69 protein-coding genes, 1 tRNA gene and 1 pseudogene (2 of these 71 only partly in view) are annotated in these 53,941 nt (G+C 56.0%); 38 read left to right on the top strand and 33 right to left on the bottom strand.

Translation table 11 applies throughout. The features are described 5' to 3' along the window. The 3 genes in view from FRH_RS14760 to FRH_RS14750 are tightly spaced (at most 20 nt apart) and all read right to left on the bottom strand, a layout consistent with a single transcriptional unit that may run on beyond the window. Window positions 1-313, bottom strand: partial view of a hypothetical protein gene (locus FRH_RS14760; RefSeq protein WP_281997124.1) — the 5' portion only. It extends 137 nt beyond the left edge of the window; only the first 313 of its 450 coding nucleotides appear in the window; it begins with the start codon at window positions 311-313; the stop codon falls past the left edge of the window. Between the two features lie 20 nt (window positions 314-333). After that, a complete protein-coding gene (locus FRH_RS14755; protein WP_281997123.1) occupies window positions 334-1,944 on the bottom strand; it encodes a terminase in 1,611 nt (536 codons plus the stop codon). Beyond that, a complete protein-coding gene (locus FRH_RS14750; protein ID WP_281997122.1) occupies window positions 1,925-2,494 on the bottom strand; it encodes a hypothetical protein in 570 nt (189 codons plus the stop codon). The genes FRH_RS14755 and FRH_RS14750 overlap by 20 nt, the downstream gene beginning before the upstream one ends. A 279-nt stretch (window positions 2,495-2,773) precedes the next feature. Between FRH_RS14750 and FRH_RS14745 the strand changes: the two genes are divergently transcribed. Further along, window positions 2,774-3,244 carry a hypothetical protein gene (locus FRH_RS14745; RefSeq protein ID WP_281997121.1) on the top strand — a complete coding sequence of 157 codons (471 nt, stop codon included), beginning with the start codon at window positions 2,774-2,776 and terminating at the stop codon, window positions 3,242-3,244. A gap of 17 nt (window positions 3,245-3,261) precedes the next feature. Here FRH_RS14745 and FRH_RS14740 read toward each other — a convergent pair whose 3' ends face one another. The 17 genes from FRH_RS14740 to FRH_RS14660 form a co-directional block, all read right to left on the bottom strand. Next, on the bottom strand, window positions 3,262-3,723 hold the full coding sequence (locus FRH_RS14740) for a 3TM-type holin (protein ID WP_281997120.1): 462 nt from the start codon (window positions 3,721-3,723) through the stop codon (window positions 3,262-3,264). Next, window positions 3,720-4,007: a hypothetical protein gene (locus tag FRH_RS14735; protein ID WP_281997119.1), complete on the bottom strand. Its 288-nt coding sequence runs from the start codon at window positions 4,005-4,007 to the stop codon at window positions 3,720-3,722. Before FRH_RS14735 ends, FRH_RS14740 begins: the two co-directional genes overlap by 4 nt. 17 nt (window positions 4,008-4,024) lie before the next feature. Beyond that, window positions 4,025-4,651, bottom strand: a complete 627-nt coding sequence (locus tag FRH_RS14730; RefSeq protein ID WP_281997118.1) for a glycosyl hydrolase 108 family protein — start codon at window positions 4,649-4,651, stop codon at window positions 4,025-4,027. Window positions 4,652-4,688: 37 nt separating this feature from the next. Further along, window positions 4,689-5,279 carry a hypothetical protein gene (locus tag FRH_RS14725; RefSeq protein ID WP_281997117.1) on the bottom strand — a complete coding sequence of 197 codons (591 nt, stop codon included), beginning with the start codon at window positions 5,277-5,279 and terminating at the stop codon, window positions 4,689-4,691. Window positions 5,280-5,402: 123 nt separating this feature from the next. Beyond that, the gene (locus FRH_RS14720; RefSeq protein ID WP_281997116.1) at window positions 5,403-5,666 is read right to left on the bottom strand and encodes a DUF3892 domain-containing protein; all 264 of its coding nucleotides are present in this window, start codon (window positions 5,664-5,666) and stop codon (window positions 5,403-5,405) included. Window positions 5,667-5,779: 113 nt separating this feature from the next. Continuing rightward, window positions 5,780-6,577 (bottom strand): hypothetical protein, encoded by a 798-nt coding sequence (locus tag FRH_RS14715; protein ID WP_281997115.1) that lies wholly within the window; start codon window positions 6,575-6,577, stop codon window positions 5,780-5,782. After that, window positions 6,577-6,885, bottom strand: a complete 309-nt coding sequence (locus tag FRH_RS14710; protein ID WP_281997114.1) for a hypothetical protein — start codon at window positions 6,883-6,885, stop codon at window positions 6,577-6,579. The genes FRH_RS14715 and FRH_RS14710 overlap by 1 nt, the downstream gene beginning before the upstream one ends. Beyond that, window positions 6,882-7,253: a hypothetical protein gene (locus tag FRH_RS14705; protein WP_281997113.1), complete on the bottom strand. Its 372-nt coding sequence runs from the start codon at window positions 7,251-7,253 to the stop codon at window positions 6,882-6,884. The genes FRH_RS14710 and FRH_RS14705 overlap by 4 nt, the downstream gene beginning before the upstream one ends. Then, complete coding sequence (locus FRH_RS14700) at window positions 7,250-7,561, bottom strand: hypothetical protein (protein ID WP_281997112.1); 312 nt, start codon at window positions 7,559-7,561, stop codon at window positions 7,250-7,252. Before FRH_RS14700 ends, FRH_RS14705 begins: the two co-directional genes overlap by 4 nt. Further along, a complete protein-coding gene (locus FRH_RS14695) occupies window positions 7,561-7,971 on the bottom strand; it encodes a hypothetical protein (protein ID WP_281997111.1) in 411 nt (136 codons plus the stop codon). Before FRH_RS14695 ends, FRH_RS14700 begins: the two co-directional genes overlap by 1 nt. Beyond that, window positions 7,968-8,477: a hypothetical protein gene (locus tag FRH_RS14690; protein WP_281997110.1), complete on the bottom strand. Its 510-nt coding sequence runs from the start codon at window positions 8,475-8,477 to the stop codon at window positions 7,968-7,970. The genes FRH_RS14695 and FRH_RS14690 overlap by 4 nt, the downstream gene beginning before the upstream one ends. Continuing rightward, complete coding sequence (locus tag FRH_RS14685; RefSeq protein ID WP_281997109.1) at window positions 8,474-9,295, bottom strand: ATP-binding protein; 822 nt, start codon at window positions 9,293-9,295, stop codon at window positions 8,474-8,476. The genes FRH_RS14690 and FRH_RS14685 overlap by 4 nt, the downstream gene beginning before the upstream one ends. 2 nt (window positions 9,296-9,297) lie before the next feature. Continuing rightward, window positions 9,298-10,233 carry a replication protein gene (locus FRH_RS14680; protein WP_281997108.1) on the bottom strand — a complete coding sequence of 312 codons (936 nt, stop codon included), beginning with the start codon at window positions 10,231-10,233 and terminating at the stop codon, window positions 9,298-9,300. Then, a complete protein-coding gene (locus FRH_RS14675) occupies window positions 10,230-10,658 on the bottom strand; it encodes a GIY-YIG nuclease family protein (RefSeq protein WP_281997107.1) in 429 nt (142 codons plus the stop codon). Before FRH_RS14675 ends, FRH_RS14680 begins: the two co-directional genes overlap by 4 nt. 134 nt (window positions 10,659-10,792) lie before the next feature. Beyond that, a complete protein-coding gene (locus FRH_RS14670; protein WP_281997106.1) occupies window positions 10,793-10,984 on the bottom strand; it encodes a hypothetical protein in 192 nt (63 codons plus the stop codon). Between the two features lie 32 nt (window positions 10,985-11,016). Then, complete coding sequence (locus FRH_RS14665) at window positions 11,017-11,346, bottom strand: hypothetical protein (RefSeq protein WP_281997105.1); 330 nt, start codon at window positions 11,344-11,346, stop codon at window positions 11,017-11,019. 58 nt (window positions 11,347-11,404) lie between these two features. Beyond that, complete coding sequence (locus tag FRH_RS14660) at window positions 11,405-11,581, bottom strand: Cro/CI family transcriptional regulator (RefSeq protein WP_281997104.1); 177 nt, start codon at window positions 11,579-11,581, stop codon at window positions 11,405-11,407. 17 nt (window positions 11,582-11,598) lie between these two features. On the opposite strand from FRH_RS14660, the gene FRH_RS14655 reads away from it, so the two are divergent. The 24 genes from FRH_RS14655 to FRH_RS14540 all read left to right on the top strand — a co-directional run bounded on the left by FRH_RS14655 (window position 11,599) and on the right by FRH_RS14540 (window position 25,756). Beyond that, entirely contained in the window at window positions 11,599-12,396 is a 798-nt protein-coding gene (locus tag FRH_RS14655; protein ID WP_281998169.1) for a helix-turn-helix transcriptional regulator, read from the top strand. Window positions 12,397-12,413: 17 nt separating this feature from the next. Further along, window positions 12,414-12,728, top strand: a complete 315-nt coding sequence (locus FRH_RS14650) for a hypothetical protein (protein ID WP_281997103.1) — start codon at window positions 12,414-12,416, stop codon at window positions 12,726-12,728. A 580-nt stretch (window positions 12,729-13,308) separates the two neighbouring features. Further along, the gene (locus tag FRH_RS14645; RefSeq protein WP_281997102.1) at window positions 13,309-13,464 is read left to right on the top strand and encodes a hypothetical protein; all 156 of its coding nucleotides are present in this window, start codon (window positions 13,309-13,311) and stop codon (window positions 13,462-13,464) included. Beyond that, complete coding sequence (locus FRH_RS14640; RefSeq protein ID WP_281997101.1) at window positions 13,461-14,030, top strand: HNH endonuclease; 570 nt, start codon at window positions 13,461-13,463, stop codon at window positions 14,028-14,030. Before FRH_RS14645 ends, FRH_RS14640 begins: the two co-directional genes overlap by 4 nt. Before the next feature lie 144 nt (window positions 14,031-14,174). Beyond that, window positions 14,175-14,447 carry a hypothetical protein gene (locus FRH_RS14635; protein WP_281997099.1) on the top strand — a complete coding sequence of 91 codons (273 nt, stop codon included), beginning with the start codon at window positions 14,175-14,177 and terminating at the stop codon, window positions 14,445-14,447. Between the two features lie 8 nt (window positions 14,448-14,455). After that, entirely contained in the window at window positions 14,456-14,752 is a 297-nt protein-coding gene (locus tag FRH_RS14630) for a hypothetical protein (RefSeq protein WP_281997098.1), read from the top strand. Continuing rightward, complete coding sequence (locus FRH_RS14625) at window positions 14,749-14,991, top strand: hypothetical protein (protein ID WP_281997097.1); 243 nt, start codon at window positions 14,749-14,751, stop codon at window positions 14,989-14,991. Before FRH_RS14630 ends, FRH_RS14625 begins: the two co-directional genes overlap by 4 nt. Window positions 14,992-15,063: 72 nt before the next feature. Next, on the top strand, window positions 15,064-15,906 hold the full coding sequence (locus FRH_RS14620) for a hypothetical protein (protein WP_281997096.1): 843 nt from the start codon (window positions 15,064-15,066) through the stop codon (window positions 15,904-15,906). After that, window positions 15,899-16,870, top strand: a complete 972-nt coding sequence (locus tag FRH_RS14615) for a hypothetical protein (protein ID WP_281997095.1) — start codon at window positions 15,899-15,901, stop codon at window positions 16,868-16,870. Before FRH_RS14620 ends, FRH_RS14615 begins: the two co-directional genes overlap by 8 nt. Window positions 16,871-16,921: 51 nt before the next feature. Then, on the top strand, window positions 16,922-17,515 hold the full coding sequence (locus FRH_RS14610) for a 3'-5' exonuclease (protein WP_281997094.1): 594 nt from the start codon (window positions 16,922-16,924) through the stop codon (window positions 17,513-17,515). 250 nt (window positions 17,516-17,765) lie between these two features. Continuing rightward, window positions 17,766-18,011 carry a hypothetical protein gene (locus tag FRH_RS14605; protein ID WP_281997093.1) on the top strand — a complete coding sequence of 82 codons (246 nt, stop codon included), beginning with the start codon at window positions 17,766-17,768 and terminating at the stop codon, window positions 18,009-18,011. A 60-nt stretch (window positions 18,012-18,071) separates the two neighbouring features. Then, complete coding sequence (locus tag FRH_RS14600; protein ID WP_281997092.1) at window positions 18,072-18,431, top strand: hypothetical protein; 360 nt, start codon at window positions 18,072-18,074, stop codon at window positions 18,429-18,431. Beyond that, window positions 18,431-19,225, top strand: a complete 795-nt coding sequence (locus tag FRH_RS14595; protein ID WP_281997091.1) for a DUF2303 family protein — start codon at window positions 18,431-18,433, stop codon at window positions 19,223-19,225. Before FRH_RS14600 ends, FRH_RS14595 begins: the two co-directional genes overlap by 1 nt. Before the next feature lie 52 nt (window positions 19,226-19,277). Next, on the top strand, window positions 19,278-19,817 hold the full coding sequence (gene ssb / locus FRH_RS14590) for a single-stranded DNA-binding protein (RefSeq protein WP_281997090.1): 540 nt from the start codon (window positions 19,278-19,280) through the stop codon (window positions 19,815-19,817). 192 nt (window positions 19,818-20,009) lie between these two features. Continuing rightward, on the top strand, window positions 20,010-20,453 hold the full coding sequence (locus FRH_RS14585; RefSeq protein ID WP_281997089.1) for a hypothetical protein: 444 nt from the start codon (window positions 20,010-20,012) through the stop codon (window positions 20,451-20,453). Window positions 20,454-20,488: 35 nt separating this feature from the next. Beyond that, the gene (locus FRH_RS14580) at window positions 20,489-20,977 is read left to right on the top strand and encodes a hypothetical protein (protein WP_281997088.1); all 489 of its coding nucleotides are present in this window, start codon (window positions 20,489-20,491) and stop codon (window positions 20,975-20,977) included. Continuing rightward, a complete protein-coding gene (locus FRH_RS14575) occupies window positions 20,965-21,123 on the top strand; it encodes a hypothetical protein (RefSeq protein WP_281997087.1) in 159 nt (52 codons plus the stop codon). The genes FRH_RS14580 and FRH_RS14575 overlap by 13 nt, the downstream gene beginning before the upstream one ends. Before the next feature lie 34 nt (window positions 21,124-21,157). Then, a complete protein-coding gene (locus FRH_RS14570; RefSeq protein ID WP_281997086.1) occupies window positions 21,158-22,051 on the top strand; it encodes a hypothetical protein in 894 nt (297 codons plus the stop codon). A gap of 15 nt (window positions 22,052-22,066) precedes the next feature. Next, complete coding sequence (locus tag FRH_RS14565) at window positions 22,067-22,420, top strand: hypothetical protein (protein WP_281997085.1); 354 nt, start codon at window positions 22,067-22,069, stop codon at window positions 22,418-22,420. Beyond that, window positions 22,417-23,010, top strand: coding sequence for a hypothetical protein (locus FRH_RS14560; RefSeq protein ID WP_281997084.1), 594 nt, complete (start codon window positions 22,417-22,419; stop codon window positions 23,008-23,010). The genes FRH_RS14565 and FRH_RS14560 overlap by 4 nt, the downstream gene beginning before the upstream one ends. 240 nt (window positions 23,011-23,250) lie before the next feature. Beyond that, window positions 23,251-23,757: a hypothetical protein gene (locus FRH_RS14555; protein WP_281997083.1), complete on the top strand. Its 507-nt coding sequence runs from the start codon at window positions 23,251-23,253 to the stop codon at window positions 23,755-23,757. Between the two features lie 284 nt (window positions 23,758-24,041). Beyond that, window positions 24,042-24,425, top strand: coding sequence for a hypothetical protein (locus FRH_RS14550; protein WP_281997082.1), 384 nt, complete (start codon window positions 24,042-24,044; stop codon window positions 24,423-24,425). A gap of 93 nt (window positions 24,426-24,518) precedes the next feature. After that, the gene (locus FRH_RS14545) at window positions 24,519-24,740 is read left to right on the top strand and encodes a DUF4224 domain-containing protein (protein ID WP_281997081.1); all 222 of its coding nucleotides are present in this window, start codon (window positions 24,519-24,521) and stop codon (window positions 24,738-24,740) included. Then, entirely contained in the window at window positions 24,737-25,756 is a 1,020-nt protein-coding gene (locus tag FRH_RS14540; protein WP_281997080.1) for a tyrosine-type recombinase/integrase, read from the top strand. The genes FRH_RS14545 and FRH_RS14540 overlap by 4 nt, the downstream gene beginning before the upstream one ends. A 133-nt stretch (window positions 25,757-25,889) precedes the next feature. Here FRH_RS14540 and FRH_RS14535 read toward each other — a convergent pair. Beyond that, a tRNA-Ser gene (locus FRH_RS14535) sits at window positions 25,890-25,980 on the bottom strand. Between the two features lie 58 nt (window positions 25,981-26,038). Further along, window positions 26,039-27,745: a potassium/proton antiporter gene (locus FRH_RS14530; RefSeq protein ID WP_139527662.1), complete on the bottom strand. Its 1,707-nt coding sequence runs from the start codon at window positions 27,743-27,745 to the stop codon at window positions 26,039-26,041. A gap of 222 nt (window positions 27,746-27,967) precedes the next feature. Between FRH_RS14530 and FRH_RS14525 the strand changes: the two genes are divergently transcribed. Continuing rightward, complete coding sequence (locus FRH_RS14525) at window positions 27,968-29,050, top strand: ABC transporter substrate-binding protein (protein WP_343218260.1); 1,083 nt, start codon at window positions 27,968-27,970, stop codon at window positions 29,048-29,050. 45 nt (window positions 29,051-29,095) lie between these two features. Next, window positions 29,096-30,481, top strand: coding sequence for an exonuclease domain-containing protein (locus FRH_RS14520; protein WP_281997078.1), 1,386 nt, complete (start codon window positions 29,096-29,098; stop codon window positions 30,479-30,481). Here the strand turns inward: FRH_RS14520 and FRH_RS14515 are convergent. The 3 genes and pseudogenes from FRH_RS14515 to FRH_RS14505 all read right to left on the bottom strand — a co-directional run. Continuing rightward, window positions 30,462-31,265, bottom strand: coding sequence for an alpha/beta fold hydrolase (locus FRH_RS14515; protein WP_139527667.1), 804 nt, complete (start codon window positions 31,263-31,265; stop codon window positions 30,462-30,464). The two genes, FRH_RS14520 and FRH_RS14515, sit on opposite strands and share 20 nt — an antisense overlap. A gap of 16 nt (window positions 31,266-31,281) precedes the next feature. Then, a complete protein-coding gene (locus FRH_RS14510) occupies window positions 31,282-31,950 on the bottom strand; it encodes a 7-cyano-7-deazaguanine/7-aminomethyl-7-deazaguanine transporter (protein ID WP_139527669.1) in 669 nt (222 codons plus the stop codon). 180 nt (window positions 31,951-32,130) lie between these two features. Continuing rightward, window positions 32,131-34,053, bottom strand: a pseudogene (locus FRH_RS14505) (propionyl-CoA synthetase); the annotation flags it as partial. A 296-nt stretch (window positions 34,054-34,349) separates the two neighbouring features. Between FRH_RS14505 and FRH_RS14500 the strand changes: the two are divergent. Then, complete coding sequence (locus FRH_RS14500) at window positions 34,350-34,670, top strand: metalloregulator ArsR/SmtB family transcription factor (protein ID WP_139527673.1); 321 nt, start codon at window positions 34,350-34,352, stop codon at window positions 34,668-34,670. 26 nt (window positions 34,671-34,696) lie between these two features. Here FRH_RS14500 and sohB read toward each other — a convergent pair whose 3' ends face one another. Further along, window positions 34,697-35,743: a protease SohB gene (sohB, locus tag FRH_RS14495; protein WP_281997077.1), complete on the bottom strand. Its 1,047-nt coding sequence runs from the start codon at window positions 35,741-35,743 to the stop codon at window positions 34,697-34,699. Between the two features lie 160 nt (window positions 35,744-35,903). Between sohB and FRH_RS14490 the strand changes: the two genes are divergently transcribed. Beyond that, window positions 35,904-36,215, top strand: coding sequence for an SCP2 sterol-binding domain-containing protein (locus FRH_RS14490; protein WP_139527677.1), 312 nt, complete (start codon window positions 35,904-35,906; stop codon window positions 36,213-36,215). A 7-nt stretch (window positions 36,216-36,222) separates the two neighbouring features. On the opposite strand, the gene nudC is transcribed toward FRH_RS14490, so the two are convergent. From nudC to FRH_RS14470, 4 genes are read right to left on the bottom strand one after another with little or no spacing between them, the layout of a single operon-like run. Next, a complete protein-coding gene (gene nudC / locus FRH_RS14485; RefSeq protein WP_281997076.1) occupies window positions 36,223-36,999 on the bottom strand; it encodes an NAD(+) diphosphatase in 777 nt (258 codons plus the stop codon). Then, complete coding sequence (gene dnaQ, locus FRH_RS14480; RefSeq protein ID WP_281997075.1) at window positions 36,992-37,729, bottom strand: DNA polymerase III subunit epsilon; 738 nt, start codon at window positions 37,727-37,729, stop codon at window positions 36,992-36,994. The genes nudC and dnaQ overlap by 8 nt, the downstream gene beginning before the upstream one ends. Then, the gene (gene rnhA / locus FRH_RS14475) at window positions 37,711-38,196 is read right to left on the bottom strand and encodes a ribonuclease HI (RefSeq protein ID WP_239296900.1); all 486 of its coding nucleotides are present in this window, start codon (window positions 38,194-38,196) and stop codon (window positions 37,711-37,713) included. The genes dnaQ and rnhA overlap by 19 nt, the downstream gene beginning before the upstream one ends. Further along, on the bottom strand, window positions 38,189-38,986 hold the full coding sequence (locus tag FRH_RS14470; RefSeq protein WP_281997074.1) for a methyltransferase domain-containing protein: 798 nt from the start codon (window positions 38,984-38,986) through the stop codon (window positions 38,189-38,191). Before FRH_RS14470 ends, rnhA begins: the two co-directional genes overlap by 8 nt. 113 nt (window positions 38,987-39,099) lie before the next feature. On the opposite strand from FRH_RS14470, the gene gloB reads away from it, so the two are divergent. The 6 genes from gloB (at window position 39,100) to FRH_RS14440 (ending at window position 46,915) form a co-directional block, all read left to right on the top strand. Further along, window positions 39,100-39,867: a hydroxyacylglutathione hydrolase gene (gene gloB, locus FRH_RS14465; protein ID WP_139527686.1), complete on the top strand. Its 768-nt coding sequence runs from the start codon at window positions 39,100-39,102 to the stop codon at window positions 39,865-39,867. A 30-nt stretch (window positions 39,868-39,897) separates the two neighbouring features. Next, window positions 39,898-41,121, top strand: a complete 1,224-nt coding sequence (locus FRH_RS14460) for a transglycosylase SLT domain-containing protein (RefSeq protein WP_281997073.1) — start codon at window positions 39,898-39,900, stop codon at window positions 41,119-41,121. Window positions 41,122-41,190: 69 nt separating this feature from the next. Further along, entirely contained in the window at window positions 41,191-43,068 is a 1,878-nt protein-coding gene (locus tag FRH_RS14455; RefSeq protein WP_219863688.1) for an extracellular solute-binding protein, read from the top strand. Between the two features lie 113 nt (window positions 43,069-43,181). Beyond that, window positions 43,182-44,255, top strand: coding sequence for a microcin C ABC transporter permease YejB (locus tag FRH_RS14450; protein WP_139527693.1), 1,074 nt, complete (start codon window positions 43,182-43,184; stop codon window positions 44,253-44,255). A 1-nt stretch (window position 44,256) separates the two neighbouring features. Next, window positions 44,257-45,330, top strand: a complete 1,074-nt coding sequence (locus FRH_RS14445) for an ABC transporter permease (RefSeq protein ID WP_281997072.1) — start codon at window positions 44,257-44,259, stop codon at window positions 45,328-45,330. Next, a complete protein-coding gene (locus FRH_RS14440; protein WP_281997071.1) occupies window positions 45,323-46,915 on the top strand; it encodes a dipeptide ABC transporter ATP-binding protein in 1,593 nt (530 codons plus the stop codon). The genes FRH_RS14445 and FRH_RS14440 overlap by 8 nt, the downstream gene beginning before the upstream one ends. Before the next feature lie 162 nt (window positions 46,916-47,077). On the opposite strand, the gene FRH_RS14435 is transcribed toward FRH_RS14440, so the two are convergent. Together FRH_RS14435 and FRH_RS14430 are read right to left on the bottom strand one after the other, a co-directional pair. Next, the gene (locus FRH_RS14435) at window positions 47,078-47,782 is read right to left on the bottom strand and encodes a pseudouridine synthase (RefSeq protein ID WP_153843306.1); all 705 of its coding nucleotides are present in this window, start codon (window positions 47,780-47,782) and stop codon (window positions 47,078-47,080) included. Continuing rightward, on the bottom strand, window positions 47,782-48,597 hold the full coding sequence (locus tag FRH_RS14430; RefSeq protein ID WP_281997070.1) for an amidohydrolase: 816 nt from the start codon (window positions 48,595-48,597) through the stop codon (window positions 47,782-47,784). Before FRH_RS14430 ends, FRH_RS14435 begins: the two co-directional genes overlap by 1 nt. A gap of 72 nt (window positions 48,598-48,669) precedes the next feature. On the opposite strand from FRH_RS14430, the gene rarD reads away from it, so the two are divergent. After that, a complete protein-coding gene (gene rarD / locus FRH_RS14425; RefSeq protein ID WP_139527702.1) occupies window positions 48,670-49,575 on the top strand; it encodes an EamA family transporter RarD in 906 nt (301 codons plus the stop codon). On the opposite strand, the gene FRH_RS14420 is transcribed toward rarD, so the two are convergent. After that, window positions 49,549-51,192, bottom strand: coding sequence for a methyl-accepting chemotaxis protein (locus FRH_RS14420; RefSeq protein WP_281997069.1), 1,644 nt, complete (start codon window positions 51,190-51,192; stop codon window positions 49,549-49,551). The two genes, rarD and FRH_RS14420, sit on opposite strands and share 27 nt — an antisense overlap. A gap of 235 nt (window positions 51,193-51,427) precedes the next feature. Here FRH_RS14420 and sulP point away from each other — a divergent pair, with 235 nt between their 5' ends. Further along, window positions 51,428-53,131, top strand: a complete 1,704-nt coding sequence (gene sulP / locus FRH_RS14415; protein ID WP_139527705.1) for a sulfate permease — start codon at window positions 51,428-51,430, stop codon at window positions 53,129-53,131. 220 nt (window positions 53,132-53,351) lie between these two features. Then, on the top strand, window positions 53,352-53,941 hold the 5' portion of the coding sequence (locus FRH_RS14410; protein ID WP_153843302.1) for a TAXI family TRAP transporter solute-binding subunit. The gene runs 571 nt beyond the window's last position; 590 of the gene's 1,161 nt are visible here — the first part of the coding sequence; its start codon is at window positions 53,352-53,354; its stop codon lies off the right edge, out of view.

The following is a 53,941-nucleotide window of genomic DNA, read 5'->3' as shown; positions in this document are numbered from 1 at the left end:
CGTCTAAAAACTCCAGCAGCTTGACGTTAAACGTCACGCCCATGTTGCCCTCGACCTCAAATTGCAGCCGCATGCCTGGCTCTGGCGTGGTCACCTTCTCCTCGATGATGATCATATCGATCTGCACATGCCCCACGTCCGGGCGAACGCGTTTAGAGGCAATCGGGATATTGTGCTTCATCAGCTCCTGCGCAATCCCCATCGCAGCATCACGGGCGAACTTCTCAATGTCACGGCTTTGCAGTCCCGCTAGGCGCAATGCTGCCGTGCGCGCCCGCTGTTGCTGCGAGCCGTTCGGGGTGGTGTGAATCATAGCGCCTCCCGGCGGGGTGATTAGGTGTGAGCGTTCCAGCCGCCACGCGACTCGCGGTTAGAGGAGGTGGTGGGCAGCTGCGCCCTGGTAAACAGCGATGACCGCGCGAGGGTTTCCAATGCCTTGGCGCCGTGTGAGGCCCAATCGTGGCGAGGCGTCGACTTATACACGCCGCGCTTGTCGTCCCACTCTTTTCGATAGTTGTCGAGGCACAGCACGCCCTGGTGGCAGGCCTCCTCGTCTATCCAGCACATCGGCAGGAACTGGCGCGTGGCCTGCACGCCCTCGGCGTGGTTCGAAATGCGCGGCACCGTTTCGAAGTTGATGCCGAACCCCTTGGCGACGTCGGCGCGGCTCTTGCCAGTACCCAACTCCCTAACGGCAAGGTCGTGCGGGCCAAAGTGGCCACCATAGCGGTAGCCCTTCTTGTTGAGTAGATCAGCGTAGTATTCGATGCCTTCGCCCTCGCCTTCTAGGTAGTCCACCAGGTGCACTTCACGCCCAACGACCTGGGCAAACCAAATCGCCATGGTGTCGTTCATGCCCAAGTCCCATGCGGTGTAAACCGGAAGGCTGGGGTTCACCTGGACTTGGCTAGTGAGTCGCTTGTTCTTACGCAGGAACTGCATTTGCGTGGCGAAGTACGCCCCTTCCACCGACTGGCTAAACGCTTCCTCTGGTGTGCTGGGGTATTCCCGCTGCATATCATCCTGCAGCTTTTCGGCTTTCTTGGCGTACCAGGCGCGCTGCCCGTCGGTCGTTTTGATGCCGTGCTTGTGCTCAAGCTGCTCGAAGTATTCCGCCAGACGCTGAGGTATCACGACGCCCTTGGGGCTCATCGTGTAGGTTGGCTCTTGCCACCATGGAAAGAAATGGAACTGAAAGTCCATTTCCGTCAACGTGCGGCCCATTTCCTTGAGCTGTTGCGCGGTTTGGCAGTAGTCGAAGAAATAGCCTTCACGCCCTTCGGCCGTCGACTCCAGCGTAATTTGATTGCCAATACCTACGGCTTCAAACGCACCGGTGACGATCTCTTTGGCCTTGTGCGGGAACTGGCGGCAGATTTTGCCGAACTCCGACACATGAAGCCGTTGCAGCGTGCCGCCACGGTACGACGTGGAAACCTTGATGCTTGAGCCGTTATCGAAAACGTAAGCGCCGGAACCTGACTTATCGCTGATAGCCTTAGGTATCTTGGTACCCAGCATTTTCAGCAGCGCGTGCCAGGCGTCGTCGATGTTCTCGTAAGCGAAGGTGATCTTGTTTCTGAATATGTCCTGCGCATCTTCGAGCTTGTGACAGATACAGCCCGCGGAGAAGTTGTCCTTGAACAGGCAGTCATCCAGCGCGTCGATCATCTCGAAGGTGGTGAAGCCCAGCTGGCGGGCCTTCAGTATTAGGTCAAGACAGTGGCCGTGCAGATAGCGCTCCCGCTGGGCGGCATTGGGCTTAAAGCGAACCTTCTTGCCTGACTTATCCTTGATCTTGTACAGCGAGTTGAGCCGAAACCACTTGAGCGATAGCGCGGCCAGCAGGTCGGCTTTATCGGTGAGCCTGCCCTTGGCGTGGGCTCGCAGGTAGGCTTCTGCGCGCTTGACCTGGCGTGACCGCTCACTCGGCCCCAGAATCACTTGGCGCGACCTCTGCCATCAGCTCTTCAAACGACTTCACGCCTTCATCTTTATCATTGGCGTCCAAACCGTAGTTCTGTCGCTCCAGCTTGATAACGCGGTCGAGAGCCTGAGTGCCATGGCCCATACACTTGCCGACATACTCGAGCGGCACATCGATCTCGGCAGTCCCGCCCGTGGGTAGCTCGACAGCGATCTTGCCTTCGGCTAGCTGGCTCTCCAGCAGCACAGCAAAGCGCTCAGTAATGCACCGCCAGCGCTCAAGGGTTTTTCTGTGCCCCTTCACGACTGCGGCATTCTCGTTTGCGGCCTGCTCGACCACATCATCATCAAGCGCGGCTTGCGCTTCTGGAGGCAGCGATGCCCGAGAAATTTTCTGCTGCGTACGCTCACGGACGCGATCAGTTAGGTCTTTCTCCCAACCGTACTTTCGAGCACGTCGGGAAATGGTGGAGCGGTTCACGCCGTGCCGTGCTTCAAGCTGGGCCAGAGAGAAACGGCCGGTCCTGTATTCCCGCTCGATCAGCTCCCAGTCGTTTCGTTTAGCCATAAAAAAACGCCGCCATTACTGGCAACGTCTCCATAGAATAGGTGCCGGACGCTTCACAGCGTGCGGCGTGAGTGGCGGTGCCTCACGGCATGGCCTTTTGGGCGGCGCTTCACAGCGCGGCATGTCGCCTCACGGCGAGCAATAAAAGTTAAGATTCTTTCGGAATTCAGTACTGCTAGCACTGGCCTCTAATAAAGGTTTGGGCTATATGTTCATACCCACATCCAAAAAAGCTAACGCCGATTGCAAGGCTGGCATACCAAACAAAAGGGAGCCGATATGACAGAGAAAAATCAAGGTGATCCAAGCAACACTGGAGACACCAACAACGGCAACAACATTAGTAGGCAGCAGCAAGAGAAAATCGACCTTTTACTCGAGCTAATGAGTCAGAAGCTTGAAGAGCATGAGGTCGACCCCGAGGTGCAAAAAGAAGCATTACAAACACTGTCTGAGGCTTCCAAAAGTGCCGCGCAGATTAGCTCAGATCACCTTGAGGCCATTACTCGCGCAGCAGAAGCGCGAGCAAATTTTTACATTGAGGCCCTAAAGCGGGCTGAATCTAAAGAAGAACGCGATCAGATCTACCAGCGGATGACAGATGCCGACAACAGAGATTCCGAGGAGCGTAGAGAAACTTCGCGAGACGGAAAATCGATCATCCTTACAGCTGTCAAATGGGCCGGAATGGCTTTGATTGGAATAGGTGCACTAACCGTAGCAGCTTATGCCTACGCCAAGAGAAATTAGATCACTGTACCATCGCTCTACTTGCCCGCTTCCCTATATAGCCCCCCCTGAATGCGAGCTTGCTCTTTGGCCACTTGACCGCTTTGCCAAGTAGAAATTCCACGCTCAGCGGTCTGTCCAGCGATATACCCGCCGACACCCAGAGTCATCAGGTTCCAAAGCGCTTCTGGTAGTGGCAGCGTCAGACCAACACCAAACATCGCAGACAGGTAAGGAGCTATCAGATAGTTATTAGCGACGATTGCAACAATGGTAAGCATCAGAATTGGGCGCCAATTGCGCTGTAGCCAGCTCTCACCCGCAGCCTCTGCCAATATCACCTGCATTTGACTTTTGAGAGCACTGTTCTCGGCATCAATCAGCTGCGTTTGAACTTCATGCTTGAGTCGCGCCGCCTCGTCTTTATCGGTGATAGCTTTATCGATCACACTAAAGAGTGGACCAGTGATTACTGAAAGCGCTCTAGCTGCAATGCTCATAACCCACCCTCCAGTGCCGACACGCGGCTATTCAGGTTATCGATGCGGTTTTCAATCTGGTCTAGCTCGCGGCGGGCGTCGGTAGCTCGGTAGTAGGTGTCGCCCCACTCCCGTAGCTCTTGGCGCAGCTCATTGAGCATTAGCCCCTGAGTCGTTAGCCGCTCTTCGAGCACGACCGACTGCTGACCCAGCTTCACCAGCTGAGCACCGGCCCAAATACACAGTGCCACTAACAGCACTTGGATTCCTGTCTGCATATGCCGCTCGAGTACGGATGGTTTCACGTCGCGCTCCTGGGCCATCAGGCCACCTCCGCCGCGATCTCGCTGTATAGCGTCGCTACCAAGCGGTCTGCCTGGTCGCTTTCGACCTCACTGCGAAGGTTGACGATGCGCTTGAACCAGCCATAGGCGAAGTCCTCTTGTCGCTCGTCGCGCTCGGCGAGACCACGGCAGAAGGCAATGCGGACGCCATTGATAGACTCAGCCAGCACATAAAGACCAGCACCGCCCCGAGCCTTGCGGAAAGCGTCGAGCGCGTCCAGCGTAGCGGGACCAACGGCACCGTCTTCTTTGAGGTCGGCAAATAACTTGCCGCGATTGTTTAGCACATTTAGCGTGCGCTGTAGCTCTTTGGCTGAACGACCTGGGCCAGAGTGAACACCAAAATCAAAAAGGTATTCGGCCAGCGTGGCGCTGATCGGTGCAATGCGGTCGAGGCGAATGCTCGTCCAATAGCGCGCCTCGTAGATACGCACGGCCAGTGACTTGGGCAGCTCTCGCATATCGCCGTAGTAGCCATTTGCTCGTGCTACGGCCAGTGTGATGCCGTAATTGGTGGGGCCGCCACGATCTGAGGAGTGATTGACGTAGCCGCCCTCGCGGTCAATGACCGAGACGACCAACCGCTGCTTGAGTGAGGTAGTCATATTAGGTGCCTGCTGTCTCACGACAGTAGAGGGAATGCTAGAGGGTTAGCTCATTAACAAGCTCATTTTTCATCCGAGCAACTAATTCGTCTATGTTTTCAATAACGTCCACATAGGAGGGTTGAATAGACGGGTGTAATGTTGAAGATAGCGAGATCATGGCAACCAGCCCGGTGATACACATATCTAATTCAATTGCATCTAAACGCAATTTTTTATAATAAAGCTGGAGCAGAGTAGAGAGTCCTTTATCTTTAAGCCTTAGCAATTCAGCAACATATTCAGCCATCTTTGAATTAGCGTCAACGCTATCTACCACTTGTGCTTGCAAATTCGCCGTGTGCTTTAAATTTTTTACAGGTTGTTCAAGCGAAAGCAAAATACTTAATGCTTCCTCAAGCTTTTGGCGTTTGATTGAATCATTTTGAGCATTGAAAGTGTTTTGATAAGCCACCCGACCACCATACCAGGCACCTACCGCAGCGCCCAACAGCGTAAAGAGGCCTGCAGCAGTCAAGCCTAACCAATCAGTCGGCAACGACTGTACTGCAACTTGGGCAGGCTCGTTAACATGCAACGTAAGAGTATTAACTGGCTGATAAAAGTACTCCGGAAGCAGCGGCGGCACTCGCAGGGCCTCATAGCAAAACGCCCCAGCAAAGCCGAGGCGTAGGTTTGGATAATGGAACTAGATTAGCCATTTCAGGCACAAAGTGCAAGCGTGTCTCTTGATTCCACTCGCCAGCCCTATCTAACAGTCCGGCAAGTTATCCAGATTATTTGCTGATGAAGAGTCAGCAGACGTCCGGAGATGCTTTTTTGTACCAACTGTTACGACGTGAATATCTGCTCGATTGCCAGCACGGTCTCGTACGTAGTAGTTGTTGAATCCCCGCTCAATATCATCAATGGCTTTAGCTTTACTTACCGGTGACCACCACTCACCCGAGTGGCATAGCCGAATAATGTCACCATCGTTGTCTTTCCCTGTAGCCTTTATCTGCCGATCAGCCATGTTTCCGTCCTCGTCTGTTTGATTTGTCGGAATTTGCAACAGGCTCAGGTAACAATAATTAACCAGCTAATAGCAATGAGACTCCTGTTGTAGGCTGATGCTTACGACGAAAGCTAAGCGGCTTTTACCAGCAAACCTGCTACGGGTGCCAATGCCGCACACTCCCAACGATCCAACGTATCAAGCAGTCGCTCCCACACACCCTTCCAGCAAGTGCGACCGCTGGCGGCCCAGCGTCTGACGTCCACCACCTCCCCATGCTCCAGCTCAATCCATGCCGCTATGCGCCGAGGATTATGCAGCCCCGGTCGGTTATACGGGTACGTCGTTTCTGCGTGGTGGTGTATCGCCGCCGACACGATCCACCGCAGCTGACGCGCCGCCTCTGCCGATGGCCGCTCTGCCTGTCCCTGCCCAGGCAAGCGCATTTGCATACCGACGTGCATCAACGCGGCGTGTATCCACTCCCGATCTTCTGCCAGCTCGTCGCGTGTGAACGGCCCGAAGCAGTAGCGTGCCAGCGCCTGCAGGTGTTGCGGCTGGTTCTCCACTGCGCTGATTACCTGCCCCGCCTCAAGCCCATTCACAATGCGCCAATCGTTATCGGGGCTTATCCCCTCATTACTCGACTTCGATACGTCCTCAAGCGCGGTGCGCATTTCTGATAGCCGACGCTCACTGTTCGCCACTGCCCGCTTGAGCACATTGAGGTTGGCGTCAAAGGGCCCCGCATTGCTGAGCGCCTTCACGTTCCGCTTATGCTCTGCCATCAAGCTGCGCAGCTTGGCCCCGTTATCGCCTACGCGCTCCCGTATCCGCTTGAGGTTGTCGAACAGGTCAGCGATAGGGCTGTTACCACGGCGCGTGTGATACGCGTCAAAGATCATCTGTCGTGCTGAGATATATCGCATCACTTCCCCCTGCCGTTGCGTTTTCGTTGCGATCTTGCGCAACTGTTGCGTTTTGTTGCCTGCTGCGTTGCGTTTATCTCTGCAACTACTTCATCCCAAACGCTTTTCAGGCGTTGCGTTGTTGCATGCGGGAATTTTTTTAACCACTTGTCATGCACGGCTTTACGGTTCTCTTTGGGCACGCTGAGCATTTCCCTCAAGGCGAACTTCAGCTCGCACTCTCTAGCCCATTCATGCCATTCGGGCGGGTAGCCATTCTCCCCACCCATCTTGCGGCCATCGGGCCATTGCGTTGGGCGATCAATCACGCAGCCACCTCGCTGACAGGGATGATCTCTACCCACGTCCCGCTTTCGGCTTTCCGGTCTACCTCGGGCGGGTCCAATATCACGCGGCGCACGTACTGCCCTCTGTCGTCCGGCAACAGTCCGGCAGCCACCAGTCCATCCTCAATGTGCTTCATGCTGATTGAGTAGTTGCTGGTGTCGCGCATCCGGTCGCCCTTGCCCAACCGTGGGCGAAACACCAGGTCTACCCTACAGGTGACAGGTGCAACACCTTGGCAGACGGCCTTGCACGCCCACGCGGCCGCTTTCACCTCACGGTTGTTGGCGTGCTTATTAGCTCTCAGGGCGACGTTGGTACTGCTAGCGATATACGGAACAAACAGCTTCATTTCACCGCCCTAACCAGGCCGCGCCTGGCGAGTTGGTCCAGTGTCAGCACAATGGCTTCGTTCATCCGCGCCCTACGCTCTTCGCGGCTCAAGTCTTTGCCGTTATCAATCTGGTGGTGGCACTTAGGGCAAAGCGCAGCGGTCAGCGCATCACTGGCCTTCTGGCCCCGACCACGGTGCTGGTTGCTGTGGGCGGCTTGGATGCCCCAAGCACCGCACAGCACACAGCTATCAATTTCGTGCACGTTGCTGAGCCACTGAGGACTACGGTGCGGTTTGGTAGGCAGGTAGCACTCATTGGGCAGCATTACGCAGCCTCCCTTGCCAGCTTCTCGAAATAGAACTCAACCCTGATGTGCGTCTCTACGATCAAGCCGTGTTTCTTGGCCATGCGATAAGTGGGTGCATTACGGTCAAGCGCGCCAACGTAGCCAGCCAGTACATCGCGCCACTGATCTAGCGTGTATGTCGCCTTAGAGAGGTTGCATGGCGCGCAAGCGGGCATGAAGTTATTGAGCGCATCGTTTTCAATGCAATCAGCCCCGACCAACTGCGTTTTATAGCCCTGCCCAGGCTGACGAATCAGCTTATGCCGACGGAACACAGCCTTAACGTGGTCAGCATGCCAACGCTTACCGAGCTCTTCCCCACAGTAGGCGCAGCGCCCTTTGAACATGCAGAACAGCTCTGCGCGCTCGGCTTTAGTGAGTCGCCTCATGCCACCTCCTTGTACTCATCCGGCTTATAGCCACGCAGGTTGGGATCAGTCAGCCGCATGCCCAAGCTGGTGAAGTGCTGGTACACAGCATCCAGGTAGCGGGTCTTCTGGTCTTTACTCATCAAACGGGTACAGGGGAAGTCCAACGGCTCCTGCATCAACTCCAGCTTGGCCTCATACGGCAGCGGCTTAACGATGCGGTCGTACTTCTCTTTGAACTCGGGAAGCTCCCAGCGCAGGATCGGTACCGCGAAGTGCAGCTTGCAGAAGCCGCGGTACTCCTCGGCGGTGTGGTCGCCCTGAGCTTCCGCCTCAAGGAGCCATTTGCGTTGGAGCTTGTTCTGGTCGGTGCTGCGCTTCACCTGGCGCTTACGCACCACGATCTCGACGTCGCCCCATAGCTGGATGGCGTCGGTGATCACCTTAGGCAGTTTGGCAGCAGTGACCAGCGCTTCTTGAATGGTGCTGGCCCGGGAGACGAACGGCTTGTTGGCTGGCTTAGTCATGCCGCACCCCGCTGAGTCCGGTAACTGCCCCAGTCCAGCTTGAGCGTGGTACCGCCGCCCTCCTGCATCCGGTCGATGATGCGCTTGCCCATGTACTCCTCGAGCTTGTCGGCTTCCAGGTTGCTAATCAGGATCGTCGGCAGCATCTGCTTGTAGCGCTCATTGATGATTTTGAAGAGCATCAAGCGCTCCCACTCGGTGCCGAGCTGCGCGCCTACCTCATCCAGAATCAGCAGGTCGAGACCGCCGACGAAGGCGCGAATTGCCTCTCGCTCACTGCCAGCCTTGTCCTTGCTGAAAGCCCGCTCCTTGATCAGGTCGACCAGCTCGTAAACATCGATGCCCATGACCACGCGACCACTGGCCAGCAGCGCGTTTCCGATCGCATAAGCTAGGTGACTCTTTCCGGTGCCTACGCTGCCGGTAAAGACCAGCCCGCCACCCTGCTCCAGACGTTCGTCAAATTTGGTGACGTAAGCGCGGCACACGCTCAGCACGTACGATTGCTCGCGACTGTGTGACTCAAACCCGCTGAGGGTTTTGTTCACGAAACGCTTAGGAATCAGCGAGTCTTCACGCAGCTTCTCAAGCCGCCGGCGGCTGCTGGCTTCGCTGGTCTGGTTAACCTCGGCCTGGCTAACGCCTTTGGCATCCTCAAGCGCGCAGTGCGGGCAACCAGCCCACCGACCGTTGGGCATCTTCGTATTGGCAAACGCGCCATGAATACGGCAACGGTCGGCTTTGTTTTCAGCGGTACCGGCGAGCATGCTGGCTAACTGGCCGCGCACTTGCGGGGTGGTTGTCAGTGACTGAGCCATGTTTAATCCCTCGCCCACGCTGGGAGTTCAAGATCGTTGGTGCCGTAGGAGCCCACGGGCATCGGTTGGGCAAATCCCATGCGGCCGTCTTGGCGTTGGGGCTGAGCGCCACGACCACCCTGGCGATTGATCAGCCACTGAGCTTTAACGCCTTGCCACCCCGCCAAAATTGCTTCGTCAATCGCTTCGTCGGGTGTCATGCCTGGGATGGCTTCGCTAGCTTTCACGGCCTCACCAAGTGCCAGCATGAGCGCACGCTGGGTAAGCGGTTTTTTAAGCGCCTTACGGTGGTCGATGAATGCCTTGGCAGCTTCGGCAGAAACCCCGTTTGGCAGATCGGTAAGATCAAGCGCTACCGGTTTGGCTTTAGAGGTCTTCTTCGGTGCGGCGGGCTTTGGATTTTTCGGAGCGGGATCGCTATCCCCTTCGAACGTAGTGAGAAGGGGTTTGTCTTTCCTGTCTTTAGGTGCCACCCCATTTTGGGGTGATTGAGATACCCCATTTTGGGGTGACTCACCCCATTTTGATTTTGGTTTCTGTTTTGGGGTAACTCGCGACTTCTGGGCAGTAAAATCCCATTCCTCGACGTTCTTGTTGATACGCACAGGAGAGCGGCCACCACCATTACGGGTTACCACTTTCTTGCGGATAAGGCTGTTCAAAGTCTCCGAGCACTTGCCTTCTGGCATGCCAGTCTTTTCACTGATAACCGATGCAGCTATCCAGTCTTCCGCTTTATTCCAGCCGTAGGTCATGCGCTCAATAACACGAATCACCCGAGCCTCACGGCTGGTTAATGGTGCGCGCGCAAACGCCTCTACAAGAGCGTTAGCGGTTCGTGTGTACCCGTCTTCCACTTGGATACTCCTACGCTCAGGCGCGAGACAACCCTGCACCTGATAGCATTCGTGGTCTGATATATGGGCGAGGTTGCTCATGCTGCATTCTCCTTGCGCAGGCGAAGCAAATACCCCTGGTCGTGAAGAGTGGATTCAAAGTAAAGGGGCTTATGAGGGAATACGCGCCCAGGGTTCATTGCCTCTATGGCAATGTCTGACTCGTAACAAGTAATGGCATCGAGATCATTGATAATCGCGTTGAGTATTTCGCCCAACGGGCATCGAAAATATTCGCGAGAGGCGTTAATTCGAAACGCTTTAAAGTTCTCATGAAGCCATGCTTCAGCTTTTCGAGGCGCTTCTACTTCGGCGTAAAAAACCACTTCATAAGGCGATGGCACACCAGTAGCCTTTGAAAGCTCTCTTGCTCTCTGATTAGGAGAGCGATCTGTCATACCTATTTTGTATGTCCCGTTCATGCACTCATTCCGCAGTACGTAGACAAAGCCGATTTCAATTGCCATAATTACCTCACTAAGTGTTCTTCAAAGCCCGGCACGCTCCCCAGCGATATGCCGGGCTTTGTCGTTTCTGCCGTTGATCAATGTCCTATCAGGGCCTCGTAATAGCCCAAGAAGCGGGCCTAAGCCCGCTGGTACTAAACCGCTCGCAGCGTGCGCTCTCGGCGCATGGCATAGAGCTGATCTTTTAACGGTCCCGCGATAGCAATGGCGTGATCGAGCATCACGTCCTCCACCGCCACTCCGCGCTGTGCGGCTTCCTGTTCCACCACGGCTTTGTGCTGTGGCGACAGTCGCCGGTACGTTCGTGACAGAGCTGCACGATTCACAGTGACTCCTCGGGCCTTGTTCGGCCCTTCTGCTAGGCGCGTAAGCGCTGCATCATTTGCTCAGTGATGCGGTTTTCGATGAGGTGCGCCATGAGCGCTTCCACCATTTCCTGCTGTGCTGTCTGTACGCTTTCGCCTTTGGCTAAGCGGTCGAGCAGCACGTCTTGCCGGAGGTTAATCACCTCCATGCCCACAAGGGCGCACTCCCGAATGGCATGGGAGAGAACGCCCCCGTGGCGCATTGCTGCCACCTGCTCCAGCGCAAGGTATTCCTCGTCCTTAAAGCGAACGCGAGCCGGGTTATCCAGATGCTCGCCTTCCGCTTTTCGGGTAGTGGGAATACGGGGTTCACGGTTCAGCATTGCGATTTCCTTCTTACGGTTTGCTGAGTTCGCGGCCTTCACAGGCAGGCGGTTGGGGTTAAGCGGCAATAGGGTCAGCTTTCAAAGCGCCATCGGTAAGTCGCTCAAGCTGATACTGCCGCAGAAGTGGGACTTCTTCGCCCCACATCGTTACAGCGGAAGGAGAGATTTTGAGCGCTTTGGCAAGCTCAATCTTTTTCCCGTCGAAATGCTTAATGGCGTCTTCGGTTTTCATCGGGTTGTCCTCTATTGATGAAATTATTTAAGCATGCTGAAAGTAAACGCGCAAGCATACTAAAATGCAGCTCAGTTAAGCTTGCTGAAATGAGCATTCAAGAAAGAATCAGCCAGGCCATCAAAGAGAGTGGCCAAACCAAAAGCGCGATCGCCAAGGCGTGCGGCGTCAATCCGTCTGCAGTAACGCAGTGGCTGAACGGCGATACAAAAGCCCCTACGGCAGAGAGACTGCTTAAATTAGCCCGTGCCACCCGCGTCTCTTACACATGGCTAGTTGATGGAAAGGGCCCAATGCACGAGGCTTTTGATCCACGAGCGGGATATTCAGCTGGCTCGAACGAGTTACAGTTTCACGACACGGAGATCGTGGAGGGCAACACCCCCCTATCACCCGATGAAGTCGAGCTTCCCTGTTTCCGAGAAGTCGAGTTCTCCGCTGGCGATGGTCGAACCCAGGTTGTTGAAAACGGGGGCCACACCATGCGTTTCCCGCTGGCAAAGCTCGCTGCTCGCAGCGTGTCTCCCGAGAACGCGGCATGCGCTACAGCCACAGGCACCTCAATGATGCCCACGATTGCCGACGGGTCGCCCATCGCTATCGACAAAGGCACTCGGCACATCATCGACGGCAAGATTTATGCGCTCGATCACGGCGGCATGCTCCGCATCAAGCGGCTCTACAAGCTGCCGCTAGGACGTGTGCGCCTGGTCAGCGACAACAGCGACGAATACCCTGAAGAAACACACAGCCTAATGGGGCCGGACGCCCCTAAAATTATTGGCCGAGTGTTTTGGTGGGAAGTATTTGATTAACAATCTGGGAGAGCCAAATGCTGGTTGAATGGACCGTATTCAGATGCTGCATGTGGGTCATCAACGTACATGCAAGTAATTTTCGCGGATCATGGCAGGGCATCAGATTGGTTCTTTCTGTGGCGTCAATGGCTGGCTTCGTATTCGCCTTCGCCTTCTTGGGAAGGCTGGCTTTAAATTCTGAATGGGTAGATTTGGCCAGCTCCATTGCGATAGCAATTGGAGCTCTGCCGATCATGAGCTTTATTTTCTCAAAACTGGGCGAGTCAGCGCTTTTGGTATCCCCTCTTGCTGTAGTTTTAGCCGCCTATCTAGCATTTTCTCTATGGTAGCAACTGCTTAGCACCGCTCAACCGCCGTTAAAGGCGGTTTTTTTACGACCCTTATTTCACCATGCTTAAATTTTTTCAGCAAAAATCTTGACGGAGTATTTCAGCATGCTTAAATTGTATCACAAGAACACAGCGCAACGTGTTCAGGCCCTCACAGGTCGCCGCTCTTTAACAACAGGATGAGCCTAGCCAGCCGTAGTGGGTAACGCCGCGAGAGTTCGCTAGGAGTACGCCGCCCAGGGCTGTTGAAATGCTGGGAGTGCCGAAAGGCCGCGCTAACTGCGAGAGTGAGGCGAATGCCTGCCGCCTGGGCTAAGAATACAGGCGGCATCGGAGAGCTGGTTGAGCCCAAAGGGGCTGGGTTATCGCAGGCCCAAACAACCGGCGGGATGCGACTCAGCCAGCTCCCCGATGTTCCTGAAGCATCCACTCCCCTGCGCAAGGATGCGCACTCCATCACCCAGCGTTTTTACGGCATGGCCGCGTATCGCGGTCATTCCCGCGCTGCTTCCCTAACCACGACTCACTGCACTGGCACTGCGAGAGCCGATGAGGCAGCGCGCACTTCACAGGAGGCTTTATGGAAACCCTACCTACTAAGGCAATCACAAAAGGCGAGCTGAACAGCCGCAACGACAAAACGGCAGCTGCCCGCTACAGCAAGCGCAGAGACATTGACCAGCGCCTGGCTGACAGAGCGCTGCGCCACCAACTCCGCGAGGTGTGGGATGAATGAGCAAATTTATCGACCCGCAATTGATTAAAGGGTTATTGCACTACAACGCCGAAACTGGAGTTTTCACCTGGAAACCCCGACCAATTGAGTCCTTTAAGTCGAGGCAGGCTTTTTTGACCTGGAATAAGCGTTTCGCCAACAAGCGTGCCGGTTCGGTTAAAACCGGAGAGCTTGGCTACAAACGCAGGAAGATAAAGATTGGCAGCAGCTACCTGATGGAGCACCGCCTTGCCTGGGTTTATATGACTGGAGAGCAGCCCCCTGTCGAAATAGATCACGAGAACAGGGACGCAACCGACAACCGTTGGAGCAACTTAAAAGCTTCTGATCACCTTGATAACGCCCGCAATCAGTCTCTTTCCAGAAATAATAAAAGCGGAATCTCGGGCGTGTCATGGAAAAGTGATCTAGGCAAGTGGAGGGCTCGATGCATGAAAAACCGTCAAGAGCATCATCTTGGTTATTTCATACAGAAATCCGATGCGGAGCAGGCAGTTAAAGAATTTAGAGCCAAAAATGGCTTTTCTGCTGGTCACGGCACTCCTAAAACGCGCACGGACTTATGAAAAATCGCTACATCCTTCGTGAATACCACCAAGGCCGCATCACTCCCCGAGTTGATTGCGGCCTTTTTTGTAGCCGCAAAAATGCTAAGCGAGCAGCCAAGCGTCGCGGCTACCCCTTTGAACTCATCTTCAAGGTGAAACGACATGCCAACGAGAACGCTTAGCCTCATCGCGCTTGCCGCCATCATCGGCAGCATGATCGTGGCCAGCAAGCTGGACGCATCTGATAAAGAGCGGATGCATCGTAAATACTGCCAAGAAGTCGCTGTTTGGGAGGCGGAAAAAGCACGCGGCATTGACCCGCTAGACCGCACTGGCCACCCGGACTACCGGGGTGACGCTGCTGAGGTGTGCCCAGGTATGCGCCCTGCTGCATTCACCCCCTCTTACCCTTCCCCATTATTGGTTCAGTTCTGAGGTGCTTTGTGAACCGTAACAAGCAAATCCATCTACGCGCCGAATCTCTAAGCGAGTCGATCCATGACGGTGACGCCGAAGGCGTTGCGCGTTTTGGCACATATCTGAATGAGGTTGGCGACCTAGCCAGCGCCGTCGAAGAGTTCACCGCCACCACTACGGTAGCGGATATGGTCGATGCCTATATCCAGTCACCCGCCGGCGAAGCGGTGCTATTTGCTTGGGCCAAGGATGTAGCCGAAGACGAGCTGCAAGGCGAGGAAGAAGAACTTGCCGAAATGGAAGCTAACTGGAGAGCGGCATGAACAACTGGCGAATTACTGGGGCGGGCTTTTATAACCCACATGGCGAAGCGGTATACACCGTCACGAATGGCTGTAAGCGTCTCGACCACCGCGACCATGACGAGTTAGGGAAGTTGCTCAACGATGCCGAGGCGATACGCGAAACGCTGACATTCATTGCCGAAGTGGCGGAAGGCAGCCCGCAAACCAACAACATGCAGGTCATCGCTGATAAAGCACGAGCAGCACTGAGCAAATAAAAAGCCCCTTTCGTGCGGCAACACGTCAGGGGCCAGGATCAACGGTAAGAAGATCAACGGGGAGTATAACCCATGAATTCAACGAACGAAAAACCACGGCTGCGCGTGCCTGCCGTGGGGCGCTATCGCGTGGTCGATAGCGCCGACCACCTAGAGCTATGGCAGCAAGTCGACAAAACACCGACCACGGCCATCAAGGCCGCCAATGTCGATGGTCAGGACATCACCACGCTGGATGCGATGCACGTCATTGAGCTGGCCACCAAGGTTTTTGGCCCCATGGGCATCGGCTGGGGCTACCGCATTGAGGATGAGCGGTTTGACGTGGGCGCTCCAGTGCTAGGCAACAAGGGCGAGCTGATCGCTCACGAGCAAACACACACGATCCGCTTGGTGCTCTGGTACCGCTGGCAAGGCGACCGCGGCGAAGTCACGCAGTTTGGACATACCCGCTACGTCTATCGCACCAGTACCGGCAAATGGAAGACCGATGGCGAAGCGCCAAAGAAGTCGATCACTGACGCTATCAAGAAGTGCTTGAGCCTCTTAGGCTTCGCCGCTGACGTGTACTACGGCAAGTTCGACAACAAGGACTACACCCAGACACAGCAAGCGGCTACCCGAATTGCGGTGGCCGAAGACCAAGACGCCGAAATAGAGAAGCTCAGACAGGATTACGCGGACTGGCTCAAGCGTGAGTGCGACACCCTTCGCCACCAAATCCCCCACCCCAAGAGCATTGAGCTGGCTGCCGACAGAATGATCGGCCGCATTCCAGACAAGGCATCCATGGCCCGCGTCGAACCTGACAAAGGCAGAGGCATGATCCTCAAGGCCCGTGATGAAGGTATCGCCCGGGTATACGCAGAAAAGGAAAAGGCCAAGCAACCACAAGAGGTAACGCAAAATGACTAACGCAGCCCCCAAAACCGACTACAAAGGCGAACTGGTCAAGCTGGATGCTGTTGAGCAGGCCCTGGCAGGGCTGCGCGAGCAGTACGGAACCGTGCCCGACATGCAAACCAAAGAGGGCTACGCGCTTTGCAAGAAGGGCATCAAAGAGCTGACCACGTACCGGACCAGCACCGATAAGCTTCGGAAAGAAATCACAAAGCCACATCGCGACTTCATCGACCGCGTGAATCAATACGGCAAGGATCTGATTGAGAAGCTTGAAGCCATTGAGAAACCACTGAAAGACGCAAAACAGCATGAGGACGAGCGCGCTGAGCGGGAAAAGCAGCAGCGCATCGCCAAGCTGCGTGAGCGCATTCAGGTCGAAATTCTCAGCTACAAAGACACTGCCGTTGGGCTCGACTCGAACGCATTGGCTGAACTGCATGATGACGCCGTGAACATCAACACGGACGGCTTTTTTGACGTGGCAAAAGAGGCCGAAGACGCCAAAGCGGACGTACTGCAGCACATCAGCGACATGCACGCCCACGCTCTTGAGAAAGAACGCCTAGCTACCGAGCAGGCCGAGGTGGAAGCCGAGCGCCGCCGTTTGCGCGAGGAGAACGAGAAACGCGAAGCCGAGCAAAAGGAGCTGGAAGAACTGCGCCGCTTTAAAGCCGAGCAGGAAGCGAAGCGTAACCCAGCACCTCTGCCACAGCCGAAGCCAGAACCTGAGCCAGCCCCGCTTCCCGCTGCTGCTGAGCATAAGCCGCTGAATACCAGCCGCCTGAGCGCTGCCGCCCAGCGACACGAAGCAGAGGTTTTACGGGGTGAGCGCGCGGAAGTACCGGAGCAAGTCACGATCAGCCGCGGCGAGTATGAGCAGCTACTTGCCGACCAAGCCAAGCTGCGCGCCCTGGAAGCCATGGGCGTTGATAACTGGTCTGGGTATGAACAGGCCATGCAGCAGCTAGCCGCTTAAACCTTCCCGTTACCTTAGGGGCCGCAAGGCCCCTTTTCTTTGGAGCCTACTATGAACCCTGTTCTCTTCTTCGATACTGAAACCACTGGCCTGCCCGACTGGAAATCTCCCAGCGAAAGCGAACACCAGCCACACCTGGTGCAGCTTGCCGCGATCCTGGCAGACACCGACACTCGCAAGGAAATAGCGACGCTGGATTTGATCATTGCTCCAGACGGCTGGGAGATTCCCGCCGCGGTTTCAGAGATTCATGGCATCACGCATGAACACGCACTCGCGGTAGGCGTCGATGAGTCGCTCGCCCTGAATCTGTTCTTCCAGCTTTGGAACCGGTACCCACGCGTCGCCCATAACCGCACCTTCGACCAGAGGATTATCCGTATCGCAGCCAAGCGGTATATGGGAGAAGCCGAGGCCGAAGCCTGGGCCGATAAGGACGAATTCGCCGACACCATGCTGCTGGCCAAGCCCATCATGCAGTTGCTGCCGAAAGGCAAGTACGGCTTCAAGTCGCCGAAGCTGTCCGAAGCCTACGAGTTTTTCACCGGCAAACCTCTGGAAAACGCGCATAGCGCCATGGCCGATGCCCGCGCCTGCATGGAGGTCTACTGGCACCTGCTTGACCACGAAGCCAAGGCCGCATGAGGTCCATCACCAAAACCGTCACCACCACTTACACGCCTGAATGGATCAAAAAAGAGTTCCTGGTTTACGGGCCGGAATTCAGAAAGGCGCGCGAGCGGTCACGTAAAAAGTACAGCCGCTGCTTCGCCTGCAATACGCCCTTTCAGGATGGTGACGTCATGGCGCTTGGTGGGTTTGGGAAGCACGGCAATAAAGCGCTATGTCAAACATGCGCCACCGATATAGCTGACGATGAAAAAGAGGCCCCTCAATGACGCTTACCAGCACCCCAACCACCTTTCACATCCATATCCCCGTTAGCGTTCTGCTGAGCTATGGCGACAAGCGCCTCGGGGATATCGTCACGCATCCCGAAGGCGTTGACGGAGCTCGCAAGGAGCTTCGGCAAATGCTCGAAAAGGGCAAGCAAGTCTTGGTCTGCGACAGCAGCTGTGACAATCGCAATCCCGACGGTTCATGCGCAGGCCACCCCGGCGCCAAGGCGGAAACCGCCTAGTCCTTACCCCACCCTGGGGCCGCTGGTCCCACTTCCACCACCTCCATGAGGTAACTCGCAATGTCCCACCCAACCGATGTAACCAGGTTCCTCGAGGATCTGGACGGCGGCGTATTGGCTGAACGCCTGGGTACTGTTCTGAGCCATGCAGCAGCGTCGGCTACGAACAACCCGAAGAAGAAAGCCAAGGTGTCGATCGACATGACGATCGAGAACATAGGTTCCGGCAGCCGGGTCGGCGTCGTGCACAAGCTGGCCTTCAAGATTCCGACCGAACATGGCACTCAGTCGGAAGAACACACCACCGAAACGGTCATGTGCGTGAACACGGGCGGCGAAATGACGCTTGAGCCCAAGAACCAGTTCGACATGATCGGCCATCCCCACCGCGATAAAGATTCGCGCCAGGAGAAGCACTGATGTCACTCACGAAAGAAGCCCTGCAGCACATCGAAGCCAGCCATAAAACCGGTACCGAAGCCGCCGAAGGTCACGCGCTGATCGTGGGCGACAACTTCAAGCTGGTGGATATGGAGAAATACCAAGACCACCGCCGCCGCTTCCGTGGTCAATTCAAAACCAAGGGGCTAAAAGACTTCATCACCTATGTGGCGGGTCGCCAGAATGATGCCCCGGTATTCATCGACCGTGACGCCATGGCGGCATGCTCCTACCTTGATATCGGCGATAAGTCATTGCCTGGCCACTGCGACCACTCCGCCACCCTCAATTTACCCAAGACCCCCGAGTTCAGCGCCTACTTGAACGCTGACGGCAGCACATTCGGGCAGGAGGAAATGGTCGAGCTGGTCGAAGACTGGGGCCACCTGCTGACGTTTGAGAACAGCAAAGGCGAGGCGCTGGAGCGCGGCAAGGTCATTCATGCGTTCCGCAAGGTCAGCCTGGATGACCTAACCAGCATCGAAAGCGATAAGCAGGAGCATTCCAGCCGCGTGGGCGTGATGAATAGCGTCACCGTTAAGAATGCTGACCGCCTGCCCACGGTGATTTACTGGAAGCTCACCCCTTATGAAGGTCTGACAGAGCGCACCCTGGCAATGCGCGTGTCCAGCAAGACCAAAGGCGGGCCATCGTTTGGGCTGCGCGCTATCGCACTGGACGCCGCTAAAGAAGAGATCGCCGCCGAGTTCGCCAAGCTGGTGACGGACGGCTTACCAGAAAGCGAGTGCTTGCTGGGCACCTTCCAGCCCTAACGGCAGCACCCAACCACTGAGGGCCTTCGGGCCCTTTTCTTTTGGAGGTCACATGGCCCGAGGCATTAACAAAGTCATTTTGATTGGCAACCTGGGCCAAGACCCAGAAGTACGCTTCACCACAGGCGGCACCGCTGTCGCCACACTCAATATTGCCACCAGTGACAGCTGGTTCGACCGCAATAGCGGCCAGCGACAGGAGCGCACCGAGTGGCATCGCGTGATCTTATTCAAGAAAACGGCAGAGATTGCTCAGCAGTACCTACGAAAAGGCTCGAAGGTCTACATCGAGGGCCGACTGCAAACACGCAAATGGCAAGACCAGAGTGGGCAAGACCGCTACACCACTCAAATCGTCGCTAACGATATGCAAATGCTGGATAGCGGCGGGCAGCAGCAAGCCCCACAGCAAGGCGGTTACCAGCAACCACCTCAGAATCAGCAGCGCGGTGGCCACCGACAACCACCGCCGAATAATACGGGATATGGCAACCAGCAGCCCCAGACCCAGCAGCAACCACAAGGGCAGCGCCCTTATGGCGCGCCTGATCCCGCTCAATATGATGATTTTGACGACGAAATACCGTTCTGACGTAGATACCCCAGGCGACGGTGGGGAGCAATAACATCGCCAGTTTGCGCGGCGCCGCCCTTGATGACGCTACCCGGTGCTAGCCCACCGGATGCGCGAGACTGCGTTGCAGTAGGGCCGTGAGCAAGCCGTAAGCCGCCGCGTGAGTGCGGCCACCATGGGAAGTATTCGAGCATGAACAAGGGGTGACGCATGAAGCTCAAGATCACAACACACATCATCGGCGACGAGGAAAACGACAAGCGCTCACTGGTCGCTGGCGGCAAGGTTGAGACAGCAAGCGCCCTGGGCGATCTGAAGGCCGAGGTCATGGAAGGCAAGCACAAAGGGCGTGTCATCAACGCCTTTGCCTGGTTTTGCAATGGCGACGATAGCGCAGCCATCAACATTACCGAGGTCTCCACCGGTTACTGCCTGGAGCGCATTCAGGCCATCGCCACGGTCAACGGCAAGCCCTGCAGCGCAGGCAGCCTCCCCAACGAAGCGCTTTGGAACCTGGTGCCCAGCTTTATGGAGGCAGCCAAGAAGGCAGCCTTTTACCGCTTCGAGAAAGCAACTGACGAGGAAGCTGACGCCCTGTTCAAGCGTATTGACGAGCTGCCTAAGATAGGTGCCAAGGGCGAGCTGGTGGCTTAGACGGACGACACTTCAGTCTCGATAAGGCCATGCACATGAAAGAATTCACAACTGAACAGAAAGTGGCTGCACGAAAGGCGGTAAACCGTGCAGTTGAAGCCGGAACCCTCAAGCCAGGCCCATGCGAAGCATGTGGAGCAAAGAAAGCCCAAGGGCACCACCCTGACTACTCGCAGCCGCTCAAAGTCCAATGGCTGTGCCCAAAATGCCACAGCCAGCTTCACAATCAGATATACCCCATCCATAAGACGTGTTCGATCTGCGGCACAACGTTTACACCACACCCAACGAAAAGAAAGCGAGCACAAACCTGCTCATGGTCATGCCGTTCCGCACTTATCTCACAGCGCCTCATCGAGAAACCGACCATTCCTCCATGGGCAAAACTGAATCATGAGAAGGCCGGAGAAATTCGCGTTCGCTATCGCGCTGGTGGAATCACAATGCGCGCTTTGGCCAAGGAATATGGTGTGCACCACAAGCAAATCAGCGAAATCGTCAACGGCAAGGCATGGCAGCGGTAGCAGCAGAAGCAATTGCCAGCGTCATGGGCACCACTCTGCTATTGGCGTGGTCTGGCGAGACTTTCGCCTTGGGCAGTACGCCGATTTGGGTGCGCAACGTCGCTGCCAGTCTATCGCTTCAACAACCCACCCATATCGTTCATTGAGCCACAGCCATGTGGCTCTTTTTTTGGAGTCAGCATGGAAACCCTCGACCTTTTTGCCAGTCGGCCGGAAGAGCGCCAGATCCTGCTCTCCTATGGCGGCGGCAAGGACTCAACGGCGATGATCGCTATGGACCTCAATCGCGACGCGTCTGCCAGCTATCTAGACATTACTCGGCAAGCTCTCGACGAAGCACTGCCAGTGTTTGATCGGGCGGTTTTCAGCGACCCGGGCGCCGAGTTCTCCACCACCTATCAGACCATCGCAAAGGTCCAGGCCTTGCTGGGAGGCCGCCTCGTTATCACCCGCAAGGTGGGCGAGACCATTGCCGAGTGGTGTCACCGCTTGGGCACTGTGCCCGTCATGCCCGGCGGCGCTCATGTCTGCTCGAAGAAATTCAAGGGCGACGTGCTGGCCGCCTGGGCACGCACCGAGGGTATAACCCATCCGGTGTGGCTGATCGGCATCGAGGCCAATGAAGGACGTCGGGCGAAGCGGTTTACTCCACCTGACGGCGATACCGCCGAGTACCGCTACCCGCTGATTGATCTGGGCCTAACCCGTAGCGACCTGGATGGGCTGATGAAGCATTTGGGCTGGCCAGACGTTCATAAATCGAGCTGCGTGTTTTGTCCCTACATGAGCGAGGGCGAGATACGGGACCTCTACTTCAATCATCCTGATGAATGGAGGCGTGTTGCTGCCATTGAGGAGCGATTTAGGCAGACGTCTGCCGTCAAGCACCAAGCCTGGCTTGATGCTGGGCAGCCACTGAACAGTGCTAGCCGAGCCCCTAAAGGAATGTGGCGCTATGACAGCTGGGCCATTGGCGCCCGCCTCTTTGCAAAGTCTATCGACGGCCGCCGCTTATCCGTGAGCGAGTGGGCACAACGTTTTGAAACCACCAATATGAGCAGCGAAGCTGCATAACTCAAGGAGAAACAAATGATTGCCACCCACCTGGGCGCCGGTGCCTTGCTGTCACAAGTCTGCCGTCGCGCTGCTGTGACACAACTCATTCATCGTAACGACGACCTGGAGGCGGAAAAGTACGGACTGATCGAAGAGAACAATGCACTGGCGGCCGAGAATGCCAAATTGCGTCTCGAGGCTCAGGCGCATGCCCAAGAGGCGCGCACACAGCGCTCTACTGTTCACTCAATTTATCAGATTGTCAGTGAAGGTGCTGGCGAGCCAGGCGATTGGAATGGTGCCGAGCCTGTGCGAAAGGCCTTTGAAGCGCTGCAAGCAGACAACCGCGAGCTGCGGCGGCAGCTGGCAAGCATGAGGGCAGCGTGATGACTACTGAATTTAAACGCGAGCATGGCCGCTACTACGTCATCAAGGACAAAGACCTGACTTTGGGGCAGCGCTTTGCTCTTATTCACATTCTGAAAAATCAGAGCATCCCTACCCGCGAAAGCGTTGTCATTGAGTCCGACTGGCCAATCTATGAGGCTGCATGGGAAATGGTGCGGCGGCTGGCTGAAGGCTTAGCACAAGAAGTGGATGAGCTGCGCGCCAATGCGGATGAAATGAAGCGCCTGAAAACAGAGCTGCGCAACGCTCTTGGCTGCGATGCCCCGAACCCAAGCATGTGTGACCTCGTAGTCGAAGCCCAGCTGTTGACCAGAGAACGCGACGCCTACCGCGCCGCTGAGGAGCACCAGATAGCACTACGGCAGAGGCTGGAGGCTGAGCGGGATGCTCTGGCGGTGCATGTGGAGAGAATCACCACGGACATTCATGAGTTGATGGATAACAGCGAGGGCGTGGCAGGGCTTCACCTTAATGGTGACGTTGCACCTTGGGGCGAGCTTACCGCTGGTGGCGCATTTGAAGGCTGGCTCATGTCCCTGGATGACAAACCGGTCGAAGGAGGTGCGTGATGCGCCGCTACCTAAACCATCATGCATCAGCAGCGAAGAAAGCGGCTGCTATTGATGTTTGTCGTGAGCAGCTCAGAGACGTTGCTACCAACCCTGGCTCTGAGTGGATGGATACCAGGTGTCGCCGCTATTCGCTTCGGCACCTCGCTCACTGCGTTGTCAGTCATGATCGCTCTTTGCGCTGGGCCAGCGGATGTCCAACAGCGCGAATAAGTCGCCAAGCCGAGGGGGGGGGCTGTGATGCCTAAACGATTTGGCCGGAATCAAAAGCGCAAGATGCGCGCTCAGATACAACAGTGGCAAGAAGCGCATCGGCGCGAATGCGAACTAGCAAGCTGGTTTCGCGAGAAAGGACGTCGGGACAAAGAAACCGTCCAGCGTGTTGCCGATGTTTTAGGCGAGCACTTCGCTGCTCTAGAGCCAAAAACAATGCTTGTGGATCGGATGATTGGTTATTTGCGCCTACCGGCTGTGCGGAAGCAGCCCTTTTGTTTTGAAATGAGCGACGAGCTATCCCCTTGTGTGGAGATGGTTATAAGCGAGATTAAAGCCAACTGGCTAGAACTAAAGGCGGACAAGCTAACAGACCAGCAATTTGTAGTTCTTAGATCGCCCTGCGGCGATGCTGGCTACGCCCTTTCACGTTCAGCCGTCTTGCACGGCGATGCTGACCATCTTGCCAGAGAGGTGGTAAGCGCAATGCAGCCCTTTATCAAAGAGGCTTTCCAAAAGCAGAGGCTCACATGAACTACCAGCCCAAAGACAGCATGTGCATGTCCTGCCGTCATGCCATCGCCGATTGTGGCCACCTGCCCTTTTCTTCAATGCCCATACTGAGCAAAAGCAAGCACCGCATTATCGTCAGCTGCACGGAGTACCAAGATGCTCGACCAGCTTCCGCACGCCAAGCGGATCGCCGAGATAGTCCGCAAACGGCGGCTTATTCCTGATACGCCACGCTGGCGATTATCGACCAGGTTATTCAAAGACTACCGCCGCCAATGAGCGGTTTTTTATTGTCTGGAGGATTTATGACACAGCGAGAACGGTTCGAAAATATTTGCGGAAGCTTTCCATTCTGTATGCCTATGCATACATATGCTGATGGCGGCTTCAGAGACGCTGATACAAAAAGAGCTTGGGCAATCTGGCAAGCCGCTTGCCCCGAAGGTTACAGCTTAGTGCCCACCAGGATAACGGCAGAGTCTGGTCACAAATATGCATTGATGGGCGAGTTTTCTGAGCCGGTAACGCTGACTTGTCCTGATTGTGATACAGAGGAGCCGGACGAGCATTGCGAAATTTGTAATGGTCATGGGGAATACGAGCAATCGGTGGCTATTGAATGGAGCACCATCAAGCGTATTCATGACCGAATAGTTTCTGCGTCAGCTCCACCAGGAGCGCCTTGTTAATTTTTCCCACCGATTAGTAGGCCGCCAACTGGCGGTTTTTTTGTGCCCGCAGGCCCTGCTTGGGCCTCGCTGTCCACCAAGGGAGACGCCATCATGGACCTGTTATTAACGCCAGGTGAGATAGAAACCCTGACTGGCCGCAAGCGAACCAAGGAGCAATGCGCCTCGCTTGATGCCATGGGGGTGCGCTGGAAGATCAACGCCAGTGGCGCGCTGATCGTGGGTCGTCGGCATGTAGAGCAAGTGCTGTGCGGCGAGAACACTAATCAGGCGCCTGAAACTAAGCGACCCAACTTTGAGGCCTTACACGCATGACGCAGGAAAACCCAGGCATCCCCCGGGTGTATTGGAAAAGTGGCGCATGGCGCTATAAATGCAATGCCCGCCAGAAGGCACTGGTGGGCAAAAGCTGGATACGCTTGGGAGAAACCGCCAAAGAAGCCCAAGCTGCCTATGAGCAATGGCAAGAGCGGCTATTTCCTAAGGCAGGCATGGGCCGCATATTCGACCGCTATGAAGCTGAGATCATCCCCGCCAAGCCTGCCGAAGCAACACGACGCTCCAACCTGCAGGAGCTTAAGAAGCTGCGTGCTGTTTTTGCCGAGTGCGAGCCAGGCGATATAACGGTGCACGACATTTATCGTTATATGGATGCCCGCGGCGTTCAGTCCAAAACACAGGCCAACCATGAGTTGGCTCTGCTCAAGCACATCTTCCGGTACGCCCAGCGCTGGGGAATCGTCGAACACAACCCCGCCGATCCGGTGACCAAGTTCAAGCTCAAGCCGCGTGATCGCTATATCACCCACGCAGAGTTTAGCCGCTTCCTAAAATTCACCTCTCCATGGGTACGCCGCTACGCCCTAATAAAATACAAAACCGGACTACGCCAACGTGACTTGCTTACGCTTCGACTGGATCAGCTCACTCCGGACGGCATCGTTTTACGTAGCAGCAAGGCAGGCAAGCAGGCCGTCATTCCCTGGGATGATGAGCTGAGGCGTTTAGTGTATGAGATAAAGGCCGACAATCTAGGTCGTGGCAAGCAAGGCCCCACGCTGTTCTGCAAGCGGGACGGCATGCCCTACAACAAGGATAAGTTTCACAGCCGCTGGCAGTACGGGATGCGTAAGGCGATGCATGAGGGCCACGTCGAGCGGTTTACCGAGCATGATATCCGAGCCAAGCACGCGACCGATGCCGATGAGCAAGGCTACGACGCCATGACCAATTTGCAGCACAGCGACCGGCGAACGACTGAGGTCTATCTACGTGCTAAGCGGGTGTTGACGGTTAGCACGCTGGGGGCGGGAGAGTTCTTAGAAGATTAGACATTAGTCTATTATGCACTGGTCTGGCTGGAGCAGTATAACGGCAGGTGTTCCCCTCGTTATACTTTCACCTTTTTTCGTGCTCAGAAACGAGAAAAGGGAACCAGCTAAGTAGCTGATTCCCTTCTAATAGTGGCGGAGGGACAGGGATTCGAACCCTGGATAGGCTATTAACCTATGCCGGTTTTCAAGACCGGTGCATTCAACCGCTCTGCCATCCCTCCGGCTTATGGGTGCGTATACTAACATCTTCTCCTTGTAAGTCAACGCCTTTTGAATAAATTAGTAGAGCCTTAAACCGACGCGGGTAATCATGCCACCCTCCATTTCGCTGACGACCCAGTGGATACCGTGCCAATCTACGTCGTCACCGACCACAGGGTGACCGCCGACTCTGAGAGAGACGAACTCTGCGAGCGTCATCTCCTGCTCGCCGGGGCTCAGTGTCAAGCCATAGGCTTGGGCGATATCCTGCATTTGGGCGTTGCCGTCCAAGGTAAAGGTGCCAAAGAAGGCGCGTTCTTGTTTGAGCTTGGCATCGCCATTGAACAGTCGGTTGAGCGCGACCAGGTCTTCCGTACGACCAATCACACAGATTACATCGCCAAGTTTCAACCGGGTGCTGCCCTTGGGATGCAGCATGACGTGATTGCGGAACAGCGCCGAAATCAGCGCACCCGAGGGGAAGCGCAGCAATCGGATTGGAACGTCTTCAAGGTCTTCGTTTTCGACGACATAAACGAACATCTCAAAGTCGTTATCCGGGAGGATGCCCAGTGGACCGCGACGGTTGGGCGTGGTACCCGCGGGTACTTCTACTTTCAGCCAGCGGGCCATGAGGGTGAGAGAGCCGCCTTGAATCAGCAGCGACATCAGCACCACCGCAAAGGCGACATTAAAGTAGAGCGACGCGTTTTCGACTCCGCCAATCACTGGAAAAATGGCGAGCACGATCGGAACGGCTCCGCGCAGGCCGACCCAGGCAATGAAGAGGGTTTCGCGCCAACGGAATTTGAAAAAGGGTTTAATGCTAATCAAGACGGCCAGCGGGCGAGCGACGAAGATCAACGCCAACGCAACGAAGCCAGCGGGCAGGGCCACGTCCCAAAGCTGGCTGGGCGTCACCAGCAATCCCAGCACCAAGAACAAGCCGATTTGGCTCAACCAGGCCAAACCATCGTGTACGGGCAGGATGAAATTGAGGTGGCGGCCTGGCTGATTACCAATCATCAGGCCCGCTAGATAAATCGCTAAAAAGCCGCTGCCTCCCAGCACGCTGGTCAACCCGAACACGCTAAAGCCAAGTGCCAACGCCAGCATGGCATAAAGACCAGGTGCCAAGTCCAGCCAGCGGAGCAGTTTGGCGCTAAGCCATCCGCCCCCAATGCCGACTGCCAACCCAATACCAAACTGAGAAATGAAGAACAGCAACGTTTCGCCGACACCGCCGATGTCACCGACCAGCAGCTCTACCAGCATCAGTGTTAGAAAGATCGCCATCGGGTCGTTGGTACCCGATTCGATTTCCAGCGTCGCCCCTACCCGTTCGTTAAGGTTCACTCCCCGCCCGCTCAACATGGAGAAGACCGCCGCAGCATCGGTAGATCCGACGATGGCACCTACCAGCAGCCCTTGCACCAAGGAGAGATCAAATACCCACATGGCGATGACGCCAACGATGGCGCTGGTAATGAAGACACCGAACGTCGCCAGAGAGAGCGCAGGACGAAACCCGACTCGGAACGTTTTAAGACGCGTGCGCAACCCACCGTCGAGCAGAATCATGGCGAGCGCTAGATGGCCGATCGTAAAGGCCATGGAATAGTCATCGAACTCGACGCCTAGCAGTCCTTCCTCTCCGGCCAACATCCCTAGGCCCAAGAAAATCAGCAGTATCGGTACGCCCACCATGGAAGAGAGACGACTCGCGAGGATGCTGAGCGCCATTAGGGAACCACCCACCAGGAAGAACGTATAAATTGCGTCCATGTCTCTCCATCTCTACATTAATGCCGTTCTATTATTGCATGTCGTTGCTGAATTTACTGAGCGTGTTCGCTAGGTTTATGCAAGGGACTAGCCAGATGCTTTGCCTGACAGCTAAACTCCGCCGTCCTACCATCGGGAGTTGAGGTTATGTTGAACGCTTTTTGGCGTGAACGTTCATTAATAGCTCTGTCATGGGTCCTTATTTTATTATTTTCATTTTCAGTGACTTACGCAAACGAAGAGCGTGAAGCAGAGATCACTGAGCCGCCGCTCTCTTTGGATAGCACCGTAAGACTACCCGAGGGGCTGTGGCCTGCCGATGACGACCGGGCAATAGAGGCACTCGAAGAAGCTCCCAGCATGGCAGTGGTACCGCCCCCGCCCCTTGATCCGCCACCGCTCAAACAACTTACGCTGATGCTAGATTGGTATTTGAGCCCACAGCATGCGGCGCTTATCGTGGCAAAAGAGCGCGGACTGTTCGCCGCCCAAGGCTTGGATATCGCCCTATCGACCCCAGCTGACCCATCCATTGCCATCAAGCTTTTGTCAGCCGGCGAGGTCGATTTAGCCCTGACTCGCCAGCCGCTTCTGCATCTACATGCCCATGAAGGGGCGCCCATCGTCCGTATCGCCACGTTGATCGAGACACCGCTCAACGCCGTGATCGTGGCGGGCGAAGCGCCCGCACCTGCCAACGTCGAGGACACCCTGGCCGACCTGCACTACGGCTTTTCTACCCGCGAAGGGCGTGACGTGCTGGTAGAGCGACTACTGCCACGCTCGGTGCGCCAAGTGGATGACTTCGTTGCGCCCGAAAGCGTGCATTTCGATGCCGCTGATGCCCTCCGTTCGAGCAGAGTCGATGCCGTGGCGGATGGTTTTTACCACAGCTTGCCCGCGCAACTGGCGGCCGATGGCATCGTCACCCACACCGTTCGCTACAGCGAGCTAGATATCCCCCGCCACGACGGACTCATTCTCGTAGCTAACAGCGATTCCGTGGCTCGTCGAGCCACAACGTGGTCGCGGGTACTGTTGGCGGTGGAAGAAGCCAGCAACTGGATGATCGAGCACCCGGACGAGGCGTGGTCGCTATTGGTTACGACTCACCCCGTGCTGGATAATCCCATTCATCAAACCACATGGGATGATCTGCTTCGCCGCGTCGCGCTAAGCCCGGCGGCGCTGGATGAGCGGCGCTATGCTGCGTTCGAGCGCTATTTACAAAACGCTGGTGCGATCTCTGACGAGCTTCCTGTAGCGCGCCTCGCGGTGAATCCACACCTTCTCATGACGCGTTGACCCACGCTTTAGCTACCTGCCACATCCATAACGCGCTGGAGCTCTATGCACGATACCCCACTAGTGTTTATCGATATCGAAACCACCGGCACTCGGGCCACCCGTGACCGGATCACCGAAATCGCGGCACTGAAGGTAGTGGACGGTGACGTCGTCGACCGGTTTGTCTGCTTGACTCATCCTCAGACCAGTGTGCCCGCCCATATCAGTCAGCTCACCGGCATCTATGATGACATGCTGGCCAACGCCCCTACGTTTTCTGACATCGCCGAGAAGCTGCTGGCATGGCTCGGCAGTGCCTGCCTGGTCGCGCATAACGCGCGATTCGACGCTAGTTTCTTACGCAACGAGTTCAAACGCGCTGGCCATCGCTACCAACCTTCGGTGATATGCACGCTGCGCCTTGCAAGACGCTTACACCCGACGCTGCCCACGCATAACTTGACCGCTCTGCTGGCCCATTTCGATATTCCTAGGGCACGTCAGCACCGCGCCGAAGACGATGCCAACGCGCTATGGGAGCTATGGCTAACCTGGCGACGCGAATGTGAAACGGAGCGTTTTCAGGCGGCCCTTACCGACGAACAGCGCCATCGCAGTCTGCCAGCGCAGCTCTCCAGCGATCAGATCGCCGATTTGCCTAGCGCCCCCGGCGTGTATCTTTTTTACGGGCATAACCGTTTGCCGCTCTACGTGGGTAAAAGTGTCAATCTGCGCAGTCGAGTGCTGGGTCATTTTCAGCGCGACCATCAAGACGATAAAGAAATGCGTCTTGCTCAACAGATCCAGCATATCGAGTGGGAAGAAACCGCGGGGGATATGAGCGCTCAGCTACGCGAAGCGCAGCTCGTCAAGACGTTGATGCCCATCATGAACCGCCAGCTACGCCGCCAAGGGAGTCTGAAAACGTGGTACTGGCCGAGCGATGCCCTTTGCCCCACACTGGTGAGCGGCAAGGCCATCAGCCAGCCTCAGCCGGGCAAGCTGTTCGGTCTATTTAGGAGTGCCAAAGAGGCCAAAGAAGCGCTACGCAGCGTGGCCGAAGAGCACGGCCTTTGCCCTCGCGTATTGGGCCTGGAGAAAGGCAAAGGGCGTTGCTTTGCACAACAGCTAGGCAAATGCCGTGGCGCGTGCTGTCAGCAGGAACCGTTGGAAGCGCATAGCCTGCGCGCGCAGCGAGCACTGGCCAAACTGCAGGTGAGCGCATGGCCGTGGCCAGGCCGTATCGTCATCCGTGAGCAGAGCCGCCGAGGCGGCCCCATTGCGTATCATGTGGTCGACCATTGGTGCTACTTTGGGAGCGCCACGACCCACCGCTGCGCTCAAGCGCTGACGGGGGACGCGCCACAATTCGACATGGATACCTATCGCATTCTCAACCGCTTTTTGAACGACCCAGAGCAACATAACCTTACGATTGCGCCGCTATGAAAGCATCGATGGCTTGCTGAAACGCCTCGGGCTGGTCGGCGTGTAGCCAGTGCCCGGCGTTTTTGAGGGTGACGAGCCGGGCTCGCGGCAGCACCTCACGCAGCGCGGGCAGCATGTCGTCACTAACGTAGTGAGAGTCGGCGCCGCGCAGAACTAACGTTGCCCCCTCGAACGGGACATTCCCATCGGGCTTGCCGATGATATCCTCGTAGCCGCGCTTGATCTCGTCCAACCCCACCCGCACGCCCATCACGCCCTGCTCGTCTCGCACCAGGTTGGTAGCGAGAAAGAGTCGTGTGGGCCGTGAATCGACATGCTCCGCCAGCAAGGCATCCGCTTCACGCCGATTGGTAGGCTGACCTTCGCGCACCTGCTCAAGCGCGGCGAAGACGTCGTCATGGCCGTGCTGATAGGCCACTGGGGCGATGTCGGCCACCATCAGTGAGAGACAGCGCTGTGGGGCTTGGCGGGCCAGCGTGATGGCCACCTTGCCGCCCATGGAGTGCCCTAACACGTGGGCTTGCTCGATGCCCAACTTATCCAGCGCGGCTAACACGTCCTGGCTCATGGCCCGATAGCTCATGCCTTCGGCGTGGGGAGAACGTCCGTGGTTACGCAGGTCCACCGCGACCACCCGACGCTTTCGCTGCCACACTTTCAAGTGTGAACGCCAATTGTCGGCGCTACCGAGCAAGCCATGAATCACTACTAGCGGCTGGCTTGTCTCATCGGCCTCGGCGGGCAGGTCCATCACGTAAAGATCCACGGGGGCACGGTCGGTCATGCTACGTCCTTATCGGTTAAGCGGTTCGCGGTGAGGCGTCGTGTTGTCCCGTCCATACCACCAAGCGACGCGTGAGCCACGCCAGCAGCAGCCCATAAAGCGGCAGGAAGAACAGTAGGCTAATGCTCAGCTTAATAGCGTAATCGACGGCAGCAATTTCTACCCAGTGCTGCGCCATGAAAGGATCAGGACTGTTATAGAAGGCGGTGGCGAAGAAGGCAAACGTATCCGCTAGGTTGCCCAGGATCGTCGAACAAACGGGCGCGACCCACCAAGCCCACTGGCGCAAGCGATCGAACACCTGCACATCCAGCAGCTGGCCGAGCACGTATGCCAGAAAACTTGCCACTGCAATGCGGGCCACGAAAAGATTCCACTCGCCAAGCGCTTCGATGCCAGCGAAGCTGCCTCTCGGAAAAATCACGGATACGACGTAGGAGACCAGCAGCGCGGGAAACATCACGCGCAAAATAATACTACGCGCAGGTCCTTTACCGAACAGGCGAACCGTCAAATCAGTCGCCAGAAAGATAAATGGGAAACTAAAGGCGCCCCAGGTGGTGTGAAAACCAAATAGCGTGAAGGGTAGCTGCACAAGGTAGTTACTGGCGGCGATGATGGTGATATGGAAAGCGACCATCACCATGAGGCAACGGCGATGCTGAGCGTCGGTTAAAGCGAACATGCGAATTGACCTTTTTTTAATGGAGAGGGGTTAGGGAACCCTCAAAAAAGCGCCATAAGCGCTACTGGGGCGCGCATTATACGCGTTACCAGCAGTAATGAAAGGCAGTGGAACGTATCTAGCCGCCCCACCGCCCCGGCAGCTAGGCTCTTACAGGGCGGTGGCGCGTGCAGCACAGCATTAGTGATCGGTGGGAGTAGCCTGATCAGCGGCACCCACATTGCGTTCGCGCATCGCGGTATGCACATCGTCCAGGCTGGTCGGATCATCGATGGTAGAGGGTATCCCGAAGGATTTACCATCGGCGATATTACGCAGCAGTTTGCGCAATATCTTACCAGAGCGAGTTTTGGGTAACCGGTTGACCACCAGCACTTGCTTGAAACACGCAATGGGGCCTATGTGATCGCGAACCCGCTCGATGAGCTCGGCTTCAAGCGTTGCCTCATCGCCATTAAAGCCATCTTTGGGGATCACCAACCCGACCGGCACCTGACCTTTCAACTCATCGTGAATACCGATTACGGCGCACTCAGCCACGGCAGGATGCGCCCCCACCACTTCTTCCATTTCACCGGTAGAGAGACGATGTCCGGCGACATTGATCACGTCATCCGTACGCCCCATGATAAAAAGATAGCCCTCTTCATCGAAGTAGCCGCCGTCACCGGTCAAATAAAAACCTGGGTAAGCCGCCATATAAGCGCTATGAAAGCGCTGTGGGTCTCGCCAAATGCCTACCAGACACCCCGGGGGGAGCGGCTGCTTGATGACGACACTGCCCTGCTGCATGGCGGGTGCCTGTTCGCCATCGCGATCTACTATTTGCACGTCGAACCCAGGCACGGGGTATGTCGCAGAACCCGCTTTGGTGGGCGCCGCTTCGATGCCTGGCAGGTTGGCAGCAATCGGCCAGCCGGTCTCGGTTTGCCACCAGTGGTCGATCACCGGCACATCGAGCAGGTCGTCTAACCAGTGGAACGTAGGCGGGTCTAGACGCTCGCCTGCCACGTATAAGTGCTGCAAGCTACTGATATCGTACTGCTCTAACTGCTTGGCTTCGGGGTCTTCTTTTTTGATAGCTCGAAACGCCGTGGGCGCCGTGAAGAAGCTTTTCACTTTGTACTCATCAATCAAGCGCCAGAACGCCCCTGAATCCGGGGTCTTAACGGGCTTGCCTTCGTAGACGATGGTCGTGCAGCCGCGCAGTAGCGGTGCATAGACGATATAGGAGTGCCCCACCACCCACCCCACATCGGAGGCGGTGAACATGACGTCGCCGGGATTCAACCCATAGATGGCTTCCATGGAGTAGGCCAAGGCGACGGCGTAACCGCCGGTGTCACGCACCACCCCTTTCGGCTTCCCAGTGGTGCCAGAGGTATACAGTATATAAAGCGGGTCGGTGGCTTTGACGGGGACACACTCAACATAAAGCGCCTCTGCCTCCAGCGTCTGCCAATCCACATCGCCAGGCTGCAGCTCGACGCGGTGCACATCGCGCTGGTAGATCACACAAGCATCGGGCTTGAAGCTGCTTAGAGAGATAGCTTTGTCGACGATCGGCTTGTAGGGCAGCACTTTATCGACTTCGACACCGCAGGAGGCAGCGATGACCACTTTGGGTTCGGCATCTTCGATACGAACCGCCAGCTCATGGGGGGCAAAACCACCAAATACCACCGAATGAACCGCGCCCAAGCGGGCGCAGGCATACATGGCAATCATCGCTTCGGGCACCATGGGCATATAGATGATCACGCGATCACCTTTGTTCACGCCCAGCTTGGCGAGCCCGCCCGCAACATGCGCCACTCGATCGCGCAGCGCTTGGTAACTCAGCGTTTGTTTTGAGTTGGTGACCGGGGAGTCCCAGTAAAGCGCAGGCTGATCGCCGCGACCTTGCTCGACATGGTAGTCGATGGCGGCGTAGCAGATATTCAGCTCTCCATCGTGAAACCAGCGCGCATGCTGCTGCTCATCGTAATGGAGAATGGTGCTAGGTGGTGTGTACCAGGGCACTCGCTTGGCTTGCTCGGCCCAAAACATGTCTGGATGTTCGATGGCGTGTTGGTAGGTACGCTGGTAGAGGCTCATGGTGACCTTGTGATTATTGTGTCAATGAAAGAGCATCTTTAAAGCAAAGATGGATTGTCGACACTTTATAAAGTAATTCACCAACCCACCCTCATACTATGGGTGTAAACGCGACCAAAGACGCATCCAAACGCCAGTATTGTCGACAACGCACGACCTATTATCATTGATAGAGCGTTAAACCCATATTTGGACAAAAACCCCTAAATTACTGATCATTAAATAACCCAATCCTCGCGACGCGACGATGGCTACATAACCTATAACAACGCTGTCATAACAGTGTAGGCAAGGAGATTTTCATGTCTGCTTCTACGAGCGCCGCTACACGACTTCTGGAACATAATGGTCACGCCATCGAGGCGGGCACGCAATTGCTTAAAGCACTAGCCAACGAAAAACGCTTGCAGATTCTGTGCCTACTGGCTGAGAAAGAATTGTCAGTGACACAAATCAATCAGCAGCTCTCGTTGAGCCAATCGGCCTTGTCACAGCATCTAGCCATCTTACGTCGTGACCAGTTGGTCAATACCCGCAGGGAGTCACAAACCATTTACTACTCTCTGAGCAGTGAAAGCGCCAAGGCGATCATCGCCACCCTGGCGCAACACTATGCGGCGTAGCGCACCATCGCCGCCAGCCACCGATGTTAGCGGCGCTGCCACCCTGCGGCATCGACCACGCCTAGCGCCTTCACAATGGCATGCTCTACCCCCGCCGACACCGCCAACCCCACCTTACGGCTAAGTGTTTTCGGCGGCTCTAGCTTGACGCGGTACACCTGTGCGTTGGCGATCCGCTCCACCAGGTAAGCCTCACTGGTACCGATACTATCCACCAGCTTTTGCTCCAACGCTTCACTGCCATACCAAATTTCGCCTGTCGCGAGCGTGTCGATATCCATCTCTGGACGATGTCGGGAGACATATTCTTTGAACAAACGGTGCGTGTTTTCCAAATCATCGATGAACTTCTCGCGCCCCTCTTCGGTGTTCTCTCCCAGAACCGTCAACGTGCGCTTGTATTTACCGGCAGTCAACAACTCGACATCGATATCGTTACGTTTGAGCAAGCGGTGGATATTCGGCACTTGCGCCACTACGCCAATCGAGCCGATCACTGCAAATGGTGCGGCTTTGATGTGACTGGCCGTGCAGGCCATCATATAGCCCCCACTAGCAGCCACTTTGTCAATGCATACCGTCGTCGTCAGATCCGCTTCTCTGAGCCGGTCGAGCTGGGCGGCTGCTAGGCCATAGGCATGTACCAGACCGCCCGCTGATTCGAGCCTGACGATGACTTCATCATCGGCACTGGCTACGTCGATCACCGCAGACACTTCCTGGGCAAACCGTTCCGTCTGAGACGCTTTGATATCGCCATGAAAGTCCAAGACCCAAACGTTTTGTTGCGATGAACTGCCACTATGACCTTGTTTGGCTGCTTTTTGCCTGGCCTTCTCCTCCTGACGAAACGCTTTGATGAGCTTTTTACGCGCCCCTTGGACGGTCGTCGTCACACGCAGACGGCGCTGGCGTGCCCGGCGCTGATCATTGAGCGACTCGACATGCAGCTTCAGGCCATGTTCGCCAGTCTCTTTGCTGCGCATAACGATGATCAGCAATAGCCCGACGGCCCCCATGATCAGCGTGGTTTGCAGTAAGAATGTGCCCATTTCCACGACCCACTCAGCCATCGTCACTCTCCTCTGCTGTGTTTGAAACGTTTGCTTTTTTGTTTTCAATCAAGCCTGCTTTTGGCGTTAGTACCGCAGGCTTGATTAAAACAATTGTTTGAAATAATCTCATCCAAAACATGGTACGTTAATGACACCACTCACACTTAGGAACGATCCTATGTCATCCACCACACTTGATAAGTTGCAATCTCGCTTTAACCCCGAGGCGGCCAAAGGGATGCACGAAGTCTTTCAGTTTCACTTCGCCGATGCGGGCAGTCACTACTTGGATATCCAGGATGGTACGCTCGGCGTGCATGAGGGCGAGCACGACGATCCGTCGGTCAGCCTGAGCATGAGTACGGACACGCTGAAGGGCATCATGAACGGTGAGATCAATGGCATGACGGCGTTCATGACCGGTAAATTGAAGGCCACCGGTAACGTCATGCTCGCCACCAAGCTGACCAGCCTGTTCCCCAGCCAATAAACACGTCCTACTCGCGCCACCTTGCTAAATGCGTTTCAATCAAGTCGCGAGAAATGGAGTAAGGCGGCGGCAGCGACGGAAGCTGCCGCGGCGAGAACCATGCAGCATCGCTAATCTCTACACCATCGATCCGAATGCGCTTTGTCGTGGCCTCGGCAAAAAAACCCAGCATGAGCGAGTGCGGAAAGGGCCACGCCTGACTATGGTGATATCGTAACCGATCCACGTGCACCCCTACCTCTTCGAAAATTTCTCGATGCACGGCCTCCTCTGCAGACTCTCCCGGTTCGATAAAACCGGCCAACGTGGAGTAGCGCCCGGGAGGAAAGCGCGGACTGCGCGCTAGCAGCATCGCCTCACCGCTGGTGACCAGCGTAATGATACAGGGCGAAATACGCGGATAGTTACGGTGCCCACAGGCGTGACAGTGCATGGCAAACTCGGCTTCGAGCTTGGTGGCTCTTTCTCCGCAACGTCCGCAATAACGGTGATTCTCCAGCCAAGCACCCACTTGTAGTGCCGTCGACAGCAAGCTAAACCAGGATGCGGGCAACTGTCCCAGCCACTGTCGCCCCTCTATCCAGTCGTCGCCGGGTTGGGTTTCCACCAGCAGTGCCACCGGTTCATCGTACCAATAGCACAGTGGCTGCATCTGCTCAGTCCATGGTTGGAGAGGCTGCAGCGGCGATAGCTCACTCTTGATAGGCGCAGGCGCAATGTAACTGCGAGAGACACGTATCACATGCCCCTCTTTGACATGATGGGGGATTTGGCGCTTAAGCATCGGCAGCGGATCCGTCTAGCCAGCGCAACTGATGCGCCTCACATTTGGCCTGATGAGCTGCCCACTCCTCTTGGGTGGGGCGAATGACACGCAGTTGCCCAGGCGACAGTGATAAGCGACGCACCGAAAGACCTTCGTTCGCTTCATTCTGCTGACGCTTGTCACTGCCGCTATCGGCATCCAAGGTCAGCGCCGTTTGGCCGCCGGTCATGGCCAGATACACATCGGCCAGTATTTCGGCGTCTAGCAAAGCGCCGTGAAGTACGCGGTGTCCATTGTCGATATCATAGCGTTTGCACAATGCGTCGAGATTATTACGTTGCCCCGGGTGCATTTCACGCGCCATGACCAACGTATCGAGGATTCGGCAATGGTCTCGCACCGGTCCGAGCGCGGGTGCCCGACGGCGTTTGTTGAGCATGCCAAGCTCGTGATCGATGAACCCAACATCGAAGGGGGCATTGTGAATGACCAACTCGGCCCCTTCGATGAACGCCCAAAACGCATCGGCGATCTCAGCAAATACAGGCTCGTTCGCTACTTTAGCATCATCGATGCCGTGGACCGCGACCACCTCAGCGTCGATATGGCGCTCGGGATTGATGTACTGATGGTAAGTCCGTCCGGTAAAACGACGATTGACCATCTCGACGGCACCAATCTCCACTAAACGGTGCCCATCTTTGGGATCGATACCCGTCGTTTCCGTATCTAGGATGACTTGACGCATGCCGCTCTCCTTTGATGTTCATCGATGGCTTCGTTGGCCAGCTCATCGGCACGCTCGTTGCCTGGATGGCCGCTGTGCCCTTTCACCCAGTGCCACTCTACGCGATGGCGATGCGTCTCTTCATGAAGCGTTTTCCACAGTTCGGCATTTTTGACAGGCTGCTTGGCCGCCGTTTTCCAGCCGCGTTTGACCCAGTTATGAATCCACTGGGTAATGCCCTGGCGGACGTATTGCGAGTCTGTCCATAACGCAACGCTGCAAGGCTTGTTCAAAGCACGCAGTGCCATGATCGCTGCCGTCAACTCCATGCGGTTGTTGGTGGTCTCGGCCTCATAGCCTTTCAATGTCTTTTGATGGGGTCCGCTTTCCAACACGACTCCCCAGCCGCCTGGGCCCGGATTTCCTCGACAGGCCCCATCGGTATACACCGTTACCTGGGGCAGCCCCTCGGCTGCTTGCTTACTCACGTTCACTATCCTTTTTTAAACGACGCTGGCTCTTCGAGTGGCTCCAGGGAGCGCCCGTCCGCGTAGCGCCCAACGAAGAGGGCGCGATCGGAGCACTTAGACCAAATTTGACGCGCTGAACGGGGGCATGACGCTGGCGTCGTTGGGCTTGAATCATATAACTTTCGCCCAGCGGCAAATTATGCCGCCTCCCCCAAGCCTCCCAGCGCACACCGCAAGCTGTACTGAGTGGGCCACGAAAACAGCAGTAGTCTACGCGCTCAACCTCAAAGTCGACAAATGCCAACCAATCCTTTAAACGGTTCGCCGAACGCCAGTGGCCGTTCCAGGGAAAGGCCGTTTGTTGCTTGCGCCAGCGCTGTGTTAAGCCATTCAAACCGAGCGGGTTGAATCCAAACAGAACCAGAACGCCATTATCCGCCGTTACGCGAGCCGCCTCCCGAAGGGTATGGTGAGCCTCATGAAGGTGTTCCAGCCAGTGGTGAATGACCACCGTATCCAGGCAACGGTCAGGCAGTGCCCATTGATCCGGCGGGCACACCAACGAGGCATCGCTCTCTGCCAAGGCGCGGCTGGGAGCCCAGCGAATCGGGTGTGTAATCAATGACATACCCATCATTGCTGGCCCCATGCCCATTTCGAGACTGTGGCCGCCTTTGCGGCCTTCTACCACAGGGCCCAGGCAGGCACGTTGGGTTTCCCAAAGCGCTCGGCCTGCATCGGATTGCCAGTAAGCCTGCGCGCAGGTCAAGCGCTGCGCCAAGCTGTCGGCTTTTGGCGAATTTGACATAAACGGCGCTTCCCTCCACAGTAACGGCTTTTTAACGTCTATTTGTATCAGTTTTGCGCGCGACAGCGCATGGTTTGACTTTACGCATTTTTAGCATTCAAAGGATCTCGCCCATGATGAGCGTGACACCGATACCCGCCCTAAGCGACAACTATATTTGGCTCATAAGACAAGATACCAGTCAAAGCGTTTGCGTGGTGGACCCCGGTGAAGCAGCGCCTGTCATTGACATCCTCGAACGTGAGGCGCTCACCCTAGACACCATACTGATCACTCACCATCACCAGGATCACGTTGGCGGTTTGGATGCGCTCATCAAACGCTACTCTCCTCGCGTCATTGGCCCCGACAACCCTGACATCCAAGGAATCGACGTTCGCGTGAGGGACGGTGATCAGGTGCGCATCATGGGTCGCCTGTTCGATGTCATGGCGACACCGGGACACACTCTTGACCACATTAGTTATTTCGCTCCCGGCATTCCCGCCTTGCTTTTCTGCGGCGATACGCTGTTTTGCGCAGGCTGCGGGCGCCTGTTCGAAGGCACACCCGAGCAAATGTTCAGCTCATTGAATCGTTTAGCGGAACTCCCCGAGGATACACTGGTCTTTGCAGCGCATGAATATACGCAAGCGAACCTGACGTTTGCACGTGCTGCCGACCCTGACAATGACGCTGTGACATACGCACTGCAGGAGTGTGAGAAGGCACGGGCATTGGACCGGCCGACGTTACCCAGCACGATAGGACGCGAGCTGACGATCAACCCCTACTTGCGCGTGGGCACCGACAGCGTGCGCCAAGCGGCGGGATGCCAGGGGTCTAACGATGACAATCTCGCTACGTTCACCACTCTTCGGGAGTGGAAGAACCGTTTTTAAGAACGCTATCGACTAGAAACGAACTCGACTATGACCTATCGAACGATTCGCCAGCGCTTATTGTTAAGCGCTGGGAGTACCGTAGTAATGGGCCTTTTTTTGGCCGCTGCAGCCAGCTCACAAGCATCTGCCACCGATCCAAATCTGACCTATACCACCGTCAATGATGCCGTGGCGAATAATGGGAACGAACGCACCGCACGCTTCCAGCCCACTGCGCTGCATCACCACTTCTGGGAGTCGCTGGTACTGGAGCCCCAGGATGCGTGGAGCTCGCTACGCTCGAGCTTCCAGTGGCAGGATAAGAACCTTCCCGCCGATGCTCAATCCAGAGTCGATGAATGGATCGAGTACTATCGCTCTAGCCCGGAAAACATCGCGGCCATTACCGAACGTGCCACACCGTGGCTCGCTTGGATTGCTCAACAAGTGAGCGACCGCGGCTTACCCGGTGAAATCGCTCTGATTCCATTTGTCGAGAGCTCCTTTGACCCTAGCGCACGCAGCCATCTCGGTGCAGCCGGCTTATGGCAGTTCATGCCCGGTACGGGTGACGCATTGGGGCTAGTACGCAATGGCAACTATGACGGCCGATTGGATGTGGTCACTTCGACGGAAGCAGCGCTGGATTATCTGGAAATGCAGGCCGATGAGTGGTACGAGGGAGATCTGATGCTCTCGCTAGCCGCTTATAATGCGGGCGCAGGCACTGTTAACCGTGCCCAGCGCCATGCACAGAGTCAAGGGCTAGCTGGCAAATATTGGGACCTATCACTGCCCCATGAAACCATGCAGTACGTACCCAAGTTAAAAGCCATTGCCACCATCATCAACGAACCTGACAAGTATGGCGTCAAGCTGCCGGACATCCATCCAGATCCTGCCTTTGCCAAAGTGCAGCTGGAGCAGCCCGTCAGCTTGGCACAAGCATCCCAACTATTGGATGTCAGCCAATCAGCGCTAGCCGAGCTAAACCCTGGTCTGCTCAATGGCAGCCTCGACCCACGTAGCGCGCAGACGCTCCTGGTGCCAGAAGAGGTAGATACGCAGGTATTAGCTCAGCTTTCGCAAGCCAACGACACGACGCTGGCCTCGACCGCTACCCCAGAGGTGCATCGCGTCGAGCGAGGGGATAATCTGTCAACGATTGCTGCCCGATATAACGTTGATCAGCAAGACTTAATCCGCTGGAATGCTATCGAGCGCCCCGAAGCCCTTCAGCCTGGGCAGCTACTGTCACTCTCGGATCAGTAGCAGAGCCGATAGCACAGTCATACACGGGCATTATAACGTTGAGGCAAGGTTACAACAGGAAGTTTACCGATGGCACGCAGCGTCATGCTCAAAAAGACGGGATTATTGATCAGCACACTGCTGCTGAGCTGTTCGTTATGGGCCTCGGAAGAGATGCTTGGCAGCGCGCCCAGTACCGTCCCGGTCGAGACGGTACATGGGCTATCGCTTTACGATAGCCCGGCGCTACCCGAAGATTTCGCCTACTTCCCCCACGTCAACCCTCAAGCGCCCAAAGGTGGCTCCATCACTCACACTGCGGTCGGCGGCAGCTTCGACTCGACCAATCCCTTCATCATTCGCGGTACGCCAGCCACCGGCATCTCGCAAATCTATGACACGTTGATGGCGAGTAACCCCAACGAGCCTTTTAGCCTTTACGGCCTGTTAGCAGAAGGCGTGCGTTTGGATCCGGAGCGTCGCTGGATCGAGTTTGACCTGCGCGAACAAGCCCGCTTTCAGGATGGAGAGCCCCTAACCGCTTACGACGTCGTTTTCTCTTTCGACCTTCTTCGCGAACAGGGCAACCCTTTTTATGCCAGCTATTACGCAGGCGTCGAGCAAGTCATCGCGTTGAACGAGCATCAGGTTCGCTTTGAATTCAATGACACCGACTCTCGAGAGCTGCCCCTGATCGTGGCGCAGCTTCCCATCCTACCCCGACATTATTGGGAGCCTCGTGATTTTAGCGCTCCGACGCTTGCCGCTCACCCTGGCTCAGGACCATACCGTATTAGTGAGGTAGACCCTGGGCGTCGCATCGTTTATCAGCGCGACGAAAACTATTGGGGTAAAGACCTGCCCGTCAATATCGGGCGCTATAACATCGATCGGGTCATCTACGAGTACTACCGGGATCGGGACATTGCCTGGGAAGCGTTCAAAGCGGGCCTCACTGATTTTCGTATCGATGCGCGTGCCGCCACCTGGGCCATCGGCTACGATTTTCCTGCTTACCGTGACGGGCTAATCGAGAGGATTACCGTACCCGACGTTAACCCATCGATGATGCAGGCGTTCGTTTTCAACCTGCGTAAAGAAAAGTTTCAGGACCCACGTGTACGAGAAGCCTTGAGCCTGACGTTCGACTTCCCCTGGCTCAATACCAATATTTTTTACAACACTTACGCCCGAACCGAGAGCTTCTTTCAAAACTCCGAAATGGAGGCGGTCGGCATGCCTTCCGATGAGGAACTGGCGCTACTACAGCCATACCGTGATGAGCTTTTGGCGTCACATCGATCAGACAGGCTGTTTACGGCGCCCTTACCCATCGATCACCCGGTTGAACTACGCGAGCGGCTGCGGTTGGCGTTAAGCCTGCTTCGTGAGGCAGGCTACCGCGTTGAGGAGGGGGTACTGGTAGATGATCAGGAGCGCCCCCTCTCCCTCGAAGTGCTCCTATATGATTCAGGGCTGGAGCGCGTGGTACAACCGATGTTACGCAACATGGCACGCCTAGGCATCCAGACGTCCATGCGCATTGTCGATATCAACCAGTACCTTAACCGGGTGCGGGATTACGACTACGACATGGTCATTAGCCACTTTCCTCAATCCAATAACCCTGGTAACGAACAGCGCGATTACTGGACCAGCGCTGCCGCCGAAGCGCCACAGAGCCGCAACCGTATGGCGCTGGCCCATCCAGCCGTCGACGCATTGGTGGAAGAGATCATTCGAGCCGATGACCGGGAATCACTGGATACGGCCACCCGCGCCCTTGACCGTGTGCTACGTTGGGGCTTTTATGTGATTCCGCATTACCACTCTGGCGAGACACGCATCGCCGTGTGGGATAAGTTTGGCTACCCAGAACCTTTTCCTGATTACGCCATGGATCTCGATGCTTGGTGGGTAGATACCGAACGTGAAGCGGCGCTTCAGCGACGCAATCGCCGCCGATAGGCAAGCCTGCCCCGGGGTGAGTTTGAACGAATGCTGCCAACCATCGCTGATAACCAGCGCCGATAACGCTTGCCGACAACCCTCCTTGTTGTCGTCCATTCATGGAGTGCACTGTGGCTCGCTATACCTTACGCCGACTGCTACTAATGATTCCGACGCTGTTCGGTATCATGCTGCTCAACTTCATGATCGTACAAGCCGCGCCAGGCGGGCCGATCGATCAAATGCTGGCTCGCTTCGAAGGTGCCAATGCCATGGCCAGTACACGCTTGGACATGGGCGGTGCGGATGTTCAGATCAATGATGATTCCCGTGGCGCACGGGGCATCGACCCGCGCTTCATCGAGCAGCTCGAACAGCAGTTTGGTTTCGACAAACCTGCCCATGAACGCTTCATCAGCATGATGACGGACTACCTAACCTTTGATTTTGGCACCAGTTTCTTTCGTGATCGTCCGGTGATCGATTTAATGATAGAGCGGCTCCCCGTGTCGGTGTCACTCGGCCTATGGACCACCTTGCTGGTCTACCTGATTTCCATTCCTCTGGGCATTCGCAAAGCGCTACGCCATGGCTCGCGTTTCGACGTTTGGACATCGGGGCTGGTGATCGTTGGCTACGCCATTCCCGGCTTCCTATTCGCCATTCTACTCATCGTTCTGTTTGCTGGGGGAACCTATCTAGATTGGTTTCCGCTACGCGGGCTAACCTCGCCAGACTTTGACGACCTGTCGGCATGGGGCAAGATAAAAGACTACTTCTGGCATATCACGCTGCCCGTTATCGCGGCCTCAATCGGCAGTTTTGCCACCCTGACCATGCTGACCAAAAACAGCTTTTTGGATGAAATACATAAGCAGTACGTGCTCACCGCACGCGCCAAAGGTGCCGATGAGCAACGCGTGCTCTACGGGCACGTGTTTCGTAACGCCATGCTGATCATCATCGCTGGGCTGCCATCAGCCATGATTGGTATTTTCTTTACCGGTGCGCTGCTCATCGAAGTGATTTTCTCACTGGATGGCCTTGGTCTGCTTGGTTTCGAGGCCGTCATGCAGCGCGACTATCCGGTCATCTTTGGCACGCTCTTTCTCTATACCGTGATTGGCCTGCTGCTCAAACTGGTATCGGATCTTACCTACGTGTGGGTCGACCCGCGCATCGATTTCGCGTCGAGGGAGTCTTGATATGTGCGCAATCACCTCTCGCCTATCGCCCATCACGCTTCGGCGACTCGCCGCGTTTCGCGATAATCGCCGCGCGCGGGTTTCGCTGTGGCTGTTCGCCGTTCTGTTTATCATCAGCTTATTCGCCGAGCTCATCGCCAACGACAAACCCATCGTCATGCAGTACGACGGTCAGTGGTACGTGCCGCTATTGGTCGATTATCCAGAAACCGAGTTTGGTGGCTTTTTACCGACCCGCACGGATTATCTAGACCCCTTCATTCTGCAACAGATTAGCAACCACGGTTGGGCGCTCTGGCCCCTCATTCCGTTCTCTTACCAAACGCTGGATATGCAGATGACGCGCCCGTCCCCTGCACCGCCGGACCGCCGCCACTGGCTAGGCACCGATGACCAAGGCCGCGATGTCTTGGCCCGCGTCATTTACGGCTTCAGGCTCTCTGTGGCGTTCGCGCTGGTATTGACGGCGGGCTCGCTGGTGATCGGTGTTATCGCAGGCGGCGTGCAGGGCTATTTTGGTGGCAAAGTCGACTTGATCGGTCAACGGATCACCGAAATCTGGTCGGGACTGCCGGTGCTGTTTTTGCTGATCATACTGGCAAGCTTCGTACAGCCAGGCTTTTGGTGGCTGCTAGGTATCATGCTGCTCTTTTCCTGGCTGGGGCTGGTCGACATCGTGCGCGCCGAATTTCTGCGCGCCCGCAACCTGGAGTACGTCCGCGCCGCAAAAGCCATGGGGTTGCCCTCTCGCCTGATCATGTGGCGCCACGTGCTGCCCAATGCAATGGTCGCTACCCTAACGTTCATTCCGTTCATTTTTACCGGCGCCATTGGGACCCTAACGGCACTGGATTTTCTAGGTTTTGGATTGCCACCCGGGGCCCCGTCGCTCGGGGAACTCGCCGCACAGGGCAAGAACAATCTGCATGCGCCGTGGCTTGGCATCACCGCCTTCATGACCCTAGCCATCATGCTGTCTCTGTTGGTGTTTATCGGGGAAGGCTTGCGCGATGCGTTCGACCCGCGCCACGTTAAGCAGCGTCCCTCTACTGTCCAGGAAACGACTCATGTCTGAGCCAACCCCACAACCGCTGCTGACACTCGATGGACTCACGGTGGCCTTTGATGACAAGGTCGTTGTAGATGACCTTTCACTGTCGGTAAACCCGGGTGAAACGCTCGCGATCGTTGGCGAGTCTGGGTCAGGAAAGTCGGTCTCTGCGCTGGGTGCCATTGACCTATTGCCCAGCAATGCAGAAGTGCGCGGTCGACGTTGGCTAGAAGGCATCGATCTAGCACAGCTAAGCAAACGTGACTGGAACGGCATTCGCGGCAACCGCGTGGGGTTCATTTTTCAGGAGCCGATGACGTCACTCAACCCTCTGCATCGCATCGGCAAGCAAATTGGCGAAACCCTCCGACTACACCAAGGCCTAAATGGCCAAGCGGCCCGGCAGAGAGCCAAAGCGCTTCTCGAGCAGGTCAAGCTGCCTCGGCCAGAAGAACTTCTGGACGCTTGGCCCCACCAGCTCTCCGGTGGCCAGCGCCAGCGGGTGATGATCGCCATGGCGATTGCTAACGACCCTGCACTATTGATTGCAGACGAACCGACGACCGCGCTGGATGTGACCGTGCAACAGGACATCCTCGCGCTACTCAAAGAGCTACGTGACCGTCACGACATGGGCGTATTGCTGATTAGCCACGATCTGAATCTGGTCCGTCGTCATGCCGATCGCGTTTGCGTCATGTACCAAGGCAAGTTGCAGGAAAGCGGTCGAGTAGAGGACGTGTTTCGCCGACCGCAAAGCGATTACACTAAAACGTTGATTGCCGCTGAGCCTGAGGGCCGCCCAGCCGAACCTTCGAACACTCACTCTTTGCTGACCACTCGACAACTCCGGGTCAGTTTCGCGCGCCCTAAAACACGCCTATTCCAGCGTCAACCGCCCGCATTCGAAGCGCTAAAAGCCACTGACCTCACCCTTACACCAGGTGAAACACTAGGCATCGTCGGCGAGTCGGGATCTGGAAAGACGACCCTTGCCTCCGCCATCATGCGCTTGGTAGCGAGCCAAGGCGACGTCAAGCTGGGCGACACGACGCTGAGCCAGTTCACTGGGGAAGCGTTACGCCGTCAGCGCCACCGTTTTCAAATGGTGTTTCAGGACCCATATGGCGCCCTATCTCCCCGTATGCCCGTGTTCGATATCATCAGTGAAGGGTTACGCTTTCACTTCCCAACGCTGAGTGAGATGGAAGTGACCGAGCGAGTTCACCGCACTCTCAGTGAGGTCGGCTTGCCAAAGAGCTGCGCCGACCGCTACCCTCATGAGTTTTCCGGTGGCCAACGACAACGCATTGCCGTCGCTCGAGCGATCATTTTAGAGCCGGAGCTTCTTGTGCTGGACGAACCCACTTCTGCGCTCGACCGTACCGTGCAAAAGCAGCTCGTGGTGCTACTACGCGACCTTCAAGCACGCCGCCAGCTCAGCTATTTGTTCATCAGCCATGATCTCGCCGTGGTGCGCGCCATGGCTCACCGAATCATGGTGCTAAAAGATGGCGAAGTGATCGAACAAGGGAACTGCCTAGAGGTCCTGGCCGCCCCTCGCCACCCCTATACCAAGGCCCTTATCGAAGCGGCACACCTCTACTAATACGTCCCTTTTGTCGTTGGTTAACCGTTTAGTCTGTCATTTTTAAAAGGTGACGTTGGCTTTGAGAAGCGTCAACAATTAAGATAACGGTATAAAAAAGCACGCACTAAAACGCTGCCTTCAGCAGTATGCTGCGGGCAGCGTTCAACAGCGAAATGCTGGCTAGAAACTAGCGATCTCTTCAGGTGTAAGCTCGCGCCACTCGCCTGGGGCAAGGTCATCTGGCAGCACTACGTCACCTACCGAGTGGCGGTGCAACGCAGTAACATGATTGCCTAACGCGGCGAACATGCGTTTTACCTGGTGGTAACGCCCTTCCGTAATGGTTAACTCCGCTTTCTTGGGAGTCACGAATCGAAGGATGGCCGGGTGCGTCGGTGTTTCTTCACCCTCAAGAAGAATCCCCTGAGCGACTTGCTCTACTGCCCATTCGGCGGTCTCGTCTTCCATAGGGTCGGCAAGCTCGGCCACGTAGACTTTAGCACAGCGATGGCGTGGCGAGGTCACCCGATGAGACCATTGGCCATCATCGGTTAGAAGTAACAGGCCGGTGGTGTCCACGTCTAAGCGCCCGACTGGCTGTAGTCGTTCGACCTTGGGCACGTCGATAATGTCAATCACCCGCGGATAGAGCCCCCGGCGCGCCGTGCACTCCACGTCTGCGGGTTTATGCATCATCAGGTAACGAAGGCCCACCAAGGTAAGCCGTTCGCCGTTGAGCAGTACCTCATCGTTGCCGGTATCGATCTGGGTGGCCGCCTGTTTGATAGGGTCGCCATTGAGGGTCACCTCCCCGTTTTTAAGCGCACGTTTTGCCAAACTGCGAGTCAGCGGTGTGGTTTCACTTAAAAAACGATCAAGCCGCATTATTGCCCGACTCCTGGCAGTACCGTAAAGCGATCGGCATCTTGCCAAGCAGGAAATTTGTCACGAAAAGCATCGAGTTCCGTTTTATCTAACACCCCCGTTTCAATGAACGGAGTATGGGCGGGCTGGTCGATCAGCGGTTCGCCTTTAAAATCGACCAGCATGGAGTCGCCGCTATAGGCCAGCCCCTTGGCATCTTCACCCACACGATTTACCCCTACCACATAGGCGAGGTTCTCTACCGCGCGTGCTTGTAACAGCGTACGCCACGGATGTCGACGGGGAGCGGGCCAGTTAGCGACGCACAGGATGGCATCATACTCGAAATGTTCATCCTCTGCTGGCTGCTGGCGCATCCAAACGGGAAAGCGTAGGTCGTAGCAAACGCTCAATTGAAGCTTGAACCCCTTGAGTTCGACGATATGGCGCGTTGACCCCATCCCGTAGCGCTCGTGCTCGCCAGCCATGCGGAACAGGTGACGCTTATCGTAGTAGTGCAATTCACCGTCAGGCGTCGCCCAAACCATGCGATTGTAGTATTGGCCATCATCTACAATGGCCACACTCCCCGTCAGAACACAGTTTCTCGCCTGCGCCTGGCTCTGTAGCCACGCCACGCTCTGACTCTCGGCCATGGGCTGCGCCATCTCACGAGAGTTCATGGTAAAGCCTGTGGCGAACATCTCGGGTAACACGATCAGATCCGTATCGCGACCATCCAAATCACCGAGCAGCGCCTCTAAATGTTCATGATTGGCTTGCGGGTCTTCCCAACGTAAATCGCACTGCACCAAGCTAGTTTTCAATTGGCTCATGCCACGTCTCCTTTGCGTCGGTGTGTTCGTTGATAGTGTGCTAGATTAGCATTTTTACTTAATGAGGCTGCTATGCTTCCATCCGCTACGCGAGACCCTGAGGCGGTAAAGGGCGTTATGTTCGGCTTGACGGCCTACACTATGTGGGGGTGCTTCCCGCTCTTTTTTGCTCTATTCGATGGGGTCCCGGCTCTCGAGATTTTGATACATCGAATTTTATGGTCGTGCCTATTTCTGGTGGGATTGATCAGCATACTGCGGCGCTGGCCGCCGGTAATGGCTGCGCTGATCGAGCCCAGACGTCTAGGGCGTGTACTGGCCTGTGCGCTGCTCATTGCCTTTAACTGGGGCATTTACATTTATGCCGTCGAAACCCAACAAGTGCTTCAGGCCAGTTTAGGCTACTTTCTCACCCCTTTGGTGAACGTGGCACTGGGTATGCTAGTGCTGCGTGAAGTGATGGCCAAATTACAGCTAGTGGCCTTGGGCCTTGCCAGCCTGGCGATTACCATTCAGTTCGTCATGCTAGGCGAGTTACCGTGGATTAGCTTACTGCTAGCATTGAGCTTTGGTAGCTATGGATTGTTTCGTAAGCAGGTGCCGCTAGATGGATTATCGGGACTTTTCGTAGAAACACTGCTGCTGTTTCCTTTAGCGTTGCTCGCGCTCACGTGGATGAGCTGGCAGGGAGCGTCGCACTTTTTGCATGATGCCCCTATGTCTGCGCTTCTCGTCGTAAGTGGCGTTTTGACTGCCCTCCCTCTTATGGCGTTTGCTGGTGCGGCCCGCCGCCTACGATTAGCAACGCTGGGGTTTCTGATGTACATCAACCCCAGCATCCAGTTTTTGATTGCACTGACGGTATTCGGCGAGCCGCTAGGCCTGATTCAACTCGCCACGTTCATGATGATCTGGACGGGCTTGGCTCTCTACTCTTGGTCATCCTGGCAGTCACGCCCGCGCCAGGCGATGGCTTGAGTTCGCCAGCACTGCCTGTTGATCGCTCAAACCTTCGGCGGTTTCTTTTTCGGGCTGATACCCTACCCGGAAACCGCCCCAATGTTTGCCGTTGATATAAATAGGCACGGAGAGGTCATGCATGATCTCTCCCGTATCGCGTTTATAGGTCTGCAGTAACAGTGGCTTTTCGTGCGTACCACAGCGACTCCCGGTTGGGTCGTCAAAAATACGCTTGCTGCGGCAGTATTTGAGATCGTGCTCATAGTCGCCAGTCGGCTCACGACTCACCGCCGCGTTATGGGTGGGTACGTAACCATTTCGATCACAGGCAATGGCATAGCTTAGGCTATATTCACCGAGTAGCGGCTCTTGGAGCGTAGGCAGTTGCTGATCAGTGAAGTGGTCATATCCCGTGTGGTAGAGCGGTGGCCGTGTACCGTCTATGGGTGCATAGTCGGGCTGGAATAGCATGGCTTCGGACAGCTCTCCTCGGGCAATAGCCGCCTCGAACAGCTTTCCGATATGATCGGCAGTGCGCCGAGCGGCTAGAAAGACCGTTTGATGCCGCCCTAGCAGCCGCTGTTGCGCTAGCTCGCCGTCGACCCCTTCGGCAGCGTCCATCAGCGCTCGCGCTTGTAAGGCGAGTTCATGCATGTTGCGATTGCCTTCGTCGACATCCTTCTCCAATTGACGCAGGCTGTCGGCGACGGTTTGGCTGTGCGCTCTGGTGCTGCTCATTGCCTCTGCAACGCTGGTGATCTCTTGCTGAACTTGATCGAACTCTTCGGTTATCGTCGCTAAACTGCTACCCACCCGCTGCATCCCTTGAGAACGTTCGCGTACCCGGGTCATCAAATCGCCCATCGTGACCACCACGCTATGGCCACTTTGATGCATATCTTTAACCAACTCGTCGACGCTCTGCGTAGCGGTAGACGTTTTCATCGCCAGATTACGCACCTCTCCTGCGACGACGGCAAACCCCCGACCATGCTCACCAGCGCGAGCCGCCTCAATAGACGCATTCAGTGAGAGAAGATGCGTTTGCTCTGCGATATCTTCGATCATGGAGGTCACGTTTCGAACGCGTTCGATTTTATCGTTGAGCGCCGTTAACATCTCAAGTGCTTGGCTAGAGCGTTCGGCCACCTCGGTCATGTCGTGAATGATCGCCGTCAGCTCATCGTGATTGTGATGGCTCGCCTGCCGTGCGCTCTCAGCCAATGCGGCCACATGAGACGCACTGGCGCTCACCTGCACGATAGCGGTGTTGATCGCGCTCATGCTCGAGGATGCCTCGCTTGCCATACCCTCCTGTTTGCCCAAGCGCTGAGCCATTAGGTCGGCATAGTGAGACACTTCTGCCGAGGCGATGGCGGTACTGCTAGCCCGTTTCATCAATCGGTACGACATGGCCCGCAAGGAACCGTAATCACGCAGCGGCTTCAGTAGTTCGCGCTGACTCGAAGGTTGGTGACCCGCGTTATAAATCGCATAAAGGGCGCTGGCCACCGCCGTCACGCCGGCTAGCGTTGCGCATACCAGTGCCGCATAGGCCCATGGCCCGGAAAGCGACACTAGCAACGTCGCCGCAATGATCAGTAGCAATGGTATAAGCCAACGAAATAGTCGCATATGAGTCACTCTTTTTTAATTGACGTTGTTGAGTTTTGAACGATGCGATAGGGAGAGGCTGCTCTCTCAGTGAGCTTAACGGGTTATGCTAATGAAATAAGTAGCACTTTGGGGGAAGGCCAACATAACGATGAGATAGCGTGGCCAATGCCGTCATTCAGCGCGTAACGCGCTAAACTATCAGTCCTTTTAACGTTACTTTGTCGGTACCTATTCAGCAGATGCTCAGGAGCTTATGTTCAAACGCTATTTGCCCATCTTCAACTGGCTACCTCATTACCATCAGCGTTTGCTCGGGGCAGACCTTCTGGCAGGCTTGATCGTGACCGTCATGGTCATTCCTCAGTCGTTGGCGTATGCACTGCTGGCAGGTCTGCCAGCGGTCGTGGGGCTATATGCGAGCATTCTGCCCCAGTTGCTTTATACCCTCTTGGGCACTAGCCGCACGCTGGCGGTGGGGCCTGTGGCGATCATAGCGCTCATGACAGGCGCTGCCCTCTCATCTGTGGCGGCACCAGGGTCAGCGGAGTATGTTCAAGCAGCCCTGGTACTATCACTGCTATCAGGGGCTATGCTGATGGCCATGGGTGCGCTGAAAATGGGCTTTTTTAGCAACTTTTTGAGCCACCCGGTCATATCTGGCTTCTTGACCGCTTCAGGCATATTGATTGCCGTTAGCCAGCTAGGCAGCCTACTGGGCATCTCCAGCAGCGGCTTTACCTTGGTAGAACGCCTGATGACGCTGCTTCCCAACCTCTCCACCTATAACCCCTTTACCATGGCCATTGGCGGAGGGACGCTGCTGTTTCTGGTACTGATGCGCCGTTACGGCAAACGAAGTCTGATGTCATTGGGCGTGCCCGTCACGCTCGCCGATTTGATCACCAAAGCTGGCCCGGTATTCGCCGTGATCGTCACCACGCTGGTCACGTGGTATTGGCAGCTCGCTTACCGCGAAGACGTGGCGGTCGTCGGCACCATACCCAGTGGCCTGCCCGCCTTGAGTTTTCCCTGGGGCGATGTGTCACTCTGGCGGACCCTCATCATCCCCGCCATGTTGATCAGTTTAGTGGGCTTCGTGGAATCGGTCTCGATGGGTCAAATGCTGGCCGCTAAGCGGCGCCAGCGTATTTCTCCCAATCAAGAGTTGATTGGATTGGGAGCCGCCAACTTAGCGGCTGGATTCACCAGCGGCATGCCCGTCACGGGCGGGCTATCGCGCACTGTCATCAACTACGATGCAGGGGCACAAACGCCGGCTGCCGGAGCCTTTGCCGCGCTCGGTATTGCACTAGTGACCATGGCTTTTACTGGCTGGCTCTACTATCTGCCCATCGCCACTCTGGCAGCCACTATCACGGTCTCTATTTTGACGCTGGTGGATTTGCCCATGCTGCGCCAAACCTGGCGCTACTCCCGCAGCGATTTTGCCGCCATGGCGGTCACTATTCTGTTGACGCTGGTGGAAGGGATCGAAGCGGGGATCATTGGCGGGGTGACGCTCTCTATTGCACTTTTTTTATACCGCACCAGCCGCCCTCATAGCGCGCTTGTGGGCCGAGTGCCCGATACCGAGCATTTTCGTAACGTGGAGCGGCACGATGTGGAAACCGTCAGCAACGCAGCCCTACTGCGCATCGATGAAAGCCTCTACTTTGCCAATGCTCGCTATTTGGAAGATACCGTCTACAACTTGGTGGCTAGCCGCCCAGAGCTCGAGCATGTCGTGCTGATCTGTTCAGCGGTCAACTTGATCGATGCCTCTGCCTTAGAGAGCCTGGATGCCATCAATGCGCGCTTGAAGGACTCCGACGTCAAACTACACCTGTCCGAGGTAAAAGGGCCCGTGATGGACCAGTTGAAAAAAAGCGACTTTCTGGAAGCGTTAACCGGGCGAGTGTTCTTAAGCACCTACGCCGCATGGCGGGAATTTTCTTAGCTTTTAGCCTCATAATTTTCTGAAAAGCCAGGCAACCGCCTGGCTTTTTACATTGCACTAAAGACTATTTGTAGTCGCCTATGAGAACAGCGTTGACAGCCTCTCCGGCCTTACCTACTATCACTCGACCACTAAGCAAAACCAAATACCGCATAGCAAAACAAAATGTAATCGAACGTAACACATCTAACAGTAACAACCACAATAAAGGAGCATTTCAATGCATCCGTTTGCTCACCGCCTGTTAATCGCCGCCCTTCCGCTCTCACTGTTAGGGGTGGCGGTCAGCCACGCTAGCGAAGTAGAACTTCCCAGCACCATGGCTTGGACCGCTTACGGCACCAACTCCAGCGGCTACGCTCAAGCCGTCGCCATCGGCAACATGCTGCAGAATAAGTACGACTCATCGGTACGCATTCTGCCCGGCGATAACGATGTCTCACGTATGACGCCCCTCAAGCAGGGTCGTGTTGATCTGTGTGCCTGCGGCATTGCCAGCTACTATGGCGCGGAAGGGGTCATGATGTTTGCCGACCGCGACTGGGGCCCGCAGCCGCTGCGCGTGATCACGACCTCCACTGCATCGTTTGGACTATCGTTGGCGGTCGCAGGAGATCTCGGTGTCGAGACCCCAGCCGACCTAGCGGGCAAGCGCATTGCCTACATTCGTGGTGACGACGCGCTCAACAAAGGCACTGAGGCGTATCTCGCCTTTGGAGGCTTGACCTGGGATGACGTCGAACGCGTAGACTATCCGGGCTACGCTCGTTCCTTTGATGGCATTATTGCGGGTGATGTAGACGCCTCTTT

The sequence above is a fragment of the Halomonas sp. A020 genome, assembly GCF_027943625.1.
Classification (GTDB): Bacteria; Pseudomonadota; Gammaproteobacteria; order Pseudomonadales; family Halomonadaceae; genus Vreelandella; species Vreelandella piezotolerans.
Note: the sequence above shows the minus strand (reverse complement) of the source record. Positions and strands in the feature narration are given on the sequence as shown.

Excerpts from the sequence above, each read along its gene's own strand:
- nudC (WP_281997076.1), bottom strand. The coding sequence starts at position 36,999 with ATGCTTAAGCGCCAAATCCCCCATCATGTCAAAGAGGGGCATGTGATA.
- FRH_RS14685 (WP_281997109.1), bottom strand. The coding sequence starts at position 9,295 with ATGGCTCAGTCACTGACAACCACCCCGCAAGTGCGCGGCCAGTTAGCC.
- FRH_RS14550 (WP_281997082.1), top strand. The coding sequence starts at position 24,042 with ATGACACAGCGAGAACGGTTCGAAAATATTTGCGGAAGCTTTCCATTC.
- FRH_RS14620 (WP_281997096.1), top strand. The coding sequence starts at position 15,064 with ATGAATTCAACGAACGAAAAACCACGGCTGCGCGTGCCTGCCGTGGGG.
- FRH_RS14740 (WP_281997120.1), bottom strand. The coding sequence starts at position 3,723 with ATGAGCATTGCAGCTAGAGCGCTTTCAGTAATCACTGGTCCACTCTTT.
- FRH_RS14515 (WP_139527667.1), bottom strand. The coding sequence starts at position 31,265 with ATGACCGACCGTGCCCCCGTGGATCTTTACGTGATGGACCTGCCCGCC.
- FRH_RS14510 (WP_139527669.1), bottom strand. The coding sequence starts at position 31,950 with ATGTTCGCTTTAACCGACGCTCAGCATCGCCGTTGCCTCATGGTGATG.
- dnaQ (WP_281997075.1), bottom strand. The coding sequence starts at position 37,729 with ATGCGTCAAGTCATCCTAGATACGGAAACGACGGGTATCGATCCCAAA.
- FRH_RS14715 (WP_281997115.1), bottom strand. The coding sequence starts at position 6,577 with ATGCGATATATCTCAGCACGACAGATGATCTTTGACGCGTATCACACG.
- FRH_RS14700 (WP_281997112.1), bottom strand. The coding sequence starts at position 7,561 with ATGCTGCCCAATGAGTGCTACCTGCCTACCAAACCGCACCGTAGTCCT.
- FRH_RS14600 (WP_281997092.1), top strand. The coding sequence starts at position 18,072 with ATGTCCCACCCAACCGATGTAACCAGGTTCCTCGAGGATCTGGACGGC.
- FRH_RS14645 (WP_281997102.1), top strand. The coding sequence starts at position 13,309 with ATGGAAACCCTACCTACTAAGGCAATCACAAAAGGCGAGCTGAACAGC.
- FRH_RS14655 (WP_281998169.1), top strand. The coding sequence starts at position 11,599 with ATGAAATTATTTAAGCATGCTGAAAGTAAACGCGCAAGCATACTAAAA.
- FRH_RS14650 (WP_281997103.1), top strand. The coding sequence starts at position 12,414 with ATGCTGGTTGAATGGACCGTATTCAGATGCTGCATGTGGGTCATCAAC.
- FRH_RS14470 (WP_281997074.1), bottom strand. The coding sequence starts at position 38,986 with ATGTCAAATTCGCCAAAAGCCGACAGCTTGGCGCAGCGCTTGACCTGC.
- FRH_RS14435 (WP_153843306.1), bottom strand. The coding sequence starts at position 47,782 with ATGCGGCTTGATCGTTTTTTAAGTGAAACCACACCGCTGACTCGCAGT.
- FRH_RS14445 (WP_281997072.1), top strand. The coding sequence starts at position 44,257 with ATGTGCGCAATCACCTCTCGCCTATCGCCCATCACGCTTCGGCGACTC.
- FRH_RS14460 (WP_281997073.1), top strand. The coding sequence starts at position 39,898 with ATGACCTATCGAACGATTCGCCAGCGCTTATTGTTAAGCGCTGGGAGT.
- FRH_RS14615 (WP_281997095.1), top strand. The coding sequence starts at position 15,899 with ATGACTAACGCAGCCCCCAAAACCGACTACAAAGGCGAACTGGTCAAG.
- FRH_RS14705 (WP_281997113.1), bottom strand. The coding sequence starts at position 7,253 with ATGAAGCTGTTTGTTCCGTATATCGCTAGCAGTACCAACGTCGCCCTG.
- FRH_RS14660 (WP_281997104.1), bottom strand. The coding sequence starts at position 11,581 with ATGAAAACCGAAGACGCCATTAAGCATTTCGACGGGAAAAAGATTGAG.
- FRH_RS14665 (WP_281997105.1), bottom strand. The coding sequence starts at position 11,346 with ATGCTGAACCGTGAACCCCGTATTCCCACTACCCGAAAAGCGGAAGGC.
- gloB (WP_139527686.1), top strand. The coding sequence starts at position 39,100 with ATGATGAGCGTGACACCGATACCCGCCCTAAGCGACAACTATATTTGG.
- FRH_RS14565 (WP_281997085.1), top strand. The coding sequence starts at position 22,067 with ATGATTGCCACCCACCTGGGCGCCGGTGCCTTGCTGTCACAAGTCTGC.
- FRH_RS14455 (WP_219863688.1), top strand. The coding sequence starts at position 41,191 with ATGGCACGCAGCGTCATGCTCAAAAAGACGGGATTATTGATCAGCACA.
- FRH_RS14440 (WP_281997071.1), top strand. The coding sequence starts at position 45,323 with ATGTCTGAGCCAACCCCACAACCGCTGCTGACACTCGATGGACTCACG.
- FRH_RS14520 (WP_281997078.1), top strand. The coding sequence starts at position 29,096 with ATGCACGATACCCCACTAGTGTTTATCGATATCGAAACCACCGGCACT.
- FRH_RS14625 (WP_281997097.1), top strand. The coding sequence starts at position 14,749 with ATGAACAACTGGCGAATTACTGGGGCGGGCTTTTATAACCCACATGGC.
- FRH_RS14545 (WP_281997081.1), top strand. The coding sequence starts at position 24,519 with ATGGACCTGTTATTAACGCCAGGTGAGATAGAAACCCTGACTGGCCGC.
- FRH_RS14675 (WP_281997107.1), bottom strand. The coding sequence starts at position 10,658 with ATGGCAATTGAAATCGGCTTTGTCTACGTACTGCGGAATGAGTGCATG.
- FRH_RS14530 (WP_139527662.1), bottom strand. The coding sequence starts at position 27,745 with ATGGACGCAATTTATACGTTCTTCCTGGTGGGTGGTTCCCTAATGGCG.
- rarD (WP_139527702.1), top strand. The coding sequence starts at position 48,670 with ATGCTTCCATCCGCTACGCGAGACCCTGAGGCGGTAAAGGGCGTTATG.
- FRH_RS14420 (WP_281997069.1), bottom strand. The coding sequence starts at position 51,192 with ATGCGACTATTTCGTTGGCTTATACCATTGCTACTGATCATTGCGGCG.
- FRH_RS14490 (WP_139527677.1), top strand. The coding sequence starts at position 35,904 with ATGTCATCCACCACACTTGATAAGTTGCAATCTCGCTTTAACCCCGAG.
- sulP (WP_139527705.1), top strand. The coding sequence starts at position 51,428 with ATGTTCAAACGCTATTTGCCCATCTTCAACTGGCTACCTCATTACCAT.
- FRH_RS14605 (WP_281997093.1), top strand. The coding sequence starts at position 17,766 with ATGACGCTTACCAGCACCCCAACCACCTTTCACATCCATATCCCCGTT.
- FRH_RS14575 (WP_281997087.1), top strand. The coding sequence starts at position 20,965 with ATGGCAGCGGTAGCAGCAGAAGCAATTGCCAGCGTCATGGGCACCACT.
- FRH_RS14595 (WP_281997091.1), top strand. The coding sequence starts at position 18,431 with ATGTCACTCACGAAAGAAGCCCTGCAGCACATCGAAGCCAGCCATAAA.
- ssb (WP_281997090.1), top strand. The coding sequence starts at position 19,278 with ATGGCCCGAGGCATTAACAAAGTCATTTTGATTGGCAACCTGGGCCAA.
- FRH_RS14540 (WP_281997080.1), top strand. The coding sequence starts at position 24,737 with ATGACGCAGGAAAACCCAGGCATCCCCCGGGTGTATTGGAAAAGTGGC.
- FRH_RS14750 (WP_281997122.1), bottom strand. The coding sequence starts at position 2,494 with ATGGCTAAACGAAACGACTGGGAGCTGATCGAGCGGGAATACAGGACC.
- sohB (WP_281997077.1), bottom strand. The coding sequence starts at position 35,743 with ATGGCTGAGTGGGTCGTGGAAATGGGCACATTCTTACTGCAAACCACG.
- FRH_RS14635 (WP_281997099.1), top strand. The coding sequence starts at position 14,175 with ATGCCAACGAGAACGCTTAGCCTCATCGCGCTTGCCGCCATCATCGGC.
- FRH_RS14640 (WP_281997101.1), top strand. The coding sequence starts at position 13,461 with ATGAGCAAATTTATCGACCCGCAATTGATTAAAGGGTTATTGCACTAC.
- FRH_RS14745 (WP_281997121.1), top strand. The coding sequence starts at position 2,774 with ATGACAGAGAAAAATCAAGGTGATCCAAGCAACACTGGAGACACCAAC.
- FRH_RS14500 (WP_139527673.1), top strand. The coding sequence starts at position 34,350 with ATGTCTGCTTCTACGAGCGCCGCTACACGACTTCTGGAACATAATGGT.
- FRH_RS14610 (WP_281997094.1), top strand. The coding sequence starts at position 16,922 with ATGAACCCTGTTCTCTTCTTCGATACTGAAACCACTGGCCTGCCCGAC.
- FRH_RS14570 (WP_281997086.1), top strand. The coding sequence starts at position 21,158 with ATGGAAACCCTCGACCTTTTTGCCAGTCGGCCGGAAGAGCGCCAGATC.
- FRH_RS14680 (WP_281997108.1), bottom strand. The coding sequence starts at position 10,233 with ATGAGCAACCTCGCCCATATATCAGACCACGAATGCTATCAGGTGCAG.
- FRH_RS14690 (WP_281997110.1), bottom strand. The coding sequence starts at position 8,477 with ATGACTAAGCCAGCCAACAAGCCGTTCGTCTCCCGGGCCAGCACCATT.
- FRH_RS14720 (WP_281997116.1), bottom strand. The coding sequence starts at position 5,666 with ATGGCTGATCGGCAGATAAAGGCTACAGGGAAAGACAACGATGGTGAC.
- FRH_RS14695 (WP_281997111.1), bottom strand. The coding sequence starts at position 7,971 with ATGAGGCGACTCACTAAAGCCGAGCGCGCAGAGCTGTTCTGCATGTTC.
- FRH_RS14555 (WP_281997083.1), top strand. The coding sequence starts at position 23,251 with ATGCCTAAACGATTTGGCCGGAATCAAAAGCGCAAGATGCGCGCTCAG.
- FRH_RS14730 (WP_281997118.1), bottom strand. The coding sequence starts at position 4,651 with ATGACTACCTCACTCAAGCAGCGGTTGGTCGTCTCGGTCATTGACCGC.
- FRH_RS14430 (WP_281997070.1), bottom strand. The coding sequence starts at position 48,597 with ATGAGCCAATTGAAAACTAGCTTGGTGCAGTGCGATTTACGTTGGGAA.
- FRH_RS14580 (WP_281997088.1), top strand. The coding sequence starts at position 20,489 with ATGAAAGAATTCACAACTGAACAGAAAGTGGCTGCACGAAAGGCGGTA.
- FRH_RS14585 (WP_281997089.1), top strand. The coding sequence starts at position 20,010 with ATGAAGCTCAAGATCACAACACACATCATCGGCGACGAGGAAAACGAC.